We start from the raw sequence: 55002 nt of genomic DNA on the forward strand, positions 1-55002 counted from the left end.
CTCCCTGCCGTACTCGTGGTGTTCTTCCGCCGATACCTGCCCGAATCCCCCCGATTCCTACTCTCCAAGGGACGCGTCCTCGACGCCAACAGGAGCCTCACCCGGCTGGCCAGCGGCAGCATCGCCGGACTGCGAAACCCTGGCCCCACACAGCAATTCGTCACCGTTGCCGATATCCCACTCCAGACCAAGAGTAGCTACGCCGAGGTGTTCAGGGGCCAAAACCTGCGGCGCACAGCAGCAATCGGAGCAGCGTCCTGGATGTCGTTCGGTGCACAGGTCACGCTGCTGTTCCTGATGCCGATCCTGCTGGTCTCCCGCGGCTACTCCCTGTCCGACTCGCTGGCGTTCACCATGATCATGAACATCGGCTCGCTGTTCGGCGCATGCGCCGCCTCGTACCTCGCAGGTAAAGCGCCCCGAAAGCTCACCGTGACCGTCGCCGCCGTCCTGGGCTGCATCTCGGCCGTCTGCTTCGCCTCGTTCGCCAACACCACAGCTCTGATCCTGTTGCTGGGAATGATCTTTCAGTTCTTCACCATGATGCTCAACACCATGCTTTCCGCCTGGTCACCCGAGCTGTTTCCGACATCGGTGCGCGCCATGGGCACCTCGGTCGTCAACGGCATCGGCAACGTAGCGGGAGCAGTCATGCCGTTCGCCGCACTGTTCTTCTTCGACCGCTTCGGGGTTCCCGGCGTCTTCTCCATGATCGCAGTCATGTACGCCCTGCTCGTGGTCGCAGCGCGCTTCGGCCCCGAAACGCTGGGCAAGTCCTTGGAAACCGTCACCGAAAAACCGGTCTTCGCTGCAACCGCAGCCTGACCACCAACCCGAAAGGAACTGGCATGTTGCACCTCGACATCTCCGCCACCGCACACGGACCGAACTACCTGCCCCAGTACTACGCCGAACAAGAAGGCTTGTTCGCCGCACGCGACATCGTTGTCAACGACACAGCATGCGATCCGTGGACCGGCGTCCTCGACGACCTCGACAGCGGCGCCGCCGACGTCGCACTCGGCGGATTGTGGGTTCCTGGAATGTATGCACAAGGGCCACGCGATCTCACGGTGTTCGCACAAGTCAATCACCAGTTCCCCAAGGCGCTGGTCACTCGAAAGCAGTACCCGGACTTCACCTGGTCCGACCTCGAAGGCGCCACGGTACTGGCACCCGGAATCGGAGGCAGCGCCCCCTACGCCTTCACCTCGGGATTGATCCGAGAGTCCGGCGTCGACCCTTCCTCGATCACCTTCCTACGCGATCTGTCGACGCCGATGTTCGTCGAACTGTTCGACGCGGGGCTGGGCGACGCGATCATCCTCGACATGACAACTGCGGAAGCCCTGCAGCACAGGGCATCCGGGCACATCGCCATCGACTACACCGTCGCGGGCGGCCTCGGACCCAACAGCGTCTACTACTGCCGCACCGACCGCTTCGCCGAGCTCAGCGACCGGCTCTTCGTGTTCGTATCAGCGTTGCAGGAGTCTATGCAGCTACTCAAATCGGTGACCTCGGAGGACCTGGCCCCCCTCCTCGCCGCTCACTGGCCGTCAATTCCGGCGGTGGTCCTGGCGAAGTCGTGCGACACGATGCTGCACTCGCGTACGTGGGACACCGTATGCATCGACGCCGATGCAACCAACCGGTGGATGCGAATTCTGCATGAGGAGAAGATGGTCCGAACGGCACCTACGTTCGAGCAACTGGTCGACACCAGTATTGTCGATCAACTCTCCCCCACCGCCAGTTCGAAGAGCCTGCAATGACTCTCGTGCTGACGCACTCGGACATCCTTTCGGTCCTGGATCGACAACAAGTACGCAAAGCCGTCGAGCAGGCGCACGCGGGTCTCGCGATGGGTGAGCGTGCCAACCCAGCTCCCCCTGCCATCGCGTTACCCGAATCCGGCACCGCGCTCCCCATGGCTACCGGTGGGCGCGGGATGGTGGCGGTGAAACTTCTGTGCGATGTACCTGCGAACCGCGACCGAGGGCTGCCGACCCAGCGCTCGGCGATCATGGTGTCCTCGGCCATCACCGGCGAGTCCCTTGCCATCCTCGATGGGCGGGCGATCACTGCGATCCGTACCGCCGCCGCGAGTGCGGTTGCCACCGACCATCTCGCGAGGCAGTCCGCCTCGATACTCGGGATGATCGGCGCCGGCAACTTGGCGGTCGAGCATGCATTCGCAATCGCCGCCGTTCGGGACATCACACGGATCGTGGTCTGGTCACGCAGCGCCGCGACGATCGACAGCTTCCGCTCTGCAACAGCAACTCTCGGTATCCCGGTCGAATCGGCGGGATCCCCGGAAGATGCCCTGGCGGTCTCCGACATCGTGTGCACGCTCACTCCGTCCCGGCAGCCCATCGTGCGTGGTGTGTCATTCAGACCGGGACAACATGTCAATGCAGTCGGTGCACCGCCCCGCGCCGATCACCGGGAAATCGACGGCATCGGCATGCAACGAGCAAAGGTAGTCGTCGATAGCTTCCCGACGTCAATGGCCAAATCGGGGGGCGTGCTCCTCGCGATCTCCGAAGGTTTCATCACCGATGACGATGCACGAACCGAGTTGGGTGATGTCATCGTCGGCAAGGCTGCAGGCCGCACGTCCGATGCCGACATCACGTTGTACGAATCGGTCGGCATCGGACTCCAAGACCTCGCCGCAGCCGAGCTCGTCATCGAACACGCCACTGCACGAGGCATCGGCACATCGATCAACCTCAGCGGGTGAACAAGTCCGCATAGGTCGGGGAGACGTCGACATCGCCGAGGTCTGCCCGACTGGCATTTACGTGCTCTATCTTCTGTGTGGGACGAACGCCGGTCACCTCGCCGACTCTAGTTCGATCACGAGTGGGATGCCGGTGTCGAACCAATGGCTGTGGAGGTGTCATGCCCAGATGACAGGCTGAGAGGTCCGTGCACATCGCGGACAGGTCAGCGATCGTCTACCGACCTGTGCGGCGTGGACGATCCGCGGGCCAGGGGCCACCCCGGAGCGGCCGGTCGGCGAGCGTGCGTTTCTCGTTGTCGCGGAACCGTGGTTCGTAGTGGTGAAAGAACATCTTGCCGACCAGGTCGCGTCGACTGCGGACGCCGGTCTTGTCGAAGATGCTCTCGAGATGTTTTTGCACGGTGTACGCAGATACGGAGAGCGCGGCCGAGATCTGCGAGGTCGACGCCCCCTGCAACACCATCGTGGTGACTTCCCTCTCGCGCTCGGTCAGCCCGTAGGCCGACATCAGCAGGGGGTAGAGCCGGCTGGGGTGCGCGGGCTCGACGATCACGGCGATCCGCTGGCGGCCGGTCGACGCCAGGCACGCACCGTGCAGCACCAGCCATGCTCCGGAGCGGGAGAGCACCCGTGAGAGCGCGACCTCGCCGACGTGATCGCGATCTTCCGCGGAACGCAGCACTCGGGCGGCGAGGGCGATCACGGCGGCCGGCAACTCGCCGCGATCCCAGTTCCCGCCGGGAAGATCCGCCATCCATCGGTCGACACCCGGGGTCGCCGATTCGACGTCCCAATTGTGGTCGAGGACGAGCAGGCCTGGCGAATCGGAATACTCCGGCTCCTCGGCCTGCCCGTACAGCAACGCACGTCGGGCGCCGCCGGCGAGGATCGGCGAAATCTCACGAAGGAAGGACTTCTCCGTGTCGGTGAACCGGGGCATGCCCTCGTCCCGGTAGAGCGACAGCGCTCCCCAGGTCTCGCCGGAGCGGGTGCGCAGTCGGACGATCAACTCCTGATCGCCACCGAGTGTGCGGTTCCGGCGCCAGCGCGGGCTACGCGACGGATCCCCCTCGGCTGCGTCGTGCAGCGTGGAAATACCCGTGGCCGAACGCATCACGCCGGGTACCGACTGGACATCGTCCTCGTAGTACTCGGCGGCCAGCCACTCATTGGGGAACTCGTCCATGCCGAAGTGATAGTGACTGGTCATCAACAACGACAACGGGTCGACGGTGAACCAGCACGGCGTCCAGTAGTACGGGACCACCCCGGCCACGACCTCCGACGCGTCACGCCACAACGCGACGAGGCCGCGCGGTACGGCGCACACTCGTGCGATCTTGTCGGCCGCGCACTGCACGGAATCCGTGCTCACCCGTCCATCCTAGGAGCCCGGATCGACCGCCGGAAATACCAGAAATCTGGAATGGTGCCCCCTCCGTGCCGGGCCTAGCGTCGGGGACATGTCCAAGTCCGAGGCCGCGAAGGTGCGGCTGAGTCCCCCGCCTCCCCCATTGATGGTGCTGGTCGATCCGTTGCTGATCTTCACCGAGCGGCCCTGGCGGTTCAACTTCGCCGGCGGCGCACCCGTGACGGTCACCCACCGCGGCCGGGTTCGCCGAGGGCGGTCCCTGTTGCTCGAGGCCACCCCCGCCGAGTCCGGCTCCGCATTCCGTGCCGCTCTCGACGACAGGGCCTCACCGTTCGAACTCGGCCTGAAGATTCCCCGGGGATACGTCCCTTTCGAAGCCGAGCCGGCCGAGATCGCCCGGTCTCTGAGCCGCGTCGACAACGACGATCAAGGAGAGTTCCCATGCGCATCAACAGAATAAGTCCCGACATCGCGGTCCTCAGCGACGAACTGGAAGTGCCCGGCATCGGACACCTCCCGGTGAACGCCTACGTCCTCCAGGCCGCCGAACCGGTGGTCGTCGACACCGGACTGAGTCTGCCCGACCGCGGGTTCCTGGACGCACTCGGATCGGTGGTCGACCCCGCCGACGTCGAATGGGTATGGCTGACCCATCCGGACCGCGATCACACCGGCTCGCTCTTCGACCTGCTCGACCAGGCGCCCCACGCGCGGCTGATCACCACCTTCGCCGGTGTCGGCATCATGTCGTGCGAACGGTCCGTCCCGTTGGACCGCGTGTACCTGCTCAACCCGGGGCAGTCCCTCGACGTCGGAGACCGACTGCTGACCGCGCTGCGTCCGCCACTGTTCGACAATCCGAGCACGGTCGGTTGCTTCGACAACCACAGCGGATCGTACTTCTCGTCCGACTGCTTCGGGGCCCCGATGGAGACCGCGGAGCTCGCCACCGCCGACGACATCGGCTACTGCCTGCCGAGCGCCGTACGCGCCGCCCAGCACCTGTGGGCCACCGTGGACAGCCCCTGGGTACACACGGTGGACCAGGAGAAATTCATGGCCACCGTGTCGGCCTTGAGCGCTCTCGAACCGCGACGCCTCCTCAGCACTCACCTTCCACCGGCGGACGGCCGCACTGCGGAGTATCTCGACATGATCGCCGCCGCCCCGCAAGCCGATGCCTTCGTCGGACCCGACCAGGCCGCGCTCGAGCAGATGCTGGCGAATTTCGAACCGGCACGCTGAGAATCCTGAGGGGTGGAGCACGACCTTGGTCCAGCTGTCCGCTCAGGGATCCTTCAGCGGCATGCCCTATGGGAAGGAACTGCTGCACCTGCCGTGGAACTGTCCCGACGGGGCACCACGTCAGTGACCTGGGACATCGAGCCCGACCCCTACCACGCCGTGACCCAAACCCGTCCCGGCTCAATCATCCTCATGCACCCGTTCTGCGAGGCCGAATGCGCCGAGGATCGAAGCGCTGCCGCAGATCATCGACCGCCTCCGCGCCGACGGCTACCGGTTCGTCACCGTCAGCGAGTTGCTGGCCATGCGGCCGTGATCGCTCAGCCCTGACGGCCTCGAACGCGGGTCCGGACCACGTCGATCACGGCGAGCACAGGAGCGGTCCTGCCGCTCCCTACTACTCGAATTCCGTGCGGGACAACGAAACGACGCTGTTGTAGTCAGCCAATGCGGACCTTCAGGTTGCGGACTTACGCGTTCCGGATATCGAGACCGAACCCCCGAGCAATTCGCCAACATGGGTTATGAGACAGCCTCTTACCCGGCCCATTCCGGCGTCACGCGATGACACAAACTTCTCGACAAGACCGGTTGGTTTCATCCGAGCGCGTTTCCCGTCGAAGGGAACTCCGATTTGCACGGGTGACATTTGGATCAGCACCCAGAAAATGAGTCCGGCGCCGTGTGTCATCGTTGCCGACCACAACGAGCTGGCGTAGTGGGCCAGACCTATGTAGAGAGCGCCTCGACTCCGACCATGTGGGCAACATCTGCCGCTCGTCAACGAACATCTTCGCCCGCGCGGGGTGTGCGACAACTGCTGAGCCTCGCCAGCCGGCGGCCACCGGTGGAATAATCCAACCAGGAGGATCGTCCACCCCGACGAAGCGATGCCCTTGCAAAAACGTCGACCCCGGCCCAGGGCCTCAGGACCGCCCGAGCGCGCCGGGGTCGGCCCACAGACGACGGGTGTGGTCGTGGGGTCACCGACTGCGTTCGAACCGACACCGCGAACCCCCAATGGACGTGGAGGGCTCCGATTTCTAGTCTCACTCCACTGACATGCGGTAACAAATCGGAGCCCGTCGCCGACAAACCAGATGACGTAGCCAACGATGACGGACCCGAACAACGGGCGCTGGACTCGGAAGAGAGCAGGCAGGTGAACGAACTGCTGAGCACGCTGCCGGAGAATCACCGGCAGATCTTGATCCTCCGGCTCGTGGTCGATATGTCAGCGGAGGAGACGGCCGCGGCCGTGGTAATACACGGGAGTTGTTCGCTCGACACGAAGCCATCGCAAGTGACGAGGGCAGGTGAGAGGTTTGGCTAGGAGCACCAATCGCAACGGCAATCCCGATGCCGACCTCCCAGACGACGACGCACCCGTGGACCTCGCGGCAGTGCGCCGCGACGATGCGCTGATCGACGCGATCGCCGGTGGCGGTCCCGGCGCAACGGATTCGCCGGAACAGGACCAGCTCGCGCTTCTGCTGACCAATTGGCGTGCCGACATCGTGTCGACGCCGATGCCGACCGGACCGCTGCTCGACGACGTGATCGCGGCGATCGACGCCTCCGACACGCGTTCGGCACGCAGCGCCGCCCGCGGCAAGCTCCGCCTGTTGCGACCCATCGCAGGCGCTGCCGCCGCGATCGCGGTTCTCATGGGCGGTGCCACCATCTTCTCGTACAACGCCGAACCCGGCGATCCGCTGTGGAGCGTCAAGTCGGTCGTGTTCAGCCAGCAGGCCGATTCGACCGTCGCGCAGATCGACACCACGTCGCAGCTGCAGGAGGCCGAGCGGCTGATCGCCGTCGGCGATGCGGAGTCGGCGAAGAACCTGCTCGACGATGCCGCCGACCGTGCGGGCGGAGTGCGCGACGCCGACATGCGCAACGAACTCGACGTGTGGCGGGCGAAGCTGGCCGCCGAGCTCGCGAAGATCGCCCCCACCACGCTGCCGGCAACGACAACGCCCGGAACCACCACAACCGACGTGCCGACGCAGACCGCTGAACTGCCGGCCACGGTGCCGGGGACACCCGGTTCCACGACAGCTCCGGGAATCGAGCAGCTGCCTGGAACCCTGCCGACGGATCTTCAGCCTCCCGAACTGCCTCCCACCTCGCTGCCGCCGCTACCTACGACGACGCTCACGCTCCCGCCCGAGACGCTGCCACCCACCAGCCCGGAACCCCCCATCACCATGGTCCCGCCTCCGCAGCCGCCCCTGCCTGTCCCTCCGGACATCCCGACCACACAACCACCACTGCCCGCGCCGCCGGAGAACCCGACCACACAACCACCACTGCCCGCGCCGCCGGAGAACCCGACCACACAACCACCCACCCAGCAGCCGTCGCAGGAGCCTTCCTCGGCGCCGCTTCCGCCGCCGGTCCCGACCAGCTGACTCGCTCCGCATTGACAATTCCAGTTGATGCGCTACCTCGGCGAACACCAAAACTACTGAGCGCCAATACTTCCTGATGCAGAAGTAGCACGGAACAGGAGGGGCAGGGTCGGCCCGCCGTCACGTCCGGCTTCTCCCCACTATTCCGGGGACGAGCGCTGATCGTAGATCAGTCCTTTGCTTCGCGGACGTCCTTTCCCTGCTCGGCGAACGCCTTGAAGTCCTGCATGTGCTGTAGCGACTGCTTGCGGAAGGCGCCGGGCATCAGGAGCCCCACCAGCCGCATCAGCAATTTGCTGAACCGGTATTCGCTCTCGCTCACCCAGAGCGTCATCTCCGGACCGGCTTCGGTCAGCCGGTCGCGCACGGCGCTCCACATGCCCTCGCCGACGACCTCGCGGTCGAAGTGAACGACGCTTCCTTTCGGGATCCCGCGCAGGTCTGCTGGTTCCCGGCGCGTGATGGTCTCGGTGCACTCGAACTTCTGCTTCCCCATCTGCAGCACGACCCGCGATTTGGTGCCGACCTGGCCGTGCACCCCACTCAGCGGCTCGTGCACCACCAGACCCCGCAGCCGCTTCGGCAGGTGTCCCGAGTCGGCGAGCAGCTGTACCACTGTCTCCCGCGGCAGGGCGATCTCGATCGAGACGGTGTACTTCATGGCGGAGCGCTCCTGGGTCCCGATCGCCCGGTCCGCGTGGTCACGGCGGATGTCGCCCTGTCGGCGGAGCGCAGATGACTCTCGCCGCGCTGTTCTCGGAAGACGCCTGCACAAGCGGCCGACTCCTCAGGAGTCCGTGTAGTGAACCTTCGACACTGACAGAGGCCCTCGCTCTCGACCCGAGCTACCGCGACACGCGCTTCAACGAGGTCACCCGCTCGCTCGCATGCCCGGTGTTGTGGCACCGCTCAGCGTTCGATGAAGGAATTCGTTCGCCCCGGACAGTCCCGGCAGAAGTGGCTCCGGGCCTCCGGTCCGACGGCCTCCGCATAAACCTGTTGGCGGATCCCGGCGACCACTGCTACTTTCCGGAGGCCGTGCGAGAGAACGAGGAGGTGGTACCCGTGAACGCAGTATCGAGACGGGTGCTCCCCTCCGGGGTCACGGCCGGACGACAGGTCGTCCGGGAGCGCCGATCACGAGCACTCCCGAAAGGCACACCATGCACTTCACTTCCGAACAGCACCTCGACCACGACGTCCTCGAACGCGAATTCACCCTCGGTGAGATCCCCGGAATCCTGTGGACGCCCAGATCCGCATCCGGAGCCGCACCGGCACCACTGATCCTGGCCGGCCACCCCGGTGGACTGAACATGATGTATCCCCGACTGGCGGCCCGAGCCCGGCACGCCGCGGCGGAGGGCTTCGCCGCCGCCACCATCGAGCTCCCCGGAAGCGGTGCCCGGCCCCGTTCCGCCGCCGCCGCCGAGCAGGCCCGCACCGACCTGCGCCGGGCACTGGAGGCCGGCGAGCCGGTCGATAATGAGATCGTCGACCGACTCGTCCTCCCCCTCGTCGAAACGGCCGTCCCGGAATGGCGAGCCGCCCTGGACGCCCTGCTTTCGCTGCCCGAAATCGGCGGTCCGGTCGGGTACTCGGGAGGGGTGATCGCCATCGGCATCCGNCTGGCAGTGGTCGAGCCGCGCATCACNGCCGCCCTCCTGTTCGCCGGGAGTNTCGTGCCCCGCAGCATGTTCGAGGAGGCCCGGCAGGTCNCCATTCCGCTGCAGGTCCTACTGCAATGGGACGACGAAGGNAACGACCGGCAACAGGCTCTGGACCTGTTCGACGCCTTCGGCTCCACGGAGAAGACGCTGCACGCCAATATGGGCGGGCACACCGGCGTCCCCCAGTTCGAGGGCGATGACGGGAACCGGTTCTTCGCCCGGCACCTGAAGTAGGGCAGACCCGGCAGGCCGGCAGCACACGATCGGAGCTGCCGGCCAGGATGCCGCTCATTCGAGATTGGCCTCGGCCCTCCTTGACAGGGAGGGCCGATCCTCCTTTACCTGGCTGGGCCTCGAGCTCGGCGATCTCCTCGGCCGTGTCACCGCTGACGCTCCGAGTCTCGGGCCAGGCGCCGGCGGATCCCCAGGCTCACCGGATTCCGTCGGGGTCACCTGATTGACACACGCGGGTAGCGCGCAGCGCGTCAGCCGATCTGCTCGAACAGGGACACGATAATCCCCTCTGGCCCACGCACGTAGGCCATCCGCACGCTGTTCTCGTACTCGCCGATGCCGCCGACGAGCCCGTACCCGTCCGCAGCCACCGCGTCGACGGCCGCCTGGAGGTCGCCGACCTCGAAGGACACGTTGCGCAGTCCAAGCTCGTTGGCCATCGCTGTTGGCGATCCGGGCACGTGGTCGGGAGTGACGAAGGCCGAGAGCTCCAGCCGGGATCCACCGTCGGGCGGCCGCAGCATCACGATCTCACAATGCGCGCCGGGAATGCCGCAGACGGTCTCCACGAACTCGCCCTCCACCGATCCCGTGCCCTCTACCTCGAGACCCAGTCCGACGAAGAACGCCGTTGCCGAGTCGAGGTCGGCGACGGTGATGCCGATGTGGTCGAAACGTTGTACGTGTGCCATGGGATCCATCCTCCAAAGTTGAGCCGATTCGATGCTGGGACGGAGCCGGGGCTCGGATCTCGACAGTAAGGTTCCGACAGTGGACCCGCCACCGACTGCCGCCGGCCGCCACTCTTGCCGAAACCCATGGTCGCCTGGACCCGCAGGACGACGCAGGAGCTCACGTCGTCTCGATAACTGGTGACCGATTTGGTCGTGAAAGAAGTGGCACGCCATCGATACAGAGCTGGATTTCCTGTGCCGACGACGTGACCGTCACCGTGTCGTCGTCACACAGGCTCTGTCATCACGCCGAAGTGGCGCGCTGTCCCGGACAGCCCCGGAAGCTCTTGCACGGGCGACCACGTGCGCAACCCATCCGTGCTGTCGGAGTAGAGATACTTTCCTTCGGTGTAGGCGTCGAGATAGATCCGCCAGGCGTCGTTCGGCAATTGAACCAGGGCTGGGCCCTCCACCAGCGAGCCCCAATTTCCGGGCGGGACGAATGAATAGGGTCCCGTCACCGACGTCGAGACCGCATGCTCGACGACCTTCTTCGTCTCGTTCTTGGTAAACGCATGGTAGGTCGATCCCACCTTGACCACGGTGGTGTCGATGTGGTCCGCGCCGATCCCGGCGAGCGGAACAGGCGGGCTCCACAACCTGAGCGATGGTTCCAGTGCCGTCATCAGATACGGCACGAATCCTCCACCGGTCGACAGCGACAGGATGACGTTGACTCGGTCGCCGTCCACGAACCATTCGGGCGCCCAGGCTTTGGTGACGAATGGCGACAGCGACGGTCCGTCCTTGAACCCGGCCGACCCCGAGAAGCCGGGCGGACTCGCAGAACCCGTGCCGTCCCCCGTACCTGGCATGAATGCGCAGCAGAACGGGACCGGATAGTTCCCCAGGGGTGTCCAGTTGATGCGGTCACTACTGCGCGCGAAGCCGATATTCGCCCCACCGCCTGTTGTATAGGTGACGTAATACAACCCGTCTGTGTTCCGGAAGATGCTCGGATCACGCACAAGCCCTGACGGGGGCCGATACGCCGACAGTCCGACGGGTTGGAACTCCGTGCCGTCCCCCGACTCGTATACATCCATGTCGCGGTCGCTGACGTTGCTGAACGCCACCATTGTGTATCGCCAGCCGGGCGGCGCGGCGGCGCTGCTCCCCGGGGCCGCGACCAGCAGTCCCGCGACAGCGAGCATCACCATCGAAACGGCCGAGAAGCAGGTTCGTTTGGTCAGCATCACCGGTGCAGTATCCATGACAGCAGGCGCACCATGCGTAACTTTGGCCGCACGCGTTGGGACAGATTGTGGTCGCGGTGGGCCTGATCATGGCTGCGGCGAGTCGCCGCAGAGACGCTCGCCGCGAACCGCGAGAAATCACAGCGGTAAGCGCAGATTATGACGGCCGCTCAGTCCTCCAGTTCGAGCGGCAACTCCGCGGTGACCCGCCAACTCCCGTCGGTCTGCCGTCCCGCCTCGAGCGTGCCGTGCAGGACGGCGACCCGCTCCCGCATCCCTAGCAATCCGTTGCCCGATCCGAGCGAGAACTGCCCGGACGAGTTGCCGTTGTCGGTGATCTCGACGAGGACGTCCGTCTCGCGGCGCCGCACCCGCACCTTGGCTCGGGGGCGTTCTCCGGCGTGCCGGAGAACGTTGGTCAGCGATTCCTGGACGAGTCGGTGGACGCCGAGGCTGACTGCCGGGCTGACGTCGTCCAACTCCCCCGTCAGCTCCAGTTCCACGGGCAGGCCGGCGCTGCGCATCATGTCGACCACCCGGGCGAGGCCGGCCGTGCCGTGCTGGGGCATGTCGTCGGCCGCCGGTTCGGTGCGGAGCAGCGACACGGTGCGCCGCAGTTCCGCCAGCGCCTCCCGCCCGGTGCTCGCGATGTTGGTCAGTGCCTGCTTCGCGATGTCTGGGTTGCTCTTCAGGGCGTACGACGCACCGTCGGCCTGCACGATCATCACGCTCACCGCGTGCGCGACCACGTCGTGCAGTTCCCGGGCGATCCGGGTCCGCTCGGCGGCCACCGCGTCCTCGGCGCGGCGATCCCGGTCGTAGTCGGCGACGACGAGGCGAGCGGCGACCTCCTCGTCGTAGGCGCGGCGGGCGCCGAGGAATTCCGCGGTGATCCAGGACAGCGCGAAGACGAGGACCGAAAACAGTCCGGCCGCCAGCAATTCCTGCTCCAGCAACCAGATCGACAGGACGGAGTCGACGACCAGACCCGCCGCGTACACCGCGGCGGTGCGGCGGTCGACGTACGCGACGAGCGTGTACAGGGAGACGGCGAGCGCCAGCAGGCCGGGGTGCTCGGCGTCGAGGTCGCCGATGGAATAACTGATGAAGGTGATCGTGATGGACATCACCAGCACGGCGCCTGCCGCCGCCCGCGGATACCTGCGGCGCCACGCGATCGGCAGGCACAGCAGGAAACCCATGACCAGCTGCACCCAGGGCGAGCGGTCTCCCGACGCGGTGAACACGAACACCTCGAGGGTGAACAGGATCGCCGCCAACATCGAGTCCGCAACCGTCGGCTTGCCCCGCAGCCACAGACTGAACCTCCTCATGTCCACAGCGTAAGTACCTCGCGACGGGTGTGGTTGAGTCGGCACCATGAATGTGGGTGACTGGGCGCTTCTTCTCACCGCCGCGACGGCCGCCGGGTGGGTGGACGCCGTCGTCGGCGGCGGCGGGCTGATCCTCATTCCCGCACTGTTTCTCGTCGCACCGCAGCTGACGCCGCAGGCGGCGCTGGCCACCAACAAGCTCACCGCGTTCACTGGCACGTCCGCCGCCGTCGTCACGTTCGCGCGCCGCATCCCCATGAACTGGCGGCTACTGGTTCCCGCAGGTGTTCTCGCGGCGGTGACGTCCGCACTCGGCGCCGCGACGGTGTCGCGCATCGACAAGGACGTCTTCATCCCGCTCATCATGGCGGTGCTCGTCGGGGTCGCCGTGTTCGTGACCATCCGTCCGCAACTCGGGACCACGCTGGCGAAGGATCCCCCGACCCGGCGGAAGGTCGTTGCCGTCGTCCTGCTCTCCGCCGGGCTCCTCGGTTTCTACGACGGCCTGTTCGGGCCGGGCACCGGGACGTTCCTCATCATCAGCTTCGCGACGTTTCTCGGCACCGAATTCGTGCGCAGCGCCGCGATGGCGAAGGTGATCAATCTCGGATCGAATCTCGGTGCGCTGATCTTCTTCGCCGCCACCGGCCACGTGCTGTGGGCGCTCGGCCTGAGCATGGCGGTCTGCAACGTGATCGGCGCGATCACCGGTTCGCGGATGGCACTGAGCAAGGGTGCCGGTTTCGTCCGGATCACGCTGCTGGTCGTGGTGATCGCGATGGTGATCCGGTTGGGTTGGCAGCAATTCGGGTGATCGACCGACTACGGTGGTCCAGGTGACGGCTCCACGACAGGTTGATCCGGAATTCCTTGCCCTTCCGCTGCGTTCGCTGGCGGACGCGGCACTCGCCGCCGCCCGTGCGGCGGGTGCGTCGCACGCCGATCTGCGGGTACACCGACTGACCAGCCAGTCCTTGCGGCTGCGCGACGGCGAAGTGCAATCGGCGGTCGACACGGACGAACTCGGGTTCGCGGTGCGGGTCGTCGTCGACGGCACGTGGGGTTTCGCCTCGCACGCCGAGCTGACCCCCGCGACCGCCGCCGCCACCGCGGAACAGGCCGTCGCCGTCGCCCGGGCATTGCGCGGGCTGAACCGGGAAACCGTCGAACTCGCGGACGAGGCGGTGTACTCGGACGTGCACTGGGTGTCCGACTACGACGTCGATCCGTTCGAAATCCCCGCATCGGAGAAGATCTCGCTGCTCGGCGAATACTCCCGCCGACTGCTCGCGTCGGACGGCGTCGACCACGTCACCGCGGGATGCCTGCAGGTGAAGGAGCAGACGTTCTACGCCGATCTCGCCGGGTCCTCCATCGTGCAGCAACGGGTGCGGTTGCATCCGCAACTCGAAGCGACCACCGTCGACCAGTCGGCCGGCGTGTTCGAGACGATGCGCACCCTCGCTCCCCCCGTCGGCCGCGGATGGGAATACGTCGCCGGAGACGGCGTGTGGAACTGGACCGACGAACTCGCCCGCATCCCGGACCTGCTCGCCGAGAAGGTGAAGGCCCCCAGCGTGGTGGCCGGCCCCACCGATCTGGTGATCGACCCGACCAACCTGTGGTTGACGATCCACGAGTCCATCGGGCACGCCACCGAATACGACCGGGCCATCGGCTATGAGGCCGCCTACGCCGGCACGTCGTTCGCCACGCCCGACAAGCTCGGCACGCTGCGCTACGGGACACCGATCATGCGGGTGACCGCCGACCGGACCGAGCGGCACGGCCTCGCCACGGTCGGGTACGACGACGACGGCGTCGAGACGCAGTCCTGGGACCTGGTCGCCGACGGGATTCTCGTCGGCTACCAACTCGACCGGGCGTTCGCGCCCCGGCTCGGGCTGGCGCGGTCGAACGGCTGCTCGTACGCCGACTCGCCGCACCACGTCCCGATCCAGCGGATGGCGAACGTGTCGTTGCAGCCCGATCCCGACACCGACCGCAGCACCGAGGACCTGATCTCCGGGGTGGAGGACGGCATCTACGTGGTCGGCGACAAGTCCTGGTCGATCGACATGCAGCGCTACAACTTCCAGTTCACCGGCCAGCGGTTCTACCGCATCCGCGGCGGCAAGCTCGACGGGCAACTCCGCGACGTCGCCTATCAGGCGACGACCACCGACTTCTGGGGTTCGATGGACGCCGTCGGCGGCCGGTCGACGTGGCAGCTCGGCGGCGCGTTCAACTGCGGGAAGGCGCAGCCCGGTCAGGTCGCGGCCGTCAGCCACGGCTGCCCGTCGGCACTGTTCCGCGGCGTCAACGTACTGAACACCCGGACGGAAGGCGGCCGATGATCGCACCGCAGCAACTCGTCGAGCAGGTCCTCGCCCGGGCCACCGTGGACGAAACCATCGTGATCGTCACCGATGCCAGCGAGGCGTCGCTGCGGTGGGCGGGCAACTCGATGACCACCAACGGCGTGTCCACCTCACGCAGTTGGACGGTCATCTCCATCGTCCGGTCCGGGCAGGACGCCAGGGTCGGGATCGTCACCTCCGCGTCCGTCGACGTCGCCGACATCGACGGGGTGGTCCGATCCGCCGAAATCTCCGCCCGCGCAGCCACACCCGCGTCCGATTCGATGCCGCTGCTCACCGGAACCGGCACCGACGAGCGCTGGGAGGATTCGGCGCAGCGCACCGAAATCGGCGCGTTCGAACAACTCGCCCAGGACCTGAGCATGGGCTTCGACGGCGACGACCAGCTCTACGGTTTCGCGCACCATCAGCTGCACACCACGTGGCTGGGCACGTCGACGGGGATCCGGCGCCGATTCGTCCAACCGACCGGGTCGGTCGAGATCAACGGCAAACGCGGCGACGCAAGCGCCTGGGTGGGCACCAGCACCAAGGACTTCACCGATGTGGCCGGAGTGAAGTTGCTCGAGGACCTGTCGACGCGCCTGGACTGGGCCGGCAACCGCGTGGAGTTGCCCGCGGGCCGGTACGAGACGATCCTGCCGCCGTCCGCGGTCGCGGACCTCATGATCTACCTCATGTGGACCATGGAGGGCAGGGCCGCAGAAGAGGGCCATTCCGCCCTGTCGGCGCCCGGGGGAACCCGCATCGGCGAAAAGCTCAGTGCACTCCCCCTCACCCTCTACTCCGATCCCGCCGCGCTCGGCCTGGAATATGCGCCGTTCGTAATCTCCGGGTCGTCGTCCGAATCGGTGTCCGTCTTCGACAACGGGATGGACGCGGGCCGGGTCGACTGGATCCGCGACGGCACCGTCGGTGCGCTCGCATACCCGCGGGCGGCGGCGAAGGAGTTCGGCGCCGAGGCGACCGTGCCCGGCGACAACCTGATCCTCGACGCCGGCGGTTCGGTGTCGCTCGACCAGATGGTGGCCGAGACCGAACGCGGACTGCTGCTGACCACCCTCTGGTACATCCGGGAGGTCGACCCTGCCACGCTGCTGCTCACGGGCTTGACGCGGGACGGCGTCTACCTCGTCGAGAACGGGAAGGTCACGGGCGCCGTGAACAACTTCCGATTCAACGAAAGCCCCCTGGACCTGCTGCGGAGGGTCACGCAGGCCGGCGCCACCGAGCGGACCCTGCCCCGCGAGTGGAAGGACTGGTTCACCCGGACGGCGATGCCGTCGCTGCGGGTGCCGGACTTCCACATGTCGTCGGTCAGCAAGGCGCTCTGAGGGCGCAATTTCTATGCGGACGCTCGTCTAGGTGACAGCCCGTGAGGTTTCCGTTATAAATGCTGCAGACATCACGCATATGAGATTTCTCACTCCAGAGACGTTTGGCCGCGGATGTCATATTCAGGTCTCCAGAGAACGGGACCGAAACTCACCGCATCGCCGCGTAGTCGGCGCACGCCCTGAGTCCGTCCCTTGCACGTCTCAATAGGAGGTTTCATGCACTCCGATACTCGCATACGCGAAGCACTCCACGGCCACACCAAGCTCACGAGACGGTTCGCGCTCGCCGACGTGGCACTGACGACATTCGTCTGCCTCGTCTGCGCCACCGGCATAGGCATCATCACCGGTTCAGTTCTCGCCGCCGCGACGGGGGGACTGATCGTCGTCCTCGCCACGGCGCTGATGGTGGCGGCGGTATGACCGCGCCGAGCATTCAGCGAAGTTTCCCAATCCAGGAGATCACAGTGTCGAACGACGTACTCGAGGCCGCACCGGCTGCACATTCGATTCCGCACCGCCACCCGGACGGACGCGAGGTCCTCGCCACCGCGAAGGGAATCCTCATCGCCACCCGAGGATACGGCGACGCCGAGGCGTTCGAGGAATTGCTCGACGTCTCCCGCCATCACCACGTCAGCGTGTTGCGGGCGGCGAAGTCGCTGGTGGAATTGGCGACTCGGCGCCAGCCGTGCCCGTCCGTGACGACGCCGGCACCGGCGTACGCCCTCGAGTTCAAGGAATGGACGACGCTGCTGGCGCGTTACGCCGCACCGGTCCGCCCGGGTGAGACGCTGGTAACCCCGATGTGTGAGCCATTCGAGCGGCCCACGATCGAATCGCCGCAACCACAGGTGTGACACAACGATCAGGGTCGCCGAGACGGCAGTGAACAGCGCGACCGTCGCCGGAACCACGGTGGTGCCGTCCAACCGGGCCGCGAGACCGAATCCCCAGCCGTAGCAGACAATCGAGCACAGAATATTCTGCAGCACATAGCAACTGAGCGCGGTGCGGCCGACGCCCGAGAATGCCCGGCCGGGTGCGCCGGGTGTGCGCCCCTCGGCGTAGCGGTGCGCGATCGCGGCGAGTAATCCCAATGCCACGATCGGCGCGGTCCCGTACCTGCCGAGGATCAGACCCGCGTCTCCACCGAACAGTCCGAGCGCGAGGTCGAGCGGAAGGGCGATCGCGAGGCCCGCGACAATCAGCCGGCGACGCAGCGTGCCGCGGTCCGGGTCGAGGACGCGCGCACCGTAGAGGTGCGCGCCGACGAGGAACAGTGCGATCGACAGCGGCAGGATGAACAGCACCTCGAGCCGGAACAGCACCAGATTGTCGGCGCGGAAGCCGACGAGGTCCCAGAAACTGCCGTCCGCATAGGGATTCGGTGACAGCGGCTGCGGTTCCCGCGCAGGCGCCGAGGACAGCGCCGCGACGACGAGGGCGAGCATCGCCGCGTGGACGGCCACCGCGCACACGATCCACGTTCGTTGCGCGCGGATGCCCGTGGTGAGGATGAAGGCGACGATCAGTCCGGTGAGGGCGTAGCCGGTCAGGACGTCGAACTCGGTGAACAGCAGGAAGTGCAGTGCTCCGTCGAGCATCAGTAGCGCTGCGCGCCAGGGGTATCCGCCCGGCCATCGCTGACCGCGCCGCTGGGCGGACCGCTGCTGGATGACCAGACCGATGCCGAACATCACGGTGAGCAGGCCGAGGAACTTGCCCTGCGCGAATTGCTGCAGCACCGCCTGCACCGGAGCCCATCCCCCGGTGGCCCTTCCGGTGCCGTTGATGTATCCGACCAACCCCTCGACGTTGGTGAAGATCCAGATGTTGGTGGCGAGCGTGCCCAGGATCGCCGCTCCGCGCATGACGTCGAGCGCGGCGTAGCGGTGGGAACTCGATGGTTGCGACGTCATCCGTTCAGCCCCTCCAGTACTTGTTAGTACGATCGTGCCAACAAAAGTTGATGCTAACACGACCGTGTTAACATGGCGGGGTGCCGAAGCTCATCGACCACGACCGACGGCAGCAGGACATCGCCGAGGCTCTGTGGCGGGTGATCCAACGCGACGGCATCGGCGCCGTGTCCGTCCGCGACGTGGCCGCCGAGGCCGGCATCTCCAGCGGATCACTGCGGCACGTGTTCGCCAGCAAGGCCGAACTTCTCGCCTATTCGATGCGTCTGGTCGCCACCCGGGTCCGCGAACGCGCACAAGCCCATGCCTCGATCGACGACCCGTGGCAGCGTGCGCTTGCCGTGCTGGACGAGGTACTCCCCCTCGACGATCGCCGACGCTGCGAAATGGAAGTGAACCTGGCACTCGTCGCCGAGAGCCCCGCCCACCCCCTGCTGAAGGACATCGCCCTCGACGCCCAGCGACAACTCCGCGGTGCGTGCGCCGCGATCCTGACCGGTCTCGCGCGGCACGGTCTCGTCGCGACGGACATCGACGTGGAAGCGGAGGCGATGCGTCTACACGCACTCGTCGACGGTGTGGCGATGCACGTTCTGCTCGGCGGGACCGACACTCCCGACACGGCGCAGCGCATGATCGCCGAGCATCTCCGCAGCCTCGCCTGAGGGGTTCGTGCCTCGCAGGTTGTCAGTTGCTGTAGACCCGATCGACCCGGACGAAGACGACCGCCCGACCCTGCTCTGCCATCACCCGGTCGTATTCGTCCCAGTCTTCGTGCGTGCCTCCGGCGGCGACGAACACCTCCCGACGCAGAAGCCGCAGTCTCTCGTCGTCGAGCCACGGCTGGGGGTCGTCGGGACCGGCTATCTCGGCTGTTCCCTCGACGGTCGCCCACTGCCACCCATCCCGGAAGGTGGTCGCGACCTGAGGGCGAGACCTCAGGTTGTTCAACTTCACCCTTCCGTAGGTCACGAATCCCAGAACCGGTTCGCCCGTGGCCGGGTGCTCGAGCAGGCCGACGTTGACCATCGAGGCCTGAATGGTTCCGTTCGCGCGAAGGGTGGCGACCACCGCCAGACCGTTGTCGTCCCGTGCCAGCGCTACAGCGTCCTCGAGAGTCGTCATCCACCGAGACTACTGGGTTCCTACCGGTCGTCGGCCGTGACGGCGAGTCCGATGGTGCCGGTCTTCCCTCGGCGCAGGAGGCTGCCTTTCATCGTGAGCCAGCCGAGGATGCCGTACTTGCGGGCGATCACGTCCCGGGTGTGGTCGGTGTCCGCGGCGTCGAGGATGACGGCGCGGGCGGGCACCTCGGGGCCCTTCGGCTTGCCGCGCGCGTCGCACGCGGCCACCGTCACCTCCGGATTGCGGCGGATGCGTTTGACCTTGTAGGAGTCGGTGACCGTCCACATCAGCAGACGGTCACCGTCGGCGGCGGCCCACAGTGGCGTCGCCACCGGGGTGCCGTCTTTCCGAAACGTGGTGAGCAGGACATACTTCGCGGACGACACCCGATCGAATTCTGTGGTCACCCGGCCCATGCTAGCCCGGAAGCCGGTCAGTCCCCTTCGAGTTCGCCTTCGGTTTCGAGGTACACCTGCCGCAGGCTGTCGAGGGTCTCCTGCTCGGGGTTCTCCCACATGTCCCGCTCGGCCGCTTCGAGGAGGCGTTCGGCGATGCCGTGCAGGGCCCACGGATTGGACTGTTCCATGAACTTGCGGTTCTGCTCGTCCAGCACGTACGACTCGGCGAGTTTCTCGTACATCCAGTCGGCGACGACGTTGGTGGTGGCGTCGTATCCGAACAGGTAGTCGACGGTCGCCGCCATCTCGAACGCACCCTTGTAGCCATGGCGGCGCATCGCCTCGAGCCACCGCGGGTTCACGACCCGGGCCCGGAAGACGCGGGACGTCTCCTCCGACAGGGTCCGGGTGCGCACCGACTCGGGCCGGGTGCTGTCGCCGATGTACGCCTCGGGCGACTTCCCGGTGAGCGCCCGCACGGTCGCGACCATCCCGCCGTGGTACTGGAAGTAGTCGTCGGCGTCCGCGATGTCGTGTTCGCGGGTGTCGGTGTTCTTGGCCGCCACGGTGATTCGCCGGTAGGCCGTCCGCATGTCGTCGGCGGCCGGTGCGCCGTCCAGTCCGCGGCCGTACGCGAACCCACCCCACGTGGTGTACACGTCGGCGAGGTCGGCGTCGCCGCGCCAGCTCTTGGAGTCGATCAGCTGGAGCAGTCCGGCCCCGTAGGTGCCCGGCTTGGACCCGAAGATGCGGGTGGTCGCGCGCCGTTCGTCGCCGTGCTCGGCGAGATCCGCCTGCGCGTGGGCGCGCACGAAGTTGCTCTCGGCCGGTTCGTCCAGTGCGGCGACGAGCCGGACGGCGTCGTCGAGCAGCGCCAGGACGTGCGGGAACGCGTCCCGGAAGAAGCCGCTGATCCGGACCGTGACGTCGATGCGCGGACGGCCCAGTTCGTCGAGGTCGATCACCTCGAGGTTCACCACGCGCCGGCTCGCCTCGTCCCACACCGGTCGCACGCCGAGCAGCGCGAAGACCTCGGCGATGTCGTCTCCGGACGTGCGCATCGCGGACGTGCCCCACACGGACAGACCCACCGACCGCGGCCACTCGCCGTGATCGGACTTGTAGCGGTCCAGCAAGGATTCGGCCATTGCCTGACCGGTCTCCCAGGCGAGCCGGGACGGCACGGCCTTCGGGTCGACGGAGTAGAAGTTCCGGCCTGTCGGGAGCACGTTGATCAGCCCGCGCAGTGGCGACCCGCTCGGCCCGGCGGCGATGAAACCGCCGTCGAGCGCGTGCAGCACCTGAGCGATCTCGTTGTTCGTCTCCCGCAGCCGGGGCACCACCTCGGTGGCGGCGAAGCGCAGGATCTTCGCGACCGTGGCGTCGTCGGTGAGGGTGTCGGCGGTGTCCGGGTTCCAGTCGGCGTCGTGCATGCCCTGCACCAGCGCGTGCGCCTGCTGCTCGATCTCGTCCACGCGGGTGCGGGTTTCGTCGCCGTCCTCGCTGAGGCCGAGTGCCTCACGGAGTCCGGGGACGTTCTGCTCGCCGCCCCACATCTGCCGGGCGCGCAGCATGGCGAGCACCAGTTCGACCTCGGCGTCGTCCCGGGGCGCCGCACCGAGCACGTGGAGGCCGTCCCGGATCTGGACGTCCTTGATCTCGCACAGCCAGCCGTCGACGTGCAGCAGCATGTCGTCGAACACGTCCTCGTCGGGACGTTCCTCGAGTCCGAGGTCGTGGTCCATCTTCGCGGCACGCATCAGCGTCCAGATCTGCTGGCGAATGGCGGGCAGCTTGGACGGGTCGAGCGCGGAGATGTTCGAGTGCTCGTCGAGGAGCTGCTCGAGCCGCGAGATGTCGCCGTAGCTCTCGGCGCGGGCCATCGGCGGGATCAGGTGATCGACGAGGGTCGCGTGGGCGCGGCGCTTGGCCTGCGTGCCCTCGCCGGGGTCGTTGACGAGGAACGGGTAGATCAGGGGCAGGTCGCCGAGCGCGGCGTCGGTGCCGCACGAAGCGGACATGCCGAGCGTCTTGCCGGGCAGCCATTCGAGGTTTCCGTGCTTGCCGAGATGGACGACGGCGTCGGCGCCGAAACCGCCGGCCGCGGCGTCCGCCGCGATCCACCGGTACGCGGCGAGGTAGTGGTGGCTCGGCGGCAGGTCCGGGTCGTGGTAGATCGCGACCGGCTTCTCGCCGAATCCGCGCGGCGGCTGCACCATCAGGACGAGGTTTCCGAACTGCATTGCCGCGATGACGATTTCACCGGCAGGGTCCTGCGAACGGTCGACGTACAGTTCGCCCGGCGCGGGTCCCCAGTGTTCCTCGACGCCCTCGCGCAGTTCGGCGGGCAGCGCCGAGAACCATTCGTGGTAGCGGCCGGCGGAGATCCGGATCGGGTTCCCCTCCAGTTGCTCCGCGGTCAGCCAGTCCGGGTCCTGGCCGCCTGCGGCGATGAGGGCGTGGATGAGCGCGTCGCCGTCCTGGGCTGCGAGGCCGGGCACGGAGTCCGGCCCGTCCACGGGGCCCAGGTCGTAGCCGGCGGCCCGCATCTCGGTGAGCAACCTGATCGCGCTGGCCGGGGTGTCGAGACCGACGGCGTTACCGATGCGGGCGTGCTTCGTCGGGTACGCCGACAGCATCAGGGCGATCCGGCGCTCGGGCGCGGGGATGTGCCGGAGCCGGGCGTGCCGGACGGCGATGCCCGCCACCCGGGAGGCGCGCTCGGCGTCGGGAACGTAGGTGGACAGGCCGTCGGCGTCGATCTCCTTGAACGAGAACGGCACCGTGATCAGCCGGCCGTCGAACTCGGGGACCGCGACCTGGGTGGCCACGTCGAGCGGGGACAGTCCGTCGTCGTTGGACTCCCACGACTCCCGGCTGCTGGTCAGGCAGAGCCCCTGCAGGATCGGCACGTCCAGCGCGGCCAGCGCGGCGACGTCCCACGCCTCGTCGTCGCCGCCGGCCGAGACGCCCGCCGGCTTGGTGCCGCCTGCGGCGAGCACGGTGACCACCATCGCGTCCGCGCGGCGCAGCGTCGTCAGCAACTCCGGTTCGGCGGTGCGCAGCGACGCGCAGAAGATCGGCAGCGGAGTGCCGCCCGCCGCGTCGACGGCGTCGCACAGGGCCTCGATGTAGCGGGTGTTCCCGGCCAGGTGCTGGGCGCGGTAGTAGAGAACGGCGATCGTGGGGCGGTCCGCGGCGGCGCCGGGGGCGAACGGCGCGACACCCCAGCTCGGCAGGTGGACCGGCGCCTCGAAACCGTGCCCGGTCAGCAGCACGGTGTCCGACAGGAAGTGGTGCAGTTGGGCGAGGTTGTCGGCACCGCCCTCGGCGAGATAGTTGTGCGCCTCCGCCGAGACACCGGCCGCGACCGTCGAGCACTCCATCAATTCGGCGTCCGGGGCGTGCTCGCCGCCGAGGACCACCACGGGCAGTCCACTGGCCAGGACCGCGTCGAGTCCCTCTTCCCACGCCCGCTTGCCGCCGAGGATTCGCACCACCACCAGGTCGGCGCCGGCGAGCAGCCCCGGCAGATCCTCCTCGACGAGCAGCCGTGCCGGGTTGGCCCAGCGGTAGTCCGCCCCACTGGCGCGTGCGCTGAGCAGGTCGGTGTCGGAGGTGGAGAGCAGCAGGATCACGTGTGGAGCCTTCCTGGGGGTGTCGCGCCCCGTGGCGGTGGTTCTGTGCGGAACCGGAGGTCGGAGGACGGCAGGTGAGGGTCTGGCTCGCCCACCGGATTCGGCGAGCTCACAGTGGCGCGACCGCGCCGGATTCTCACCGGCTTCCTCTCCTGCTGTCGCAAGTGCTGGTGATGCTACCCGGGGCCGGACGTAACCTGGGACCATGGTCGACTCCCGTTCCCGCCCCGATGCATGCCCCGGCGCGTTGCAGGTCCACCAGGCGGCCGACGGTGCGCTCGCCCGGGTCCGCCTCCCCGGCGGCGTGCTGACGTCCGCGCAGCTGCAGACCCTCGCGGAATCGGCGCGCGACCTCGGGAACGGCGAGATCGAACTGACGTCCCGCGGCAATGCGCAACTGCGGGCGGTCCGGGACCCGCTGGAGTTCGCCCGGCGCCTCGCCGACGCGGGCCTGCTGCCCTCGGAGACGCACGAACGGGTCCGGAACATCCTCGTCTCGCCGCTGACCGGCCGGATCGGTGGCCTCACGGACCTGCGCGAACTGGTCGGCGTCCTCGACCGGACATTGTGCGCCGACTCCGCGTTGGCGGACCTGCCCGGCCGCACCCTGTTCACTCTCGACGACGGGCGGGGCGACGTCACGGCGCTCGGCGCCGATTTCGGGGTCCACGCGGTCGATGGGTCGGAGGTCGCACTGATCCTCGCCGGTCGCGACAGCGGGGCCCGGATCCCGACAGCGGATTCGGTGTCGGTGCTCGTCGATGCCGCCCGCGTCTTCCTGGAGCTGCGCGATCGGCACTGGCGGCTGTCCGAGATCGTCGACGGGGTCGAGCGGACGCTGTCGGCGTTGACGCTCGCACCGACCGCCGACCCGGTGCCCGGGTTCGACGAGCACCGGCCTCCGATCGGGTGGCTCGACCAGCCGGACGGCAACGTGACCCTCGGCGGCGGTCTCGCGTTCGGGGTCCTCGACGCCCGGCTGGCGGAGTTTCTCGCCGCGGTCGAGAAGCCGGTGATCGTCACGCCGTGGAAAACGGTGCTGCTGTGCGATCTGGATGAGTGGTCAGCCGAGCAGGTGGTTCGGGTCCTCGCCCCGATGGGCCTGATCTTCGACGAGAACTCCCCGTGGCTGAACGTCAGCGCCTGCACCGGGCAACCCGGATGCGAGAAGGCCCTCGCCGATGTCCGGACCGACGCGCGGGACGCCGTCGCGAGCGGCGAACTCCCGGTGGAGGGCCGACAGCACTGGTCGGGTTGCGAGCGCTGCTGCGGCCGGCCCAAGGGCGAGGTCGCCGACGTCGTCGCCACCGAGACGGGTTACCGGGTGGAAGAGCGGTGAACCCGGAGCCTCTATCGTGAGCGGATGATCGAGTACATCCGAGACGGCGCGGAGATCTACCGCCAGTCCTTCGCCACGATCCGCGCCGAGGCGGATCTCAGTGCCTTTCCCGAGGACGTCTCACAGGCCGTGGTCCGCATGATCCACGCGAGCGGTCAGGTCGATCTCGTGGACGACGTCGCGTTCACCCCCGGCGTCGTGAAGGCCGCCCGCACCGCACTGGCGAACGGCGCCCCGATCCTGTGCGACGCGCAGATGGTCGCTGCCGGCGTCACCCGCAAGCGTCTCCCGGCGGACAACGAGGTGATCTGCACCCTCCGCGACCCCCGGGTTCCGGTGCTGGCGGAGCAGATCGGGAACACCCGCTCGGCGGCCGCGCTCGAATTGTGGGCCGACAAGCTGGAGGGCGCCGTCGTCGCGATCGGCAACGCCCCGACCGCCCTGTTCTACCTGCTGGACATGATCGAATCCGGCGCACCCCGGCCTGCCGCGATCGTGGGCGGCCCGGTCGGGTTCATCGGTGCGGCGGAGTCGAAGGAAGCGTTGATCGAGCACCCGAGCGGACTCGACTATCTGGTGGTCCGCGGCCGCCGCGGTGGCAGTGCCATCACGGCTGCGGCGCTGAATGCGATTGCGAGCGAAGTCGAATGAGTTCCGAAGAGCGGTCGACCGGCAAGCTGTGGGGCGTCGGCATCGGACCGGGCGACCCGGAACTGGTGACGGTCAAAGCCGCGCGGGTCATCGCCGAGGCCGACGTGGTGGCGTTCCACAGCGCCCGGCACGGCAAGAGCATCTCCCGCGCGGTCGCGGCCCCGTACCTATGTGAGGGCCAGATCGAGGAACACCTCGTCTACCCGGTCACCACCGAGACCATCGACCACCCGGGCGGATACCAGGGGGCGATGGACGAGTTCTACGAGGAAGCGTCGCAGCGGCTCGCCGCGCACCTCGAGGCCGGCCGTTCCGTGGCGCTGCTCGCGGCTGGCGACCCGCTGTTCTACAGCTCCTACATGCACATGCACAAGAGGCTGGCACCGCGCTTCGAGGCGGAGGTGATTCCCGGCGTGACGTCGATCAGCGCCGCCTCGGCCGCACTGGCGATGCCGCTCGTCGAGGGCGAGGAAATCCTCACCGTCCTGCCCGGCACCCTGCCCCGCGGTGAGCTGACGCGGCGCCTGCGGGAGACCGACGCGGCCGCGATCCTGAAACTCGGACGCACCTACCCGGCGGTGCGGCAGGCGTTGAAAGACTCCGGTCGCATCGACGAGACGTGGTACGTCGAGCGGGCCAGCACGACCCGGCAGAAGATCGACCACGCGGACGACGTGTCGGACAGCGACGTGCCCTACTTCTCGATCGCGATCGTGCCCAGTCCGTCGAACGCCCGCCGCGACGACCAGCCGCCACAGGGCGAACTCGTCGTCGTCGGGCTCGGCCCCGGCGATCAGGCCTGGACGACCCCCGAAGTGCAGCACGAACTGTCGCTGGCCACCGACCTCGTCGGATACGGGCCGTACATCGACCGGGTCCCCGAACGTCCGGGCCAGCGCCGGCACTCCAGCGACAACCGGGTCGAGGCCGAACGCGCCGCGATGGCGCTCGACCTCGCCAAGAACGGGGCCCGCGTCGCCGTCGTGTCCTCGGGCGACCCCGGTGTGTTCGCGATGGCCGCCGCGGTGCTGGAAGTCGCCGCCGAGGAACAGTGGCGGGGCGTCCCCGTCCGTGTGCTGCCCGGCATGACCGCCGCGAACGCCGTGGCCAGCCGGGTCGGCGCACCCCTCGGACACGACTACGCCGTGCTGTCCCTGTCCGATCGGCTCAAGCCGTGGGATGTCGTGGCGCAACGCATCTCGGCGGTCGCGAGCGCCGACATGGCCTTCGCCGTCTACAACCCGGCGTCGAAGTCACGCACCTGGCAGGTCGCCGCGATGCGCGACCTCGTGCTCGAGCACCGCTCTCCCGACACCCCGGTGATCATCGGCCGCGACGTGGCGGGCGCGCAGGAATCGGTGCGGGTCGTGCGCCTCGCCGACCTCGACCCCGCCGAGATCGACATGCGGTGCCTGCTCATCGTGGGCTCCTCCATGACGACCGTCGTCGAGAACGAACACGGGACGAGGGTCTTCACCCCCCGGCGCTATCCGGGCTGAGCTGGCACCGGGGCAGCCATCATGCGACGCTGCCGGAGCGGAGTTCGGTCACCGCGATCCGGGCGGCGTGCCCGATCGCGGCATCGACCACCGGTAGCACCGGGTCCGTTCGGGCGGCACGGGTGAAGACGGCGACGGCGACGGGAATCTCCCCGGGAAACGTCACGACTGCCACCTCGTTGCGGATGGCGCCGATGGTGCCGGTCTTCCCGGCGACGTCCACCCCGGAGTGCGGAAACCCGGAACGGATGCGGTGCTGCCAGATCTGCGCGGACATCACGTGCCGGACGAACTCGCCCTGCGCCCCGGGCACCGCCCGTCCGGCCCAGATCGCGTCGAGAAGAGACGTCATCTCCCGCGGGGTCGTCGCGCTCGCGTACGACGGGTCGTAGGCGGACACCGTCCACGCCTCGTCGTTGTCGGCCAGCGCCGCAAATGCTTCGGCGGTGGTGTGCGCGTGGGCGTCGATCACCAGGCTGCGGTGCGCATCGGCGGTGCCGCCGATGATGCGGGTGCTCGTCAGGCCCAATTCCGACAGTGCCCGCTCGACGCTCTCGAGTCCCACCTGCCCGAGAACCAGGTCGGCGGCCGCGTTGTCGGACACGGTCATCATCGACAGCGCCAGATCCCGCCAGCTCAGCACCACCGGGTCGCGGAACGTCGACACTCCGGTCGGTCCCGGGGTGCAGTCGGCCGGATTGACCCGGACGGTCGCGGTCGGCGACAACTCCCCGGATTCGAAAGCGCGGCACAGGGCCACGAGCAGCGGAAGTTTGTAGACGGACGCGAGAACGACGAGGTCGTCCGCGCCGACTGCGATGTCGGTTGCGTCGTCGACCGGGGTTCCGACGCGGCGGGCGTGCAACCATCCGGTGCACCCGGCGTCGGCGAAGACGTCCCGGATCCGCTTCTCCGCCGATGTCATCGATCGGCCCTGATCAGCACCCGGTCGAGGGCCGCGGCAGACGGTGCGACGTCGGCCCCGGAGCGCCAGACGATGCGCACGCGCAGCGAGAGGTCGTTGCGCAGCAGATCGACCCAGGCCACACCGGGCATCGCCGTGGGCGGCGTCGCCGTAACCCCGAAATGCCCGCCGGCGGACACGCGTGTGAGGAGTTCCCGCTGCCCCGAGGCGATCACGATGTCAGGGTCCAGACCCCGGACCCGCCACAGGTCGACGAACAGGTCGTGGGCAGGCGGATTGTCCGAGCGTGGACCGGTGGCCAGCGTCAGCCCGCGCAGCATCCGGACCTGCGCCTTCTTCGCGGCTGCCACCGGGTGGTCGTCGGGCACCACCACCCACCGCCGCAGCTTGATCACCGGGCCGCTGTCGAGTCCCGTCAGCAGGGCCGGGTGTTCGACCACGGCGACGTCGAGACTGCCCGCGCGGACGGCGTCCGCGAGCTCGGTGGTCGACGCCGTGGCCGTCTCCACCCGGGTGGGGTGCGTGGCGTCGGCGTCGCGCAGCGCACGGACGCACCGCACCACCACGGCGTCGGCCACCGAGTGCGGGACACCCCATCGCACCACCGCGTCGCGACCACCCGCGATGCGGTGCGCCTCGTCCTCGAATCGGGTGGCGTCGTCCACGAGAAGCCGCGCACGCGGGAGCAATTGGCGTCCGGCGTCGGTGAGTCCGACGCCGCGGGCACTGCGCTGAATCAACTCCGTGCCGAGTCTCTGTTCGAGCCGACGCACCCCCTGCGAGAGCGGCGGCTGCGTCATGCCGAGTCGCGACGCGGCATTCCCGAAGTGTCCCTCTTCGGCAACGGCGACAAAGAAACTCAGATGACGAAGCAGATCCATGGCGACCATTGAACCAGTTCCGACCGTCCGCTTCCGGTGACACCGTCATTTCCGACACACAAAGCATTCCCCTGACCTGGGTCGATAGCGCACCCGACTCGCCGCGACGGCCGAGTCGTCTTTGCGCTATGGGCATGGGCACCCCACATTGGACCCATGCCCAGACATCGACAACACCCGAAGCCCACTCATCCGAAGCCGTGGCGCACCGGTCGTCGCGGCGCCGTTGCCCTCGCACTGACTCTGCCGCTACTGGTCGGGGCGTGCACGGCCAACGCGGAGCAAACCCCACCCGCGACGTCGGAGGGGGTGGCGGCGCCGGATCAGCAGTCCCTCGACGCGAAAATCGGGGCACTGGAAGCGCAGTACTCCACGCGGATCGGCGTGACGGCCGTCGATCCCGCGACCGGCGCGGTGTACAGCCACCGGGGCGACGAACGGTTCGCCATGTGCTCGACGTTCAAGGCCTACGCCTCCGCCGCGGTCCTGCGCAGGATCGAGGACGGGTCGACGTCCCTCGACAAGACGGTGGTGATCGAACCCGGCGATCTCGTCGAGAACTCGCCGGTCACCGCCGCTGCCGCGGGCACCCCGATGACATTGGGGCAGATCGCCGAAGCGGCGCTGACGCAGAGCGACAACACCGCCGGGAACTACCTGCTCCGCGAGATCGGGGGCCCGCAGGCGATCACCGCACTCGCCCGCGACGTCGGCGACGAGAGCACACGACTGGATCGGTGGGAGACCGAACTCAACACTGCTTTCCGCGGCGATCCGCGGGACACGACGACACCGGCCGGCCTCGCCCAGGGTTTCCGGGCACTGCTCCTGGGCGATGCGCTCGACCCAGCGAGCCGCGATCAGCTGCTCGACTGGATGCGGGCGAGCAAGACTTCGGACAAGCGGATGCGTGCCGGTCTGCCGCCCGGATGGACCGCCGCCGACAAGACCGGTGGCGGCGGGTTCGGGACCGCCAACGACGCCGGCGTCGCCTGGAGTCCGGACGGCTCCCCCGTCGTTCTCGCCGTCCTCACCGACAGCCTCACGAATCAGGAAGACGCGCAAGGAAACAACCAGGCGATCGCCGACACGACCGCCGCCGTCATCGAGGGTTTGACTGCGCCGTGAGCCATCTGTGCAGAGACACCGCCAGTTCGACGGGAGCGTCGAACTGGATCAGGTGCCGGCACCGTCGATGACCTCGAGTGTCGCTCCGGGGATGAGGCGCGCCAGTTCCTCGGCTCGGTCGACGGGGATCCACGCATCGTCTCTGCCCCACACGACCGCAACGGGAAGGTCGATCGACGCGTACCGGTCCTGGATCTCGTCGGTGAACCGCTCGTCGGCCTGGGCGATCTGCCGGTAGAACGCGACCTGGCCCTCCTCCGACAGCCACGGCGTGGTCAGCACGGCCATCTGAGCGGGGGTCAGTCCGCGGTGGGATGCGCCCGCGATGTACGCCTCGAGGGCACCACGGTGCACGGACGCCGGTTGCGTGGCGAAGACGTCGGCGTTGTCCGCGACGAGCCGGAAGTAGTCGGATCCCCACGGCCGCAGCGCCACCACGTCGATCAGGGCCAGTGAGGCGTACCGCGCGCCGTGCACGAGATGGGCGCGGAGCGAGACGGCGCCCCCGTAGTCGTGCGCGACGACGTGGGGTGCGTCGAGGTTCCAATGCCCGAGGAGGTCGGCGAGCAGTTCGCCCTGGACGCCGAGATCGACGTCGTGGGCGCCGTCCTTCGACGACTGCCCGTACCCGGGCATGTCCCAGAGGTAGACCGAGAACTCGGCGGCGAGTGCGCGTGCGAACGGCCACCACAGCTGCGAAGACCATGGTGTCCCGTGGCACATCACCACGGCGGGGCCGTTCCCGAACCTGTCCCACGCCACCGATCTGCCGCGCCATTCGACGGTCTGCGAAAGCTCCACACCCGCAGTGTGCCATCCCCGCACGTGAGTGGCATGGTGTACGGACGCACACCGTGCCACTCACCTATGGCTAATGCACGAGGCCGCTTTCGAGTACCGACTGCCCGCCGTCGACATCGTGACGGCAATCGACTGGGCGCAGCGACCTTCCACCCTCGGCGACCCGCCGACCGGCCACCGTCAGCATCGGGCGCGGAATCCCGATACCCATCACCGGCACGCCCGTCACATACCCTTCTTTGTAGAGATGATTCGACGCGTCGGCCACGTCGTCCCGGGTCAAGGGCGACGGCGCCCAGCCCACGGTCTCACCGACGGCGTCCGCGTCCAGAATCGGACTCCGATACCCTTCGGTCGCCTTCGCGAGAAGCCAACGCAGAACAGCGTCACGAACCGCCCATTGACGATCGGTAGCTGCATTCACATTTCAGTCCTCCGGTAGATGGCGTTGATGCCTGCATGCACCATAGCCACCGGCAGGGAATAAGCAAGTTCGTGAGCTTTACTGCGTTTCTTGGGATCTCACGAATAGACTCCGGTGGACCTTCCCGCGGTCCCCGGTATGGTCGGGACGCCGATGCCGCACCTCGAGGCGGGACGTGAATTTCGCCGTGCCCGCCCGTCAGCCGCCCTACGATGGACGAATGGAGACCGGAACCGACGCGACCAAGACCTGTTCGTCCTGCCACGGTCCGATCGGATACGAAATCAAGGACGCCCACGCCGGATTCGCGTCGCTGCCTCCGGGCAAGCGGTACCGGGTCTTCCACTGCATGAATCGGTGCTCACGATCGGCCCCCGACGGCCTCGAATGCGGACACCGCCACGAATACCTCTGACCGATCCGTCATCGTTCGGGGCCGGCTCGGACCCGAACCCTGTACGGCGAGTTCGTCTTCGGGGTTGAGCAAACAGCACGCCTTCATCGACAGACACCCGCACCCGATGCATCCGGTGAGTTCGTGTTCGCGTCGACGAGATCAGCTCGAGTTGCTCGTAGTAGTGGAGCGCCGACGCGGCCACACCCGGTGCGGCGGGACACCTCCCCCACCGGCAGCAGGCCCTTCGGATCCAAAGACCGCGCATCTTCCCCTTCCTGACGACGAGTCTGCTGCCCACCGCCATCGGCGAACTCGGTCGCGAATCGCTGTATGCCTGGAGCGCGACCGTCTTCATGGTGGCGTCGGTGATCTTGTCGATGACCGTGAGTCGCCTCCTCGCACACCGCGGGGCGCTCGGTGCGTACCTATTCGCTCTGGCGCCGTTCTTCGCGGGCACGATGATCTGCGCGATCGGCCCGTCGATGGAGGTGCTCCCAGTCGGACGTGCAGTACAGGGATCGGTGGGGGCCTTCTCGCCGGTCTGAGTTACGCCGTACTGCGCGAGGCGTTGCCCGAACGTCTGTGGGCCCGCGCGACCGCATTGGTGTCGGCGATGTGGGGCGTGGGAACTCTCGCCGGACCGGCGATCGGCGGGCTGTTCGCCCAGCTCGGCCACTGGCGGCTCGCGTTCGTCGCGCCTGATGGTCGCCGCCATGCAGAGCACCGACGACGCTCAGGAGGGCGCCAAGGCGGCGGCCGGGCTCAACACGGTCGAGTTGATCGCGATGTCCGTCGGGTCCGCGGTCGCCGGTGTGCTGGTCAATCTCGGCGCACCCTCGACCCTCGCCTCGGCGCAACTGCTGTTCCTCGGTCTCGGCGTCATCGCGACGGCCGGCGTGTTCACCGCGTACCGCGCAACCCGGCAACCCGACCGGGACAGCGCCGACCCGTCCTAGGACATGTCTCCCAATAGTTTGAGCCATTCGACGATGCCGGCGAGGAGGAATCCTGCCCGGTAAGTCAGGGCAAGCTTGTCGTACCGGGTTGCCACCGCTCGCCACTGTTTTACCTTGTTGAAGGCCCTTTCCACCACGTTGCGGCCCTTGTACGACTCGGCATCGAAGTTCGGTGGCCGCCCGCCCGCGCTGCCCTTGTTCTTGCGGTTGGCCACCTGATCGGACTTCTCGGGAATGACCGCCTTGATGCCCTTGCTGCGTAGCAGTTCTCGATTGGCCTTGGATGTGTACGCCTTGTCGGCACGGACCTCGTCCGGGCGCGTGCGGGGTGCGCCGCCACCGATGCGCGGCACGCAGATGCCGTCGAGGAGTGGGCCGAACATCGGGCTGTCGCCGGCCTGGCCAGGACCCACCAGCACCGACAACGGACGTCCGTCGCCATCGCACGCCAGGTGAACTTTGCAGGTCAACCCGCCGCGGGACCGGCCGATGCCGTGATCGACCGGTTCGTCAAGCAGATTTGTGTAATTCGGCAGATCCCCCTGTGTCACGCGCGGCGTTGGCGCCGTGCTGGTGCACCCGCACCACGGTGGAATCCACCGACACCGCCCAATCCAGGTCGCCACCGGCATCGGCCATCGCGGCCAGGGCCATGAGTACCCGATCCCATGTTCCATCCCCGGCGTAGCGTCGATGCCGCTTCCACACCGTCTTCCAGGGGCCGAAATGCGCAGGTAGATCCCGCCACGGGAGCCCGGTACGCAGCCGGTAGAGCATCCCCTCCACCACGAGCCGGTTATTCTGGAACTTCCGCCCCCGCAGCCCATCCGAACTGGGTAACAGCATCGCAAGCAACGCCCACTGCTTCTCGGTCAACACTTGATATCGATCCGTCACCTCTGTCACAGCAAACATGCTGCCGCACAACATCCCAAATCATTGGGAGACACGCCCTAGGCCCGCGCCGCGAAGTGGTCCGCGCGACGGAGGATGTCGTGGGCGCGGGCGAGTTGCGGCGGATGCCCGCCGTGCGTGACACGGCTGCCGTCCGAACCCAGTCGCTCGATCGTCGACTCGGCCCAGGAGATGTCGTCCGAGTCCGGCGCCAACGCGGTGTTGATTACGGGTACCTGCTCGTTCACGAGGGTCAGTTTCCCCGTCATCCCCATCTCGCGGGAATGTCGAGTGTCTTCCCGGACGATCTCGGCGCGCTGCGCCAGCGTCGGCCCGTCGATCGGAGCCGCGATCCGGGCAGCCCGGCTGGCATTGACGAGCCGGGACCGGGCGTACGCCAACGCCATCGGCGTACGTCCGGCGCCGGTGTCGCGGCAGTAGTCGCCGATCCCGAACGCGAGTCGGGCGACGGGACCGGTGCGCGCGATGTCGTCCACGGCCACCACGGCCTCCGCCGATTCGATGAGGGCGACCACGGGGACACCGGGGATCTCGGCGGCGGTGTCCCGCACCTGTCCGGGCCCTTCGGTTTTCGACAGCATCAGCCCGCGCAGCCCGGGCAGGCCGCGGATCGCGTCGAGGTCGCGCTGCCAGTGCGCGGTGGTTGCGTCGTTGATCCGGACCCAGCCCGGGTTCCGTTCGAGCCACGCAGCGGCGACGGCACGACCCCCGTCCTTCGCGGCGAACGGCAAGCCGTCCTCGAGGTCGATGATCAGCGCGTCGGCGCCCGAGGCGGCCGCCGCGGCGAGAACCTCGCTCCCGACCGCGGGGACCAGAAGCCAACTTCTCGCCATCGCCAGGTCGATCTCGCTGCGCTGGGCTGTCTCGATGCTCATGCTGTTCTTTCCTCGGCCATACCGAGGAGTCTGCGCTTCACCGCGCGCCGGCACACTCGACGAAGCGGAGTGCGGTGGACGTGTCCGGGCACCGCTTCGTCAGGTGCGGCGCCGACCTGTGCGGTCCGCCTCAGAAGTCGAAGCCCCAGTTGGCGGGGTTGAAGACGACGCGGTACCAGACGGCGGTGGCCGAGTCGAACGTGCACGGCACGATCACGACTCCGGACGTCTGTTCGAGAGCCGCGGCCTTCCCGCAGAAGTACTCCGCGCCTTCGCCGGACGTCTCGGCACGGTAGACGGGTCCGACATGCCATGGTTCGGCGCTCGCGGAACCTGCACCGACGGTGGCTCCGAGGACGAGAGGTGCGGCCAGGATCCCGGCCAATGCTGCAGCACGCCGAGCGGACTTCTTCTGCACGAGAGCTCCTTCGTAGGCGACGACACAACAGTTCCGTGTGGTTAGTTCGCACAAGAAGCGTCGGACGTTACCGCGGTGCTGCGGCCCTCTCCTCGAACTCCTCACTCGACCCGTTCTGCGCGGCGAGCGCGCGGGCTCGGTCCAGGGCCTCCTGGGCGGCCGCCTTCACCGTGGCGGGATCCTCGACTGTCGCAGGCGCTTCGACCGGTGCGGGCGTCTCGACGACGTCGGGAGTCTCCGCGAGATCGGGTGTTTCGACAGCGTCCGGCGTCTCGACGACATCCGGCGTCTCCACGAGGCCGGGCGTCTTGACGGGGTCGGGAGTCTTGACGACGTCCGGCGTCTTGACGGGGTCGGGAGTCTCGATTGCCGGTGCAGGTGCCTTGGTGACGGGGGGTACCTCGACGGGCGCTGTACCACCCTTCTTCAGATACTGGCCGCACACCGGCCACGCGCCGGGGCCTTGGGTTTTCAGGACGTTCTCGGCGACCCGGATCTGCTCGGCCTCACTGGCTTCCGAGGGGTCGCCCTTCCCGCCGTTCGCCTTCCAGGTCTCCGGCGTGAACTGCAGGCCGCCGTAGAACCCGTTTCCGGTGTCGGTGGTCCAGTCTCCGCCGCTTTCGCACTCCGCGACTTCTTCCCAGTCGTGCGGCGCGCCGAACGCGGTTCCCGCGCCCAGCCCCAGTAGAACGGTGGCGGCCGCGCCGATCAGGGCGATCCAGCCGAAGGTGCGTTTCTCCATGTTGCGAGTGGTCATGCTGGCTCAATCCTCTCCGCGCCGGCGGACGCGGCGTGCCGGCGACTTCACGTCGATCGCCGGCCATCCTTTCGGTGCCTCGTCCCGCGCCTCGAAGGTGTCGGGATCACGAACCCGCGTCGGCAGATCTGCAGCGGCGGGCCCCCGAACGTGGCCTCCTCCCGAAATTCACACGGCATGAACAAGGTACGGATGTTCGACTATTGAGAAACGCGAGTGAAAATTGTGCAGTTCTGAGGTTTCGATACCGTTTCGAAGCCATGTCGTGACAATTCCGACATCTGTTGAACGCGCGTGCAAATGCCGGATGACGGTGCGGTGAACGGACCCTCCCGTCCGTCCGAGGTGGCGGTGCAGTGACTACCCCTGACGATCCCGACACCGCCGGAGTCCACCGACGCGGGGACGAACAGGACAGTGCCGACATGCCGCATGGCTCAGCCGATCCGTGGCGCTCGAGCGCCACCCTGGCGCGGTTGCGCACCGGCCTGGCCACTCTGGGCCCCGGGGAGCAGCGGGTCGCGCGGGCCGTATTCGCCGAGCCCGCGGCGGTGGTCGAGTTGTCGACGGCGGAATTGGCGGCGGCGTCGGGAACGTCGCCGGCGACGGTGGTACGGGCGTGCCAGCGACTGGGTTTCCGTGTATTCCAACATCTTCGGCTCGAACTGGCCCGTGTGACACCGGATCCCACCGGGTTCGCCGCCGTCGTGGACCTGATCGCGTGGGCACGTCGGATTCTGCTGGTGAGCAACGGTTTCTCGTCCCCACCGATCCAGGATGCCGCGTTGCGGTTCACCACCGCGGGTCGCAGCGTGGAGGCGCCGCTCGACATCCTGGGGCAGCAGTTCTCGGCGCGGATCAGCCAGTTGTCGCAAAATTTCTCTCGGACGCGAACCTACTGTCCGGCGCTGTGTCCGACCATGGCTTTGCGAGCGCCGACAGCGGTGAGCACGTGGGTCGGGATCGGCTGGCGGACAGGTCATCCGGAGCTGGCATCCTCCCCGTGCTGCCGTCTGATATCGAAGTGACGTCGACGGAGAGCGCGGGCACCACCCCGGGGATCACGATGTCGTCACTCTTCGGGCGCGACGTGAGCGACGTCGTGTCCTGCCGCGGGACCGAATTGCGGTGCGCGGTCCACGGCAGGATCGCCGCGACGAGCGAGGCGACCCGATTGGCGCGGTCCGCCGCTGCGGTGCCGCGCATTGTCAACGGCGCGGTCTGCGAGATCGAATGGGCGCGAGTGTGGCGGGTCTTGTCGGTCAACCGCACCAACGCCCACAGTGTCGCGGACCCGGGGTAGTACTTCGCCCGATCGTGGGCGCCAGCCGCCACAATCCGGCGGCGGCGAGCACGTGCCACAGCGCGTGGCCCGGCAGAAGACTGTCGTCCACGGCACCGAGCAGAGCGCCGGACGCGAGGAACAGTGCCGCGACGATAGTCGTCCGCCGCAACTGCGGTCGGACGCGGGCGCGTTCCAGCGCGAGTCCCACGGCCACCGCGGCGAGCAGTGCCTGCACGATCGTCGACGCCGTCGGGCCGGCAGCCACGGTGGGAATCATCAGGAGCGGAACAACGAGCCACCACCCCGGCGACAGCCGACGCCCGAACCGATCGGACGCGGCGTCGACGGCGATGTACGCGAGCAGCGTCGCGATCGGGATGTCGTGCGCGTATCCCTGCCACGGCGGATCGGGCCCGTGCCGGACGAGCGACCCGACACCGACCGCGACGACGAGCAGTCCGTAGGTGCCGGTCGGCGCGTCGCGCCGGCGACCCGCGAGGATTGCGAGGCCGTCGACCACGAAGGCCAGGCTGGTGACAACGGCCGCGTGCTGCCAGACGAAGCCTCCCATCCTCCGAGGTTTCCAAAGTCGTCGCCGCACCGCAATCGCGACGCAGCGTTCGCGCAGAGAATGGGACACGGCGCGCCGACACACGGAGGACAAAACCTTCCAGTCGGACTTTTTCTGTGGCATCGTAACGCTCCATGGGGGAACCAACAGTGGACGCCGTCGCCATCTACCACGCACCCGCAGCGGACCGACGGGGCACACCGATGGTGGCGCTGAACTACGACGTCCAGCCCGGAACCTGGCATGCGTTGTTGCAGAACCTTGCTGGGCGCGGGTGGCGGGATCCCAGCCCCGTGTTCGACGGTGTCGACGGGCTGACGTCGGCCGTGTTGTCGTTGCGCTCCGTCGACGGACGCACACTGGTGATCGAGGACGGCACGGACGTCCTCTTCGAGGGCGTCATCGTGCCGCCGGACGGGTGGCTCGAACAGGTTCGCGCACTCGGTGCCGTCGGCGTGATCGCCGGAGCCGGAATCACGGCCGCGGCCGACTGGGAACGACAACTCCCCCGCCTGGCCCGCGACAGCGAACTTCTCGGGTCGATCGCCACGGTCACGTTCACCGACGCCTTCGGCCGCGAGCACTTCCGCGCATTCGCATACGAGGTGCTCTCCGCGTTGCGTCCGGCACTGCCTCCCGACGCTCTGCACGAAGCGGGCTTCGCACTCGAGGACGACCGGCCTCAGCGCGCGATTCTCGAGGTCGTGGACAGTGCGGTGCGGCACCGGGTCGCCGTTCCGGCCCGCATCGTCGACAGTCTCCAACGGCGGGCCGCGGACCGCACGTCGTTCGGGTGGCGGGACGCTCGCACGATGAAGCGACTCCTGCGGAAGATTCACACCTCCTGACGGTCGGCACCCCGCTGTGCAAGACTCGAATACGCACGGACGGCAGTGGTGCGCCGGACCATCCTGATGCGGAGGGCGTCATGTCCCGATCGGTACCCGGAGATGCTCCGGACGACACGGGGCACACAGCGTACGCACGTGTGCGCGCCGCCCAGGTGAATGCGGTTCAGGCGGCCCTCGAGGACCACACGGGACGCCTGGATTGGCCGCGAGAGCAGATCGAGCGCTACCGGACTGCCCGGCTGCGGGCCCTCCTCTCGCACGCCCGCGAGCGGTCGCCGTTTCACGCCCGGCGGCTGCGCGGTCTCGATCCGTCGACGGCCACAGTCGCCGACCTGGCGTCGCTGCCGATGATGACCAAGCAGGACGCACAGGACGAGTGGGATTCGATCGTCACCACTCGCGACCTCGACCGCGAGCGTGCCGAGCGGATTCTGGCCGGGCAGCAATGGTTTTCGTACACTCCGGGCGACGAACAGATCTTCAGCTCGGGTGGGTCGAGTGGGGTCCGCGGCGTCTATGTCTGGGACTGGCAGTTCTACGTGTCGGCCGCCTGCCTGGCCTGGCGGGTCCAGGCGCGGGAGGAACGGCGGGCACCCGTGTGGTCTCCTTCGCGGCTCGCCGTGCTGGCCGCCGGCATCCCACCACATGCGAGCACCCCACTGTTCGATGTGCCGACCGCACCGGGAATGGAGACCGTCGTGATCCCGGCAGGTGCACCGTTCGGCGAGATCGTCGCCGCGGTGGCCGCGGCCCGACCCACGCACCTGGTCGGATATGCGTCGGTGATCGGACGACTCGCCCGCGCCACACTGGCCGGTGATCTGCAGGTTCGCCCCGTCCGGGTGAGCACCAACTCCGAGCCACTGCTGGACGAGGATCGGCAGGCCATCGGCGAAGCCTGGTCGGCGCCGATCCACAACCTCTGGGGGTCGACGGAGATCGGAGTGCAGGCCGTGGGTTGCGGACATGGCGAGGGTCTGCACGTGTGCGAGGACGAGGTCGTGCTCGAACGTGTCGACGACAGTGGCACGCCGGTCGCCGCCGATGCGCCCGCGGCGCGAACGCTCGCCACGGGCCTCGCCAACCGAACGTTTCCCTTCATCCGCTACGACCTCGGCGATCAGGTCACATTGCTGCCCGGCACCTGCCCGTGCGGAAGTGCGTTCATGCGTGTCGCCGACATCGGCGGGCGGCGCGACGACGATTTCCGATACGGGACGAAGACGGTGCCCGCGAGCACATTTCGATACGTCCTCGGCGCAGATCCGCGCGTTTCCGAGTATCAGGTCAGGCAGATCGCCGACGGTGCGGAAATCTTCGCGGTCGGCGACCCCGATGTAGCCCGGCTGACGTCGGCTGTCGCCGCGGCGTTGCGCCGGCAAGGATTGTCCGATCCGCAGGTCCGAATCGAGGTCGTCGACCACCTGCGGCGTCATCAGGCGAGCGGGAAATTGCAGCGGTTCATCGCACTGCGGTAACGCGGAATCGGTTCGCGGCACCCACTCGGTCGACCCCGCCCGGACAGGGGTCGCCGATCCTCACCCCAGGGTGTCTGTCGTTGCGGACGCTCCCGTCCGACGATTGTCTTACACGGTCACCCAGTCGAGGAGCAACGATGACGGACAGTGATTCCGGGGCAGTCACCGAAGACGCCGCAGGCGCAGTTTCCGACGGCACGGATCTGAATCGCGTTCACGCCGAGATCGCTCGCCTCGATGCGGAGATCCTGGATGCGGTGAATCGCCGCCTCGTTCTCGCACAGCTCGCGGCCCGCACCCGGGTCGAGTCCGGTGCACCGATGGTCGCGCTCGGTGGGGAGACCGACGTGATCCGCCGCTATCAGGACGAATTGGGCCCCCGGGGTTCGCTGCTGGCGCTGGAACTGCTCCGGCTGGCGCGGCCACCCTTTTCGTCGACTTACCGAACACGGTAGTCGTACCGACACTCACCTCGGTCGACACCGATCGCGAGAGCAGTGCCCAGCAGTCTTCGCGACGCTGGGCACTGTTCGCCTGTTCAGGCGATCCGGGAGATGACGGTCATCGCCCGGGCTCACGAGACGTTCTTCAGGCGTTCACTTCCCGCAACTCGTCCGTGGGTCCGGATTCGCCGGCGGTGTCGCTGTCGTCTGCCTGCGCCGTGCGCCCGCCACGAGCAATGAGGCGATCGAGGGAGAGCGCACCGCCGCCGAGGAAGATCATCAGGAACAGTGCCCAGCAGAAGATAGCCGAGAGTTCACCATTGTTCTGGATGGGGAGGGCACCGTCCGGCTGATGGCTCCAGAAGTAGGCGTACGCCATCGAACCCGAGGCGAGGAACGCCGCGATTCGCGTCCCGAGGCCGAGGAACAACGCGGCGCCGCAGACGAGTTGGATCACGGCACCCCACCAGCTCGGCCAGGCACCTACCGCTGCGGTGTGCCCGCTGTGAGGTGCGGTCGGCCACGCGAACAACGTCGAAGTTCCGTGGCAGAAGAAGAGGAAGCCGATAACCACGCGGAACGCCGCGATGGCATAGTCGACAGTGGCGCCTCGAGGGCGTGAAGTGCTCTTGTTTGTCACCTCGCAGAAGATAAGGCATGCCTGCCCTAAGCGTTGAACTTGCAGGGCCATTCGACGCGGCCACGTGGGAAAACGGGGCTCAGGTATGGCAAGCATCACACTCGAGGCGCTGAAGTTGCCGTGTTCGCCGCCGACCATCTCGGCGCCCCGGCACCGTTCCCGTTGCTGGTGGCCGTCGCGGGCGCCACGCGGCTTCGTGTGGGAACCCTGGTGCTCAACGCACCGTTCTGGAACGCCGCCCTCCTCGCTCGCGAGATCGCGACGACGGACATCCTCACCGACGGACGGCTCGAGATCGGTCTCGGTGCCGGGCACATGAAGTGGGAGTTCGACGCCGCGGGTATCGAATGGCAGCCGTTCGGCGGCCGGGTCGAGCAGTTGTCGGAGATGGTCGACGGCCTGCGCACGTCCTTCACCACGGACTTCGACGAGCTACCCGAGGGCCGCACCGTGCCACGACCGTTGCAGCGGCGCGGATTCGGCGGCTCGGGTCCGCCCCTGACCATCGGCGGTACCGGCGACCGGGTGCTGCGGATCGCGGCCGCCCACGCCGACATCGTCGGCGTCGCGGGGACGTTTCAGATTCCGGGCCGGCCCCCGGGCACATTCCGCCTCGCCACCGCGGACGAGGCGGCCGATCGAATTCGCTTCGTACGGAACCATGCCGGTGCGAGAGCCGAGGACATCGAGTGGCATCTGCTCGTCCAATCGGTCGTCGAGACGGACGACCGCCGGGCCACGGCGACCGAGATCGCGGACCGGCTCGGCGACACCATGTCGGTGGACGACGTCCTCGGCACCCCCTACGTCCTCGTGGGAACCGTGGACGAGATGGCCGAGCAACTCCGGAGCCAGCGGGAGCGTTACGGCTTCTCGTACGTCACCGTCCACGAACCGTATCTGGAGGTGTTCGCCCCCGTGATCCGTCGACTCCGCGAACAGAGTTGACGGACAACGACTCACGGCGTATTGATGTACTCCTGGATGGCCTGCGCCGCCCTGGGGTTGCCCTGGCCCATACCGACTATTGCACCGGTGATCGCACCGATCGGCGTACCGATGATGCACCCGGCGAGACTGCCGGGGAACATCGAAACACATCCGACGCCGAGACCCATGAGCGCGCCGATCGCCGTGCCGGCCGCTCCCCCGTTGGCCCAGCCGACGCCGAGTTCGTTGAGCATGTTCTCGAGGGCCTGCTGCTTGTCGACCTCGTGCCGGCCGGGGATCGCCAGTGCAGGCGTTCCCGTGTTCGGTACGACGGGGTCGGCGTGCGCCGTGCCCGCTCCGAGTGTCACCGTCGCTGCGACGAGGACCGATGCTGCCGATTTCTTGATCAAGTTCATCGCGATCCCACCCTGCTGAAGAAGGAAAAACCGGTTCCGACTGTAACCTGCGGCTGCATCATCGGTGGCGAAACCGCGGCATCGGAAGAGTACCGCGGTGAGGGCCCGCCGGCACGGGTGAAAGCCGTCAGTTCACGCGCCGGTTGAACAGTCTTTTCGCCCAGAGGTAGCCGAACAGCGCGATACCGGCGCTCCAGCCGACCGCGAGCACGGCGCTGCTGCCGACGGGACCGCCGAGCAACAGCCCGCGGATGGTCTCGATGACGGGGCTGAACGGCTGGTACTCGGCGAACCACCGCAGACCGGCGGGCATCGAGTCGGTGGGGACGAATCCACTGCCGAGGAAGGGCAGCAGTATCAGCACCATCGGGAGGTTGCTCGCCGTTTCGACGCTCTTGGACACCAGCCCGAACGCGACGGACAGCCAGGTGAGTGCGAACGTGAACATCGCGAGCACCGCCGTCGCCGCGATCCACTCGCCGAGCCCGGCGGTGGGCCGGAAACCGATGAGCACGGCGACACCGACGACCAGCACGAGGCTGATCAGTGTCTGGATCATGCTGCCGACGACGTGCCCGGTCAGCACGGACACCCGTGCGATGGCCATCGTCCGGAACCGGGCGATGATGCCCTCGGTCATGTCGGTGGCGACCGAGATCGCGGTGCCCTGGGCGGCGCTGGCCACGGTCATCAAGAGAATTCCCGGTGCTACGTAATTGATGTAGGCGCCGCGTCCGCCGTCGGGATCGCCGAGTCCCGCCCCCAGCGTGCCGCCGAAGACGTACACGAAGAGCAGGAGAAGGACGATCGGCATCCCGACGAGGAGCACCGTCACCGACGGGTACCGGATCATGTGCCGGAGGTTGCGGCGCAGCATTGTTGCCGAATCGCTCAGCGCGTAACCCATGGTTGTCATCGCAGGCTCTCTTTCCGGGTTGCGGCACGCTCGGTGAGCGCGAGGAAGACGTCGTCGAGATCGGGAGTGTGCACGGTCAGATTCTCGACGCTGATCGACGCGTGATCGAGCCGGTCGAGCAGTGCGCGCAGCGATTGCACGCTGCCGTCGCCGGGAACCTGCAACGTGAGCGATTCCTCGTTCCGGGTCACGTCCCCGAGGAGCCGGGAGGCCGCGTCGAGTTCGCGCACCCCGGGCAACTGCAGGGTGATGTGGCCGCCCGGAACGAGCCTCTTCAGCTGCTCCGGCGTTCCCTCCGCGACCAGCCTGCCGCCGTCGAGGAGTGCGATCCGGTCGGCGAGCCGATCTGCTTCCTCCAGGTACTGGGTGGTGAGGAAGATCGTGACTCCGTCGGCGACGAGTTCTCGGATGATTTGCCACATGGCGCGGCGGCTGCGCGGATCGAGACCGGTCGTCGGCTCGTCGAGGAAGATGATCCGGGGATTGCCGACGAGGGTCATCGCGAGGTCGAGACGGCGGCGCATGCCACCGGAGTAACTTCCGGCCGGCTTCGCTCCCGCCTCGACGAGATCGAAACGGGCAAGCAGTTCCGTGGCCCGGGCGCGGCCCGCGTCGCGGCGCAGGTGGTGCAGATCGGCCATCAGCATCAGGTTCTCGCGACCCGTGAGGAGGTTGTCCACCGCGGAGAACTGGCCGGTCACACCGATGGTGGATCGCACCGCATCGGGCTCGCGGGCGAGATCGTGACCCGCGATCCTGACGTCGCCGCCGTCGGGGGCGATGAGCGTGGACAGAATCTGGACCATGGTGGTCTTGCCTGCGCCGTTGGGCCCGAGCAGCGAGAAGATCGTTCCCTCGCCGATGTCGAGGTCGATGCCGTCGAGGACGACATTGTCGCCGTATGACTTTCGTAGCCCGGTGGTGGTGATCGCGGACCGGGTGGTGATCGATGCTGTCATCAGTCTGCCTTTCGACTGGTCGACTTCTGGGAATCGGGGCGGCGAATCACGATGTCGCCGAACCCGGTACGGGCACGCACCTCGACTCTGTCGTCCGTCGATTCGGGCCGGTCGACGGAGTCCAGATGGTTCTGGACCTTCCCGAAGGACGTGTGCGCGTCGAGCCGGGCAGCGGTCCCGGAGCGGATTCCGATCTCGATTCGGCCGTGGCCGGTTTCCAGCGACGCCGCGCCCTGCGTCACCTGCCCGATGCGGATGTCGCCGTTGGCGGTTGCCGCGGCAAGGTCGGCGCGGGCGTCGTCGACGGAGATGTCGCCGTTCGCCGTCTTCACCCGCAGTCCGCCGTCGATCGCGCCGATCCAGTTGTCGCCGTTGGAGTTCTTGATCACGGCACTGCCGTCGATCGCACCGACGCGGAGTTTTCCCGACCCCGTGCTCACGTCCGCATCGCCCGCGACGTGGCCCACGGTGACCGTGCCGGCCCCGGTGTGCACGTCGAGCGGGCCGGTGTCGCCGAGTTGGACGTCCCCCGCCGAAGTCTTGACCCGGCACGCACCGAGCCGTCCCGCGCCGCGGAATGTCGCCACCGACGCGTCGCCCTCGAACTCGGAGCCGGTCGGCAGCGCGATGGTGACGTCGACGGAACCGGCCTTGCCGAACAGGCCGAGACCGCGCTGCTTCGGCGCCTTGACCAGCAGCCTCCCTGAGGAGTACTCGACGCGGGTCTGCTCGGCGGCGCGAACGTCCGATTCCCGCGAACCGTCGCTGGGGCGCACGTCCACGACAGTGTCGTCGCGGTCGCTCGCCGTGATCCGTGCGTCGCCGACGACGAGTTCGACCGTGGCCGAGATCGGCGCCGGGGTGCTGAATGTGGGCATGGTTGTCCTCCGGAATGTGGTGATGGCGAATGAAAGGACGGGCGGGTCGGGTCAGCGCACCCAGCCCGTGAAACGGTCGTTGCCGCGTGGGGCACGCCGTTCGGAGCGACCACTGCCGCCGTCGGACTCCAACCCCGCGGCCGCGGACCGGACGAGCCAGGCGTTCACCGACAGTCCTGCCTCCCGAGCGGCCTCCTCGACGCGGTCCTTGAGGTCTTGCGAGAGACGAAGATTGATCCGGGTCATGGCTCCGTCTTCCACTTCCGCGATTCGCGGCGGCGTCACGTCCGGACCGAATGCGGCCGGCTCCTCGAACGACTGCTCGGCGGGCGCGGGAGTGACGACGAACGTGGGCTCACGTCCGCGGAGTCGAAGATCCACCGAACCCGGTGCGAGGTCGCGGGTGATTTCACTGGCGGCCGCCGACAGCGCGTCGAGTAGCGCGAGCCGGACTCCGGACTCCAGTGGTGCGGTGAGTCGCTCGGCGAGGGCACGGGCGTCCTCTCCCCCGGCTTCGGCGGCTACTGCCAGTTCGTGACGGAGGGACGCGACATAGGGTGTGAGATCCATGGTGCCATCATGGCATCACAATGGCACCATCGCAAGACTCAGTCGGGGATCGATGTGCCATCGTGGTGTCACCGCGGCGCAGTCGGTCACCGCGAGCGCAGGTCACGGCAAGAATTCAGGCAGACCGAACTGCTCGAAGTGCTCCGGACCGATGAACGAGGTCAGTTCCGCGATCTTGGTGCCGCGCAGGGTCAGCACCGTGATCGACCAGCGGAGGTGGGTGCCGGCGCCCTCGTCCCACAGGTAGAAGGCCACGCCGGGCTGACCGTTGGCTCCGACCGGCAGGTGGCGCCACGAACCGCATCCCGTGAGCGGGACCCGGACCGCGAAATCCGTGACCGCGGCCACACCGCGGTACCAGTGAGCCATCGGCGGCATCGACCAGGTGACGTCCTCCGTCAGGAGAGCGACCAGAGCATCGGCATCACCGCGTTCCAGCGCGGTGGAGTACCCAGCGACCAGGGCTCGCAGACGCGCGTCGTCGATCCCGCGCAACGTTTGCGACTGGGTCATCGAGGGAATCTTCTTCGCGACGATCGCCCGGGCCCGCTGCAGCGCGCTGTTCACCGACGCCGTCGTCGTGTCCATGGCGGCGGCGATCTCGGCGGCGGAGAACCCCAGGACCTCGAAGAGCAGCAGGGCAGCCCGCTGATTGCCCGGCAGATGTTGCAGTGCCGCAACGAATGCGAGTTCGACGGACTCGCGCTGCTCGTAGCGGGCGGCCGGCCCCGCCGCACCGGCGGCCAGTCCCGCATCGGCGTACGGACCCAGCCACGCCACCTCGGTGAGCGGCACGTCGCCGACGACGACGTGATCACTGGAGGGACCGAGGTCGACGGGGAGGGCCCTCTTACCGCGCGATTCGACGGCGTCCAGGCAGGTGCGCGTCGCGACGGTGTAGAGCCAGGAGCGCAGCGCGCTGCGGCCCTCGAACTTCGCGAAACCGCGCCACGCCCGCAGCAGCGCGTCCTGCAGGGCGTCGTCGGCATCGTGGCTGGAGCCGAGCATGCGATAGCAGTGGGCGTGCAGTTCGCGGCGCAACGGTCCGACCAGGCGCGTGAACGCGGCGTCGTCTCCGTCCCGGGCCCTGGCCAGGTCGGGATCCTCGGCTTCTGCCGACGCGTGCGGTGTTCGAACGGAGTTGTCGCTCACGAACGATGATCCTGCCCCACCGGCGACTCGTGCACCGCGCATCACCTCGTGGGGGTCGGAGCGGGTGTGGGCGCCAGCGACATTCCTGCGTAGATCTCGTCGAGAACGGTGGGCAGCAACGCGTTCGCGGTGGTTTTGCCCTCGGGCGACAGGGTCAGATTCGCCCAGATCACGAGGGTGACTTCGTTGTCCGGGTCGTATCCGATGAACGAGTTGAAGCCCGGCAATTCACCGCCGTGGTAATACATCGACGCGTTCGGCCCGAAACGCTGGTAGCTGATCCCGTAACCGTATTGCTGCCCGTCGGGTGCGTCCGGGTCCTCGGGTTGCAGACTGTCCCGCCACTGTTGCTGGTATTCCGGATTCAATACCTCGCCTGAGACCAGCGCCCGGATCCATGTCGCCAGGTTGTCCGCCGTGGAGATGGCACCGCCGGCGGCGGTGGCGTAGGACGAATTCTGGTTGGTGTAGTCGACGGGCTGCAGTGTCCCCGCCCTCGCGGCGGCCTGCATGTCGGCGGGATACGGCTCGTCCAACAGGGCGTAGGCCGATCCGCCGTACATGTAACCGTGCGAATACCGGTCCGGGATCGCCGTATCGTCGGCGGCGGGAAGAGAGGTCTGGTTCAGCCCGAGTGGCCCGAGCAACCGTTCCTGGAACTGCTCGGTCAGCGGGCGGTCGCCGACCTTCTCGGCGACCAGACCCAGCAACGCGTAGTTGGTGTTGCTGTATTCGTACGACGTGCCGGGTGAAAAGTCCGGCGGCCGGCTGAACGCAATGTCCAGGACCTCCCGAGGCGTCCATGCCTTCGCCGGGTCGCTGTCCAAAGTCGCCGCCAGCTCGGGCGCATTCGTGTAGTTGTACAGCCCGCTGCGCATCGTCAACAGCTGCTCGATGGTGATGTTCTCGCCGTTGGGCACGTCGGCAACGTAGGTGGACACCGGGTCGCTGAACCGGAGCTTGCCGTCCTGTGCCAGCAGGACCGTCAGCGCCGCCGTCAAGGTTTTCGTGTTGGAGGCGATTCGGAAATGAGTCTGCGCATCCGGCGGTGTGTCCGCGCCCAATTCCGTGGTGCCGACCACCGCGTCGAAGGTTCCCTGCGGGGTGCGGAGCTGCACCACCGCACCGGGGATCATCAACTCCTCGGCGGCCGCGTCGACCGCGGCCTGAAATGCGGCCGGATCGATGGAATTGAGCGCCGAATTCGAAGCAGCCGTCGCCGTCGCCGCGGCAGGCGATGAAGCATTCTCGGCGGTCGTCGGCTCGGACGTGGGTGAGCACCCCGCGATCACGAGTGCGCCGCACGCCGTGAACACAGCGAGACGGGTGGCGCGTCGTGCGCGCAACCGACCCACTCCAGTTCTCCGGCCCCGCATGTATTCCGCCGGGAAATCCCTCATCGTCGCCATCACCGCCTCGGCGCCATGGTTCGGATACCGCGCCGATGGGCGGTACCAGCTGGCAGGCCTCTTCGAATCCTAGCCCGCGAGACCACCCACTCCGTCGCGATCACCGAAACATTTCAGCGCTTCCGCACTGGCACGCCAACGCGAATGAACTCACGTATTGCCCTGTCCGGAACGTCGCTCGTCTCCGTACTCGACACCGGCAGCGTGTTTCGACCTTCACGGTCGGCTCGGCAACACCTACGATTTCGACGCCTCCGATTTCGCCGCTCTCCGACGAAACACCGCGGACCGCGCCCTGGCGGCCCGAATCGGCGATCCCGTGGTGCCGTCGGCGGCGAAATAGGTTATGTGCGCCGCGGTATCTCGAGCACGGGGACGTCGGTCAGCGCGCACTCCCGCGAAGTCTTTGCCGCCACGTTCGACACGCACATCGACGATCTGCCGAACTTCCGTTCACCCCCGCCGACCCGCTCATCGTCACGCGCAAAAACCCGCTCGACGAACGCGGGGAAGGGTAACCCGTCGTTCCCGAATTGCCGCCGTTCCCGCTCCGGTTTCAAGAAATTCTCCGAGGGTAATTGGGGTGTATGGGCGCACGAGAGAGGACGACGACAGGGTCGACGGCGCTCGCCGACGCACCCCCTGGACGGCTGCCGCGAAGGCAACCACTCCCGCCCAGGCGGTCGGCAACGTCGACATCGACTTCGGCCGGGACGCGGCACGGCCTTCCCCGACGGACCACGACGACGGCCCGGCCGACGCGTAGGGATACCCGCACCGAACCCGTCACGAAGCCGACGGCCCGGAAGCGTCCCCGGGACACGGGGTCCCGCGGACCGGCCCACACCGGATCCTCCGGCTCCGGCAGCAAGCGCCTGCCCGATCCGGTCGCACCGGACTTCGGGGACGTCACCGAGTGGCTGCAGGACCAGGTTGGCCGCCTCGTCGACGCACTGCGGGACCGCGGCGAGAAGGAGGCGCAGAATCTCCGGCAGAAATTCAAGAAGTGGCTGGCGTCGCTCGTCCACGAGGTAATACACAGCAACGCCGGGGCCGGCGCCGGACTCGAGGGCATTCGCGCCGCGCTGACGGGTAAGAATCCGGTGTGGGCCGCGATCAAAGCGCTGATGTCCGGTTTGAGCGGCAAAGCCAAGGTCGGCCTTGTTCTCCTTCTCCTCGTCGCACTTCTGCTCGGACCGGTACTACTCGTAATTCTTCTGCTGGCGCTCCTCGTCGCGGTGATCGTCGCGGCGGTACGAGCCGCCAGCCGGTGACATTCCTACCTTGCACACGGAAAGCATTGCAGCTGAATCACTCTCGAAAAACCACAGCGATGCGTCGATCTCGTCTCCGCCCGCCGGGATTTGTGGGAAGCGTTCGCCGCGGCAGGTCGGCCGAACCGACTTTTCTGCCGCTGGTTGAGCGTCCTGCCGCTGGGGTAGTCGGGAGACGGCGCCCCCTTACCGCGCACGGTATTGCGACACATTACCGAGGACGGTCCTGCGACACATTGCCGAAGTTGGCGAGAGGTGCGCCGGCGACTACTCGGTAAAGGGGTTCGACGATGAAAACCAAAGGTCAGGTGGCGTTGGCCGTCGGCGCGGGTTACATGCTGGGCCGAACACACAGGATGAAAATGGCACTGATGCTCGCGGCTGCGGGTGCAACCGGACGCTTCCCCGGCGGGCCACGCGATTTATTGGAACGCGGCACGAAGGTGCTCGCGAACTCCCCCGAATTCGCCAAGATCAGCGATTCGGTTCGACAAGAGCTGGTCAGCGCTGCGAAGGCCGCGGCGGTCACCGCCGCAAGCCAGCGCATCAACCAGCTCAACAACCGGATTCTGTCCGGCGGCGGCGAAGCGGTCAGCGACGTGGGCGACACGGTCGACGACACTGTGGGTGGTGTCGGTAATTCGGTCGGCAAACTCAGCAGTCTCGGAAAACTCGGTCGCAAGCGACGCGGTCGGTCCAAGGACGAGGAGTACGACGAATCCGAAGTCGACGAAGAGCCGGACGAACAGTACGCCGAGGAAGACGAGGACTACCAGGAACCAGAACCCGACGAGGACGAAGCCTCCGACGAGGAGGAACCCGCTCGACGCAAGCGACCCGCCGCACGTCGGCGCGCGTCCAGCAACGGCAGCTCACGGCCGACGAGCAGGTCGCGCAGCGCGAAATCCGACGAGGACGAAGAGGACGACGAGGAAGCCCCGACCCGCGGCCGCAGGACCCGGGCCAAAGCCACGACTGATTCCGCGCCCGTCCGGCGCGGCGGACGGTGAGCACGATGACGAACGCTGCAAAAAAACTGAGTGAAGCCGCACCGGGAGACGGTGGCGGGTCGTCGGGTGTGCTGCAGGACGCATTGCAGAAGCTGGTCGGCACGGTGACGGAGAAAGCGCTCACGTCGGTCTCCGACAAGGTGCAGAACGCTTCGGGCAGGCTCACCGACTACGCCGAGGGTGGCGGCGGAGGGCTGCTCGCCGCCGTGACCGGTTCCGAGAAACTGGCCGAGGGTGAATCACCGATCAAGTCTGCGGTGAGCGGTGGCTTGCAGAGCGCCAAGGAAAAAGTCAAGGACACCGCTTCCGACGTCAAGGAGGCCGTCACCGGTGGTGGCGGCAGCAAAGGCAAGAAGCTCAAGCTGACCAACATCGTCGAAACGCTCGATGTCGGGGTCCCGGTCCAGCTCGCCTACAACCAATGGACCCAATTCGCCGACTTCCCCTCCTTCATGAAGAAGGTCGAGCGGGTGGAGCAGGAAGCGGACGAGAAGCTCGAGTGGAAGGCACAGGTGTTCCTGTCGCATCGAACGTGGGAGGCGTCGATCATCGAGCAGGTTCCCGACGAGAGGATCGTGTGGCACTCGAAGGGTGCCAAGGGTTATGTCGATGGCGCGGTGACGTTCCACGAGGTGACTCCCGATCTCACCCGCATCGTTCTCATTCTCGAGTATCACCCGAAGGGTCTGTTCGAGAAGACGGGCAACCTGTGGCGCGCGCAAGGACGACGAGCGCGACTTGAGTTGAAGCACTTCGGCCGCCACGTCATGACGCAGTCGGTTCTCCACCCCGACGAGGTGGTCGGCTGGCGCGGGGAGATCCGGGACGGCGAGGTGGTCGAGCCCGACGAGGACGAGCAGGACGAGTCCGAGCAGGAAGAGCCCGAGGAAACGGACGAAGCCGAAGGCGAGGAAAGCGAAGACGAGGAGCCAGAGCAGGACGAGTCCGAGCAGGAAGAACCTGAGGAAACAGACGAAGACGAGTCGGAGGACACCGACGAAGACGACACCGGCGAGGAGGAGGAAGAGGAAGAAGAAGAGGAAGCACCCCCGCGGGCGCGCCGAGGTCGCCCACGCAAGACCGCTGCGGCCGCCGAGACCAAGGCAGCCCCGAAACGGCGGGGCCGCCCGCGTAAGACTGCGGCAAAGAAGTCCGCAAGTTCGCGGCAAGGAGCGCGGCAATGACGGCGATACAACCGGCGGGTGGCGGCGGTGGAGTCAGCGGCGGCCCCAGCTCCAGCAGCCTCGCGGACGTCATCGACACCATCCTCGACAAGGGCCTGGTTATCGATGCGTACGTGCGGGTGTCATTGGTCGGTATCGAATTGCTGACCATCGACGCTCGCGTCGTCGTCGCCAGTGTCGACACCTATCTGCGGTTTGCGGAGGCCGTGAACCGGCTCGAGATCGGCAGTGGTGAGCCGAAGGGTCTGACGGACCTGGTCGGCGACGTCACCGAGGGTGGTGCCAAATCGAAGACCAAGGGCGCGATCGAGTCGGCGGGTGAGAAACTCGGCGACTTCCTCGGTGGCGGTCAGGAAGAGCCTGAGCGCGAGCGGGTTTCGCGCAAGTCCAGTCGAGGGGACAAGTGATGTCTAAGTCGAAAGAGTCCAACGACGCGTCCGACGAGCCGCGCACCAGCGGCATCTACGTGTACGGCATCGTGCCCGCGGACGTGGAAGCCGAAGAGGACGCGGTCGGCGTGTGTGACGGCCCGGTCGCCGTCGTCACGCACGGCGATATCGCGGCGCTGGTCAGCGAGATCTCGGTGGACCGGCCACTCGGAAAACCCCAGGATCTCCAGGCGCATGCACACCTGCTGGACGGTACGTCGGGTGTGGCACCGGTACTACCGCTTCGTTTCGGGGCGGTCATGACCGATGAGGAGGCCGTCGAGAAGGAACTGCTCGAGGCACACGCCGAGGAGTTCGCCGCAGCATTGAAGGAACTCGAGGGTCGAGCGCAGTACGTCGTGAAGGGGCGGTACGTCGAGGAAGCGATCCTCCGCGAAATAATCGAGGAGAACCAGCAAGCGGGCGAACTGGTCGACGCGATCCGCAATCAGCCGGAGGAGACCACCCGCGACGCCCGGATGGCGCTGGGCGAGATCATCAGCAACGGCATCGAGGCCAAACGGGACGAAGACACGCGCACGGTGGTGGAAGCGCTCGAGTCGTTGTCCGACTCGGTCAACGTCCGGGAACCGACCCATGAGGAGGAGGCCGCGCAGGTAGCGGTCCTCGTCGAGGTCGCCCGACAGGAAGAGCTCGAGAAGGCAGTGGGAGACCTGGCCGAGCAGTGGGACGGCCGGGTCGAGATGCGCCTGCTCGGACCTCTCGCCGCCTACGACTTCGTGGTGACGCAGAAGCCGGAGGGCTGACCGATGGGTGTGCTGTCGTTCATCGCCACGTTGCCGCTCGCTCCCGTCCGTGGGGTGATCTCGCTGGCCGAGTTGATCCAGCGACAGGTCGAGGAAGAACTCCACAATCCCGCGAGCGCGCGGCGCGCGCTCGAGGAGTTGGAGGACGCCCGCGCGGCCGGTGAGATCTCCGCCGAGGAGGAGGAAGAGGCACAGCAGGCGATCCTCGACCGCATGACCGGATCGGCACGGCCCAGCAGCCCGGAGAAGGAGTGATAGTCGATGGCAGAAGAGGAGCCACCTCCGTTGCCTGCGCCGGAGATCGCCGAGATCGCAACGCGTGACATCGCGAAGTTGACCGGCAAGAAGCCGCTCGGTGCCACATCGGTCATGCCCACCGACGACGGCTGGGCGGTGGAGGTGGAGGTGGTTGAGGATCGGCGGATCCCGTCGTCGACGGACATGCTCGCGTTGTACGAGGTGGTACTGGACCTGGATGGAGAACTGTTGTCCTACCGCAGAACCCGCCGCTACAGCCGCGGTGTCGGTGACAGCGGGAGCGCGCAGTCATGACGGTCGCCGGCGGCGGTGCGAGCAACCTTCCGCAGAGTTCGGGCGGCGGATTCGGCGGCGGGCACCAGTCGACGAATCTCGGCGAGATTCTGGAGCGGGTACTCGACAAGGGTCTCGTGATCGCCGGCGACATCCAGGTCAACCTCCTCGACATCGAACTGCTCACCATCAAGGTGCGACTGGTGATTGCCTCACTGGAAACCGCGAAGGAGGTGGGGATCAACTGGTGGGAGAACGACCCCTGGCTGACCGGCAAGAACAGCGACATCGAACTCGAGAACCGGAAGTTGCGGGAGCGGATCGCCGAACTCGAGTCCGACAGGTCGGTTCGCCCCGCGGTCGAGGCCGCCGACACGGTCGAGGTGGAGGCGAGGCGTCAGGAGCGCGACGATGACAGCGGATGACGGTGTCTGGCTCTACAGCATCACCACCGACAGTATCGGCGATGCGCAACTCGACGGGGTCACCGGTGTGGCCGGTGAACCGGTCCGGACGGTGACGTCGTCGGGTCTGGTCGCGGTGGTGGGGACCGTGAGCCTCGGCGAATTCGGGCAGGAACCCCTGCAACGCAAACTCGAGGACCTCGACTGGCTGGCCGCAACCGCGAGAGCACACGACGCCGTCGTCGCGGCCGTCTTGCGCAGCGGACCCACCGTTCCATTGCGGCTGGCGACCCTCTACCTCGACGACGACCGCGTCCGCCGCCTCCTCACGGAACGCCGGGAAGAGTTCGATGCGACGTTGCGCCGGGTGACCGGGCGGAGCGAATGGGGCGTCAAGGGCTACGGAGACGCGAAGATCCTGTCGCAAAACGTGAAGGAGGAGCCGTCCTCGGCCGGCGCGACAGGGAAGGGAACCGCGTATCTATTGCGCCGCCGTGCGGAGTTGAGCGCGCAGCAGGACGTCGAACGCAAGGCGGCCGGCCACGCGGGAGAAATTCACTCCGCCCTCCTGGACCAGGCCGTCGACGGGGTACGCCGGCAGATCACCGATCCAGTGCTCACCGGCAAGCGGGCCTGGATGATCCTCAACGGCACCTACCTCGTCGACAACGAACGCGTGGAGGGTTTCGCGGCACTCGTCAGAGCACTCGACGCCGAACGTCCGGGCATCACACTGGAATTGACCGGACCGTGGCCGCCGTATTCGTTCGCCGGAATCGACGGCTGAGCCATGAGCGAGTTGGTTCCCGCGGACGACACCCGCCGCATCGCGCTCGTCGATCTACTCGACCGGGTGCTGGGCGGCGGTGTCGTCATCACCGGCGAGATCACGCTGTCACTCGCCGACGTCGACATGGTCCGCATCTCCCTGCGCACGCTCATCGCGTCGGTGAGCGCACTCGTCCCGGATCTGGCCGAGCAGGATTCCGACGATGGCTGAGCCCGAACCCGTCGATTCGGATGCCCCGAGCGACATCGGTCGCCGGGTACTGCCGCAGCGGATCGACGCGGATCCCGAATCAGTCGAGAAGGGCCTGGTCACCCTCGTCCTGACGATCGTGGAGCTACTACGGCAGTTGATGGAACGGCAGGCGCTGCGCCGAGTCGAGCACGGCGATCTCAGCGACG

At 67.4% G+C, this 55002-nt stretch carries 60 protein-coding genes, 3 pseudogenes and 1 riboswitch (2 of these 64 only partly in view); of the genes and pseudogenes, 37 read left to right on the plus strand and 26 right to left on the minus strand.

All coding sequences use genetic code 11. The features are described 5' to 3' along the window. The 3 genes in view from CA951_RS14305 to CA951_RS14315 are tightly spaced (at most 23 nt apart) and all read left to right on the plus strand, a layout consistent with a single transcriptional unit that may run on beyond the window. A protein-coding gene (locus tag CA951_RS14305; protein ID WP_218780490.1) for an MFS transporter crosses the window boundary here: on the plus strand, nucleotides 1-825 show its 3' portion. The gene continues 651 nt to the left of window position 1, outside the view; 825 of the gene's 1476 nt are visible here — the last part of the coding sequence; its start codon lies off the left edge, out of view; its stop codon occupies nucleotides 823-825. A 23-nt stretch (nucleotides 826-848) separates the two neighbouring features. Next, nucleotides 849-1775, plus strand: a complete 927-nt coding sequence (locus tag CA951_RS14310) for an ABC transporter substrate-binding protein (RefSeq protein ID WP_087557454.1) — start codon at nucleotides 849-851, stop codon at nucleotides 1773-1775. Further along, nucleotides 1772-2749, plus strand: a complete 978-nt coding sequence (locus CA951_RS14315; RefSeq protein ID WP_087557455.1) for an ornithine cyclodeaminase family protein — start codon at nucleotides 1772-1774, stop codon at nucleotides 2747-2749. Before CA951_RS14310 ends, CA951_RS14315 begins: the two co-directional genes overlap by 4 nt. A gap of 217 nt (nucleotides 2750-2966) precedes the next feature. Here CA951_RS14315 and CA951_RS14320 read toward each other — a convergent pair whose 3' ends face one another. Continuing rightward, nucleotides 2967-4127, minus strand: coding sequence for a LuxR C-terminal-related transcriptional regulator (locus CA951_RS14320; protein ID WP_256973624.1), 1161 nt, complete (start codon nucleotides 4125-4127; stop codon nucleotides 2967-2969). 88 nt (nucleotides 4128-4215) lie between these two features. Here CA951_RS14320 and CA951_RS14325 point away from each other — a divergent pair, with 88 nt between their 5' ends. The 3 genes from CA951_RS14325 (at nucleotide 4216) to CA951_RS14340 (ending at nucleotide 7783) form a co-directional block, all read left to right on the plus strand. Further along, nucleotides 4216-4584, plus strand: coding sequence for a grhN (locus CA951_RS14325; protein ID WP_087557456.1), 369 nt, complete (start codon nucleotides 4216-4218; stop codon nucleotides 4582-4584). After that, nucleotides 4566-5369, plus strand: a complete 804-nt coding sequence (locus CA951_RS14330; RefSeq protein ID WP_087557457.1) for an MBL fold metallo-hydrolase — start codon at nucleotides 4566-4568, stop codon at nucleotides 5367-5369. The genes CA951_RS14325 and CA951_RS14330 overlap by 19 nt, the downstream gene beginning before the upstream one ends. Before the next feature lie 1316 nt (nucleotides 5370-6685). Beyond that, nucleotides 6686-7783: an anti-sigma-D factor RsdA gene (locus CA951_RS14340; protein WP_087557458.1), complete on the plus strand. Its 1098-nt coding sequence runs from the start codon at nucleotides 6686-6688 to the stop codon at nucleotides 7781-7783. 169 nt (nucleotides 7784-7952) lie between these two features. Here the strand turns inward: CA951_RS14340 and CA951_RS14345 are convergent, their stop codons facing one another. Continuing rightward, the gene (locus CA951_RS14345) at nucleotides 7953-8444 is read right to left on the minus strand and encodes an SRPBCC family protein (RefSeq protein WP_087557459.1); all 492 of its coding nucleotides are present in this window, start codon (nucleotides 8442-8444) and stop codon (nucleotides 7953-7955) included. 502 nt (nucleotides 8445-8946) lie between these two features. On the opposite strand from CA951_RS14345, the gene CA951_RS14350 reads away from it, so the two are divergent. Continuing rightward, a complete protein-coding gene (locus tag CA951_RS14350; RefSeq protein WP_087557460.1) occupies nucleotides 8947-9687 on the plus strand; it encodes an alpha/beta hydrolase in 741 nt (246 codons plus the stop codon). Between the two features lie 251 nt (nucleotides 9688-9938). Here the strand turns inward: CA951_RS14350 and CA951_RS14355 are convergent, their stop codons facing one another. From CA951_RS14355 to CA951_RS14365, 3 genes are all read right to left on the minus strand, one after another. Next, nucleotides 9939-10379 (minus strand): VOC family protein, encoded by a 441-nt coding sequence (locus CA951_RS14355; protein ID WP_087557569.1) that lies wholly within the window; start codon nucleotides 10377-10379, stop codon nucleotides 9939-9941. A 269-nt stretch (nucleotides 10380-10648) separates the two neighbouring features. Then, nucleotides 10649-11635, minus strand: a complete 987-nt coding sequence (locus tag CA951_RS14360; protein WP_087557461.1) for a glycoside hydrolase family 43 protein — start codon at nucleotides 11633-11635, stop codon at nucleotides 10649-10651. Nucleotides 11636-11787: 152 nt separating this feature from the next. Further along, nucleotides 11788-12951 carry a sensor histidine kinase gene (locus CA951_RS14365; protein ID WP_087557570.1) on the minus strand — a complete coding sequence of 388 codons (1164 nt, stop codon included), beginning with the start codon at nucleotides 12949-12951 and terminating at the stop codon, nucleotides 11788-11790. A 46-nt stretch (nucleotides 12952-12997) separates the two neighbouring features. Between CA951_RS14365 and CA951_RS14370 the strand changes: the two genes are divergently transcribed. From CA951_RS14370 to CA951_RS14390, 4 genes are all read left to right on the plus strand, one after another. Then, nucleotides 12998-13765, plus strand: coding sequence for a TSUP family transporter (locus CA951_RS14370; RefSeq protein WP_087557462.1), 768 nt, complete (start codon nucleotides 12998-13000; stop codon nucleotides 13763-13765). A gap of 22 nt (nucleotides 13766-13787) precedes the next feature. Next, on the plus strand, nucleotides 13788-15308 hold the full coding sequence (locus CA951_RS14375) for a TldD/PmbA family protein (protein ID WP_087557571.1): 1521 nt from the start codon (nucleotides 13788-13790) through the stop codon (nucleotides 15306-15308). After that, the gene (locus CA951_RS14380) at nucleotides 15305-16666 is read left to right on the plus strand and encodes a metallopeptidase TldD-related protein (RefSeq protein WP_087557463.1); all 1362 of its coding nucleotides are present in this window, start codon (nucleotides 15305-15307) and stop codon (nucleotides 16664-16666) included. Before CA951_RS14375 ends, CA951_RS14380 begins: the two co-directional genes overlap by 4 nt. A 422-nt stretch (nucleotides 16667-17088) precedes the next feature. Beyond that, complete coding sequence (locus tag CA951_RS14390; RefSeq protein WP_373413807.1) at nucleotides 17089-17529, plus strand: ANTAR domain-containing protein; 441 nt, start codon at nucleotides 17089-17091, stop codon at nucleotides 17527-17529. Here the strand turns inward: CA951_RS14390 and CA951_RS14395 are convergent. Beyond that, a pseudogene (locus tag CA951_RS14395) lies at nucleotides 17455-18591 on the minus strand (DUF418 domain-containing protein); the annotation flags it as partial. The gene CA951_RS14390 and the pseudogene CA951_RS14395 sit on opposite strands and share 75 nt — an antisense overlap. 80 nt (nucleotides 18592-18671) lie before the next feature. Here CA951_RS14395 and CA951_RS14400 point away from each other — a divergent pair. Next, complete coding sequence (locus tag CA951_RS14400) at nucleotides 18672-19256, plus strand: TetR/AcrR family transcriptional regulator (RefSeq protein ID WP_087557465.1); 585 nt, start codon at nucleotides 18672-18674, stop codon at nucleotides 19254-19256. 22 nt (nucleotides 19257-19278) lie between these two features. On the opposite strand, the gene CA951_RS14405 is transcribed toward CA951_RS14400, so the two are convergent. From CA951_RS14405 to cobN, 3 genes are read right to left on the minus strand one after another with little or no spacing between them, the layout of a single operon-like run. Next, a complete protein-coding gene (locus tag CA951_RS14405; protein ID WP_087557466.1) occupies nucleotides 19279-19716 on the minus strand; it encodes a TIGR03618 family F420-dependent PPOX class oxidoreductase in 438 nt (145 codons plus the stop codon). Between the two features lie 20 nt (nucleotides 19717-19736). Next, nucleotides 19737-20132, minus strand: a complete 396-nt coding sequence (locus tag CA951_RS14410; RefSeq protein WP_087557467.1) for a PPOX class F420-dependent oxidoreductase — start codon at nucleotides 20130-20132, stop codon at nucleotides 19737-19739. 17 nt (nucleotides 20133-20149) lie between these two features. Continuing rightward, complete coding sequence (gene cobN / locus CA951_RS14415; RefSeq protein ID WP_087557468.1) at nucleotides 20150-23752, minus strand: cobaltochelatase subunit CobN; 3603 nt, start codon at nucleotides 23750-23752, stop codon at nucleotides 20150-20152. 55 nt (nucleotides 23753-23807) lie between these two features. Beyond that, nucleotides 23808-23951: riboswitch (cobalamin riboswitch) on the minus strand. A gap of 6 nt (nucleotides 23952-23957) precedes the next feature. Between cobN and cobG the strand changes: the two genes are divergently transcribed. The 3 genes from cobG to CA951_RS14430 are packed head-to-tail and all read left to right on the plus strand — an operon-like array spanning nucleotide 23958 to nucleotide 27241. Then, the gene (cobG, locus tag CA951_RS14420; protein ID WP_087557469.1) at nucleotides 23958-25091 is read left to right on the plus strand and encodes a precorrin-3B synthase; all 1134 of its coding nucleotides are present in this window, start codon (nucleotides 23958-23960) and stop codon (nucleotides 25089-25091) included. Between the two features lie 24 nt (nucleotides 25092-25115). Next, on the plus strand, nucleotides 25116-25742 hold the full coding sequence (locus tag CA951_RS14425; protein ID WP_087557470.1) for a precorrin-8X methylmutase: 627 nt from the start codon (nucleotides 25116-25118) through the stop codon (nucleotides 25740-25742). After that, nucleotides 25739-27241: a precorrin-2 C(20)-methyltransferase gene (locus tag CA951_RS14430; RefSeq protein WP_087557471.1), complete on the plus strand. Its 1503-nt coding sequence runs from the start codon at nucleotides 25739-25741 to the stop codon at nucleotides 27239-27241. The genes CA951_RS14425 and CA951_RS14430 overlap by 4 nt, the downstream gene beginning before the upstream one ends. A 19-nt stretch (nucleotides 27242-27260) precedes the next feature. On the opposite strand, the gene CA951_RS14435 is transcribed toward CA951_RS14430, so the two are convergent. Continuing rightward, nucleotides 27261-28166: a serine hydrolase gene (locus tag CA951_RS14435; protein WP_087557472.1), complete on the minus strand. Its 906-nt coding sequence runs from the start codon at nucleotides 28164-28166 to the stop codon at nucleotides 27261-27263. Continuing rightward, complete coding sequence (locus tag CA951_RS14440; protein ID WP_087557473.1) at nucleotides 28163-29056, minus strand: LysR family transcriptional regulator; 894 nt, start codon at nucleotides 29054-29056, stop codon at nucleotides 28163-28165. Before CA951_RS14440 ends, CA951_RS14435 begins: the two co-directional genes overlap by 4 nt. A gap of 147 nt (nucleotides 29057-29203) precedes the next feature. On the opposite strand from CA951_RS14440, the gene bla reads away from it, so the two are divergent. Beyond that, nucleotides 29204-30175 (plus strand): class A beta-lactamase, encoded by a 972-nt coding sequence (gene bla, locus CA951_RS14445; RefSeq protein ID WP_087557474.1) that lies wholly within the window; start codon nucleotides 29204-29206, stop codon nucleotides 30173-30175. A 48-nt stretch (nucleotides 30176-30223) separates the two neighbouring features. Here bla and CA951_RS14450 read toward each other — a convergent pair whose 3' ends face one another. Together CA951_RS14450 and CA951_RS14455 are read right to left on the minus strand one after the other, a co-directional pair. Then, nucleotides 30224-30976, minus strand: coding sequence for an alpha/beta fold hydrolase (locus CA951_RS14450; RefSeq protein ID WP_256973652.1), 753 nt, complete (start codon nucleotides 30974-30976; stop codon nucleotides 30224-30226). 70 nt (nucleotides 30977-31046) lie between these two features. Further along, nucleotides 31047-31400, minus strand: coding sequence for a serine recombinase (locus CA951_RS14455; protein WP_087557475.1), 354 nt, complete (start codon nucleotides 31398-31400; stop codon nucleotides 31047-31049). 220 nt (nucleotides 31401-31620) lie between these two features. Between CA951_RS14455 and CA951_RS14460 the strand changes: the two genes are divergently transcribed. The 3 genes and pseudogenes from CA951_RS14460 (at nucleotide 31621) to CA951_RS45100 (ending at nucleotide 32753) form a co-directional block, all read left to right on the plus strand. Continuing rightward, nucleotides 31621-31815 (plus strand): hypothetical protein, encoded by a 195-nt coding sequence (locus CA951_RS14460; RefSeq protein WP_087557476.1) that lies wholly within the window; start codon nucleotides 31621-31623, stop codon nucleotides 31813-31815. Between the two features lie 254 nt (nucleotides 31816-32069). Beyond that, a pseudogene (locus tag CA951_RS45095) lies at nucleotides 32070-32488 on the plus strand (MFS transporter); the annotation flags it as partial. Nucleotides 32489-32510: 22 nt separating this feature from the next. After that, entirely contained in the window at nucleotides 32511-32753 is a 243-nt protein-coding gene (locus tag CA951_RS45100) for a hypothetical protein (RefSeq protein ID WP_256973712.1), read from the plus strand. On the opposite strand, the gene CA951_RS14475 is transcribed toward CA951_RS45100, so the two are convergent. From CA951_RS14475 to CA951_RS14490, 4 genes are all read right to left on the minus strand, one after another. Beyond that, nucleotides 32750-33668, minus strand: a protein-coding gene (locus CA951_RS14475) for an IS5 family transposase (protein ID WP_256973187.1) whose coding sequence is annotated in 2 segments (ribosomal slippage) — nucleotides 32750-33307 and nucleotides 33309-33668 — 918 coding nt in all. Because the reading frame shifts where the segments join, the coding sequence is not laid out codon by codon here. The genes CA951_RS45100 and CA951_RS14475 overlap by 4 nt on opposite strands. 38 nt (nucleotides 33669-33706) lie before the next feature. Beyond that, nucleotides 33707-34543, minus strand: coding sequence for a CoA ester lyase (locus tag CA951_RS14480; RefSeq protein ID WP_087557477.1), 837 nt, complete (start codon nucleotides 34541-34543; stop codon nucleotides 33707-33709). A 130-nt stretch (nucleotides 34544-34673) separates the two neighbouring features. Further along, nucleotides 34674-34961, minus strand: a complete 288-nt coding sequence (locus tag CA951_RS14485; RefSeq protein WP_087557478.1) for a hypothetical protein — start codon at nucleotides 34959-34961, stop codon at nucleotides 34674-34676. Nucleotides 34962-35028: 67 nt separating this feature from the next. After that, nucleotides 35029-35718 (minus strand): transglycosylase family protein, encoded by a 690-nt coding sequence (locus CA951_RS14490; protein WP_087557479.1) that lies wholly within the window; start codon nucleotides 35716-35718, stop codon nucleotides 35029-35031. 356 nt (nucleotides 35719-36074) lie between these two features. Here CA951_RS14490 and CA951_RS43790 point away from each other — a divergent pair, with 356 nt between their 5' ends. Continuing rightward, nucleotides 36075-36746, plus strand: coding sequence for a MurR/RpiR family transcriptional regulator (locus tag CA951_RS43790; RefSeq protein ID WP_218780491.1), 672 nt, complete (start codon nucleotides 36075-36077; stop codon nucleotides 36744-36746). After that, on the plus strand, nucleotides 36743-37021 hold the full coding sequence (locus tag CA951_RS43445) for a hypothetical protein (RefSeq protein WP_179220200.1): 279 nt from the start codon (nucleotides 36743-36745) through the stop codon (nucleotides 37019-37021). The genes CA951_RS43790 and CA951_RS43445 overlap by 4 nt, the downstream gene beginning before the upstream one ends. On the opposite strand, the gene CA951_RS14505 is transcribed toward CA951_RS43445, so the two are convergent. Beyond that, nucleotides 36981-37574 (minus strand): hypothetical protein, encoded by a 594-nt coding sequence (locus tag CA951_RS14505; protein ID WP_087557480.1) that lies wholly within the window; start codon nucleotides 37572-37574, stop codon nucleotides 36981-36983. The genes CA951_RS43445 and CA951_RS14505 overlap by 41 nt on opposite strands. Nucleotides 37575-37708: 134 nt before the next feature. Between CA951_RS14505 and CA951_RS14510 the strand changes: the two genes are divergently transcribed. The 3 genes from CA951_RS14510 to CA951_RS14520 all read left to right on the plus strand — a co-directional run bounded on the left by CA951_RS14510 (nucleotide 37709) and on the right by CA951_RS14520 (nucleotide 40358). After that, on the plus strand, nucleotides 37709-38422 hold the full coding sequence (locus CA951_RS14510; protein WP_087557481.1) for a hypothetical protein: 714 nt from the start codon (nucleotides 37709-37711) through the stop codon (nucleotides 38420-38422). An 80-nt stretch (nucleotides 38423-38502) separates the two neighbouring features. Continuing rightward, a complete protein-coding gene (locus CA951_RS14515; RefSeq protein ID WP_087557482.1) occupies nucleotides 38503-39903 on the plus strand; it encodes a phenylacetate--CoA ligase family protein in 1401 nt (466 codons plus the stop codon). Nucleotides 39904-40040: 137 nt separating this feature from the next. After that, complete coding sequence (locus tag CA951_RS14520) at nucleotides 40041-40358, plus strand: chorismate mutase (RefSeq protein WP_087557483.1); 318 nt, start codon at nucleotides 40041-40043, stop codon at nucleotides 40356-40358. 133 nt (nucleotides 40359-40491) lie between these two features. Here CA951_RS14520 and CA951_RS14525 read toward each other — a convergent pair whose 3' ends face one another. Continuing rightward, nucleotides 40492-40986, minus strand: coding sequence for a DoxX family protein (locus tag CA951_RS14525; RefSeq protein WP_087557572.1), 495 nt, complete (start codon nucleotides 40984-40986; stop codon nucleotides 40492-40494). Between the two features lie 120 nt (nucleotides 40987-41106). On the opposite strand from CA951_RS14525, the gene CA951_RS14530 reads away from it, so the two are divergent. Next, nucleotides 41107-41934 (plus strand): LLM class F420-dependent oxidoreductase, encoded by an 828-nt coding sequence (locus CA951_RS14530; protein ID WP_373413796.1) that lies wholly within the window; start codon nucleotides 41107-41109, stop codon nucleotides 41932-41934. Between the two features lie 11 nt (nucleotides 41935-41945). Here the strand turns inward: CA951_RS14530 and CA951_RS14535 are convergent, their stop codons facing one another. The 7 genes from CA951_RS14535 to CA951_RS14565 form a co-directional block, all read right to left on the minus strand. Then, on the minus strand, nucleotides 41946-42332 hold the full coding sequence (locus tag CA951_RS14535) for a hypothetical protein (protein ID WP_087557484.1): 387 nt from the start codon (nucleotides 42330-42332) through the stop codon (nucleotides 41946-41948). 127 nt (nucleotides 42333-42459) lie between these two features. Further along, nucleotides 42460-43248 carry an ABC transporter permease gene (locus tag CA951_RS14540; RefSeq protein ID WP_087557485.1) on the minus strand — a complete coding sequence of 263 codons (789 nt, stop codon included), beginning with the start codon at nucleotides 43246-43248 and terminating at the stop codon, nucleotides 42460-42462. Continuing rightward, complete coding sequence (locus CA951_RS14545; protein ID WP_087557486.1) at nucleotides 43245-44207, minus strand: ATP-binding cassette domain-containing protein; 963 nt, start codon at nucleotides 44205-44207, stop codon at nucleotides 43245-43247. Before CA951_RS14545 ends, CA951_RS14540 begins: the two co-directional genes overlap by 4 nt. Continuing rightward, on the minus strand, nucleotides 44207-45085 hold the full coding sequence (locus tag CA951_RS14550; RefSeq protein WP_087557487.1) for a DUF4097 family beta strand repeat-containing protein: 879 nt from the start codon (nucleotides 45083-45085) through the stop codon (nucleotides 44207-44209). The genes CA951_RS14545 and CA951_RS14550 overlap by 1 nt, the downstream gene beginning before the upstream one ends. 51 nt (nucleotides 45086-45136) lie before the next feature. Continuing rightward, nucleotides 45137-45655, minus strand: a complete 519-nt coding sequence (locus CA951_RS14555; protein ID WP_087557488.1) for a toxin-antitoxin system HicB family antitoxin — start codon at nucleotides 45653-45655, stop codon at nucleotides 45137-45139. A 102-nt stretch (nucleotides 45656-45757) separates the two neighbouring features. Further along, complete coding sequence (locus CA951_RS14560) at nucleotides 45758-46807, minus strand: sigma-70 family RNA polymerase sigma factor (protein ID WP_087557573.1); 1050 nt, start codon at nucleotides 46805-46807, stop codon at nucleotides 45758-45760. Nucleotides 46808-46848: 41 nt separating this feature from the next. Beyond that, on the minus strand, nucleotides 46849-48162 hold the full coding sequence (locus CA951_RS14565) for a serine hydrolase domain-containing protein (protein WP_373413798.1): 1314 nt from the start codon (nucleotides 48160-48162) through the stop codon (nucleotides 46849-46851). Nucleotides 48163-48338: 176 nt separating this feature from the next. Between CA951_RS14565 and CA951_RS44225 the strand changes: the two are divergent. The 12 genes and pseudogenes from CA951_RS44225 to CA951_RS14625 form a co-directional block, all read left to right on the plus strand. Next, nucleotides 48339-48734: pseudogene (locus CA951_RS44225) on the plus strand (cupin); the annotation flags it as partial. A gap of 69 nt (nucleotides 48735-48803) precedes the next feature. Next, on the plus strand, nucleotides 48804-49490 hold the full coding sequence (locus CA951_RS44230) for a hypothetical protein (protein ID WP_256973659.1): 687 nt from the start codon (nucleotides 48804-48806) through the stop codon (nucleotides 49488-49490). Between the two features lie 290 nt (nucleotides 49491-49780). Beyond that, the gene (locus tag CA951_RS14580; protein ID WP_087557489.1) at nucleotides 49781-50500 is read left to right on the plus strand and encodes a hypothetical protein; all 720 of its coding nucleotides are present in this window, start codon (nucleotides 49781-49783) and stop codon (nucleotides 50498-50500) included. A 5-nt stretch (nucleotides 50501-50505) separates the two neighbouring features. Beyond that, nucleotides 50506-51684, plus strand: coding sequence for an SRPBCC family protein (locus CA951_RS14585; RefSeq protein ID WP_087557576.1), 1179 nt, complete (start codon nucleotides 50506-50508; stop codon nucleotides 51682-51684). Then, nucleotides 51681-52091, plus strand: coding sequence for a gas vesicle protein GvpJ (gene gvpJ / locus CA951_RS14590; protein ID WP_087557490.1), 411 nt, complete (start codon nucleotides 51681-51683; stop codon nucleotides 52089-52091). Before CA951_RS14585 ends, gvpJ begins: the two co-directional genes overlap by 4 nt. Further along, nucleotides 52091-52879 carry a GvpL/GvpF family gas vesicle protein gene (locus CA951_RS14595; protein ID WP_087557491.1) on the plus strand — a complete coding sequence of 263 codons (789 nt, stop codon included), beginning with the start codon at nucleotides 52091-52093 and terminating at the stop codon, nucleotides 52877-52879. The genes gvpJ and CA951_RS14595 overlap by 1 nt, the downstream gene beginning before the upstream one ends. A 3-nt stretch (nucleotides 52880-52882) precedes the next feature. Continuing rightward, nucleotides 52883-53134: a gas vesicle protein GvpG gene (locus CA951_RS14600; protein ID WP_087557492.1), complete on the plus strand. Its 252-nt coding sequence runs from the start codon at nucleotides 52883-52885 to the stop codon at nucleotides 53132-53134. Nucleotides 53135-53140: 6 nt separating this feature from the next. Continuing rightward, entirely contained in the window at nucleotides 53141-53431 is a 291-nt protein-coding gene (gene gvpO / locus CA951_RS14605) for a gas vesicle protein GvpO (protein WP_087557493.1), read from the plus strand. After that, a complete protein-coding gene (locus CA951_RS14610) occupies nucleotides 53428-53835 on the plus strand; it encodes a gas vesicle protein (RefSeq protein ID WP_087557494.1) in 408 nt (135 codons plus the stop codon). Before gvpO ends, CA951_RS14610 begins: the two co-directional genes overlap by 4 nt. Then, a complete protein-coding gene (locus CA951_RS14615) occupies nucleotides 53822-54601 on the plus strand; it encodes a GvpL/GvpF family gas vesicle protein (RefSeq protein WP_087557495.1) in 780 nt (259 codons plus the stop codon). The genes CA951_RS14610 and CA951_RS14615 overlap by 14 nt, the downstream gene beginning before the upstream one ends. Before the next feature lie 3 nt (nucleotides 54602-54604). Then, nucleotides 54605-54814 (plus strand): gas vesicle protein, encoded by a 210-nt coding sequence (locus CA951_RS14620; protein ID WP_087557496.1) that lies wholly within the window; start codon nucleotides 54605-54607, stop codon nucleotides 54812-54814. Beyond that, nucleotides 54807-55002, plus strand: the 5' portion of a protein-coding gene (locus CA951_RS14625; protein WP_143543055.1) for a gas vesicle protein K. The gene runs 137 nt beyond the window's last position; only the first 196 of its 333 coding nucleotides appear in the window; its start codon is at nucleotides 54807-54809; its stop codon lies off the right edge, out of view. Before CA951_RS14620 ends, CA951_RS14625 begins: the two co-directional genes overlap by 8 nt.

The organism is Rhodococcus sp. NCIMB 12038 (assembly GCF_002165735.1).
Classification (GTDB): Bacteria; Actinomycetota; Actinomycetes; order Mycobacteriales; family Mycobacteriaceae; genus Rhodococcus_F.

Excerpts from the sequence above, each read along its gene's own strand:
- CA951_RS14310 (WP_087557454.1), top strand. The coding sequence starts at position 849 with ATGTTGCACCTCGACATCTCCGCCACCGCACACGGACCGAACTACCTG.
- CA951_RS14315 (WP_087557455.1), top strand. The coding sequence starts at position 1,772 with ATGACTCTCGTGCTGACGCACTCGGACATCCTTTCGGTCCTGGATCGA.
- CA951_RS14325 (WP_087557456.1), top strand. The coding sequence starts at position 4,216 with ATGTCCAAGTCCGAGGCCGCGAAGGTGCGGCTGAGTCCCCCGCCTCCC.
- CA951_RS14330 (WP_087557457.1), top strand. The coding sequence starts at position 4,566 with ATGCGCATCAACAGAATAAGTCCCGACATCGCGGTCCTCAGCGACGAA.
- CA951_RS14345 (WP_087557459.1), bottom strand. The coding sequence starts at position 8,444 with ATGAAGTACACCGTCTCGATCGAGATCGCCCTGCCGCGGGAGACAGTG.
- CA951_RS14355 (WP_087557569.1), bottom strand. The coding sequence starts at position 10,379 with ATGGCACACGTACAACGTTTCGACCACATCGGCATCACCGTCGCCGAC.
- CA951_RS14360 (WP_087557461.1), bottom strand. The coding sequence starts at position 11,635 with ATGGATACTGCACCGGTGATGCTGACCAAACGAACCTGCTTCTCGGCC.
- CA951_RS14365 (WP_087557570.1), bottom strand. The coding sequence starts at position 12,951 with ATGAGGAGGTTCAGTCTGTGGCTGCGGGGCAAGCCGACGGTTGCGGAC.
- CA951_RS14370 (WP_087557462.1), top strand. The coding sequence starts at position 12,998 with ATGAATGTGGGTGACTGGGCGCTTCTTCTCACCGCCGCGACGGCCGCC.
- CA951_RS14380 (WP_087557463.1), top strand. The coding sequence starts at position 15,305 with ATGATCGCACCGCAGCAACTCGTCGAGCAGGTCCTCGCCCGGGCCACC.
- CA951_RS14390 (WP_373413807.1), top strand. The coding sequence starts at position 17,089 with ATGACCGCGCCGAGCATTCAGCGAAGTTTCCCAATCCAGGAGATCACA.
- CA951_RS14405 (WP_087557466.1), bottom strand. The coding sequence starts at position 19,716 with ATGACGACTCTCGAGGACGCTGTAGCGCTGGCACGGGACGACAACGGT.
- CA951_RS14410 (WP_087557467.1), bottom strand. The coding sequence starts at position 20,132 with ATGGGCCGGGTGACCACAGAATTCGATCGGGTGTCGTCCGCGAAGTAT.
- cobG (WP_087557469.1), top strand. The coding sequence starts at position 23,958 with ATGGTCGACTCCCGTTCCCGCCCCGATGCATGCCCCGGCGCGTTGCAG.
- CA951_RS14425 (WP_087557470.1), top strand. The coding sequence starts at position 25,116 with ATGATCGAGTACATCCGAGACGGCGCGGAGATCTACCGCCAGTCCTTC.
- CA951_RS14430 (WP_087557471.1), top strand. The coding sequence starts at position 25,739 with ATGAGTTCCGAAGAGCGGTCGACCGGCAAGCTGTGGGGCGTCGGCATC.
- CA951_RS14435 (WP_087557472.1), bottom strand. The coding sequence starts at position 28,166 with ATGACATCGGCGGAGAAGCGGATCCGGGACGTCTTCGCCGACGCCGGG.
- CA951_RS14440 (WP_087557473.1), bottom strand. The coding sequence starts at position 29,056 with ATGGTCGCCATGGATCTGCTTCGTCATCTGAGTTTCTTTGTCGCCGTT.
- bla (WP_087557474.1), top strand. The coding sequence starts at position 29,204 with ATGCCCAGACATCGACAACACCCGAAGCCCACTCATCCGAAGCCGTGG.
- CA951_RS14460 (WP_087557476.1), top strand. The coding sequence starts at position 31,621 with ATGGAGACCGGAACCGACGCGACCAAGACCTGTTCGTCCTGCCACGGT.
- CA951_RS45100 (WP_256973712.1), top strand. The coding sequence starts at position 32,511 with ATGCAGAGCACCGACGACGCTCAGGAGGGCGCCAAGGCGGCGGCCGGG.
- CA951_RS14480 (WP_087557477.1), bottom strand. The coding sequence starts at position 34,543 with ATGAGCATCGAGACAGCCCAGCGCAGCGAGATCGACCTGGCGATGGCG.
- CA951_RS14490 (WP_087557479.1), bottom strand. The coding sequence starts at position 35,718 with ATGACCACTCGCAACATGGAGAAACGCACCTTCGGCTGGATCGCCCTG.
- CA951_RS14505 (WP_087557480.1), bottom strand. The coding sequence starts at position 37,574 with ATGGGAGGCTTCGTCTGGCAGCACGCGGCCGTTGTCACCAGCCTGGCC.
- CA951_RS14510 (WP_087557481.1), top strand. The coding sequence starts at position 37,709 with ATGGGGGAACCAACAGTGGACGCCGTCGCCATCTACCACGCACCCGCA.
- CA951_RS14515 (WP_087557482.1), top strand. The coding sequence starts at position 38,503 with ATGTCCCGATCGGTACCCGGAGATGCTCCGGACGACACGGGGCACACA.
- CA951_RS14520 (WP_087557483.1), top strand. The coding sequence starts at position 40,041 with ATGACGGACAGTGATTCCGGGGCAGTCACCGAAGACGCCGCAGGCGCA.
- CA951_RS14535 (WP_087557484.1), bottom strand. The coding sequence starts at position 42,332 with ATGAACTTGATCAAGAAATCGGCAGCATCGGTCCTCGTCGCAGCGACG.
- CA951_RS14540 (WP_087557485.1), bottom strand. The coding sequence starts at position 43,248 with ATGACAACCATGGGTTACGCGCTGAGCGATTCGGCAACAATGCTGCGC.
- CA951_RS14545 (WP_087557486.1), bottom strand. The coding sequence starts at position 44,207 with ATGACAGCATCGATCACCACCCGGTCCGCGATCACCACCACCGGGCTA.
- CA951_RS14550 (WP_087557487.1), bottom strand. The coding sequence starts at position 45,085 with ATGCCCACATTCAGCACCCCGGCGCCGATCTCGGCCACGGTCGAACTC.
- CA951_RS14555 (WP_087557488.1), bottom strand. The coding sequence starts at position 45,655 with ATGGATCTCACACCCTATGTCGCGTCCCTCCGTCACGAACTGGCAGTA.
- CA951_RS44230 (WP_256973659.1), top strand. The coding sequence starts at position 48,804 with ATGGGCGCACGAGAGAGGACGACGACAGGGTCGACGGCGCTCGCCGAC.
- CA951_RS14580 (WP_087557489.1), top strand. The coding sequence starts at position 49,781 with ATGAAAACCAAAGGTCAGGTGGCGTTGGCCGTCGGCGCGGGTTACATG.
- CA951_RS14585 (WP_087557576.1), top strand. The coding sequence starts at position 50,506 with ATGACGAACGCTGCAAAAAAACTGAGTGAAGCCGCACCGGGAGACGGT.
- gvpJ (WP_087557490.1), top strand. The coding sequence starts at position 51,681 with ATGACGGCGATACAACCGGCGGGTGGCGGCGGTGGAGTCAGCGGCGGC.
- CA951_RS14595 (WP_087557491.1), top strand. The coding sequence starts at position 52,091 with ATGTCTAAGTCGAAAGAGTCCAACGACGCGTCCGACGAGCCGCGCACC.
- CA951_RS14600 (WP_087557492.1), top strand. The coding sequence starts at position 52,883 with ATGGGTGTGCTGTCGTTCATCGCCACGTTGCCGCTCGCTCCCGTCCGT.
- gvpO (WP_087557493.1), top strand. The coding sequence starts at position 53,141 with ATGGCAGAAGAGGAGCCACCTCCGTTGCCTGCGCCGGAGATCGCCGAG.
- CA951_RS14610 (WP_087557494.1), top strand. The coding sequence starts at position 53,428 with ATGACGGTCGCCGGCGGCGGTGCGAGCAACCTTCCGCAGAGTTCGGGC.
- CA951_RS14615 (WP_087557495.1), top strand. The coding sequence starts at position 53,822 with ATGACAGCGGATGACGGTGTCTGGCTCTACAGCATCACCACCGACAGT.
- CA951_RS14620 (WP_087557496.1), top strand. The coding sequence starts at position 54,605 with ATGAGCGAGTTGGTTCCCGCGGACGACACCCGCCGCATCGCGCTCGTC.